Annotated in this window: 45 protein-coding genes (1 of these 45 running past the window's edge); 23 read left to right on the forward strand and 22 right to left on the reverse strand. The window is 34.0% G+C overall.

The window, feature by feature from the left end; all coding sequences use genetic code 11:
• Nucleotides 1-270: 270 nt before the first annotated feature.
• Nucleotides 271-951, reverse strand: a complete 681-nt coding sequence (locus ACIDC4_RS19640) for a DUF4294 domain-containing protein (protein WP_194619240.1) — start codon at nucleotides 949-951, stop codon at nucleotides 271-273.
• Between the two features lie 81 nt (nucleotides 952-1,032).
• Here ACIDC4_RS19640 and ACIDC4_RS19645 point away from each other — a divergent pair, with 81 nt between their 5' ends.
• The 7 genes from ACIDC4_RS19645 to ACIDC4_RS19675 all read left to right on the forward strand — a co-directional run bounded on the left by ACIDC4_RS19645 (nucleotide 1,033) and on the right by ACIDC4_RS19675 (nucleotide 10,501).
• Nucleotides 1,033-2,121: a M42 family metallopeptidase gene (locus ACIDC4_RS19645; RefSeq protein ID WP_412044181.1), complete on the forward strand. Its 1,089-nt coding sequence runs from the start codon at nucleotides 1,033-1,035 to the stop codon at nucleotides 2,119-2,121.
• Between the two features lie 66 nt (nucleotides 2,122-2,187).
• Nucleotides 2,188-2,868 (forward strand): response regulator transcription factor, encoded by a 681-nt coding sequence (locus ACIDC4_RS19650; RefSeq protein ID WP_230039375.1) that lies wholly within the window; start codon nucleotides 2,188-2,190, stop codon nucleotides 2,866-2,868.
• Entirely contained in the window at nucleotides 2,865-4,226 is a 1,362-nt protein-coding gene (locus ACIDC4_RS19655; protein WP_412044182.1) for a sensor histidine kinase, read from the forward strand. Before ACIDC4_RS19650 ends, ACIDC4_RS19655 begins: the two co-directional genes overlap by 4 nt.
• 83 nt (nucleotides 4,227-4,309) lie before the next feature.
• A complete protein-coding gene (locus tag ACIDC4_RS19660; RefSeq protein ID WP_412044183.1) occupies nucleotides 4,310-5,554 on the forward strand; it encodes a TolC family protein in 1,245 nt (414 codons plus the stop codon).
• A gap of 11 nt (nucleotides 5,555-5,565) precedes the next feature.
• The gene (locus tag ACIDC4_RS19665; RefSeq protein ID WP_230039378.1) at nucleotides 5,566-6,651 is read left to right on the forward strand and encodes an efflux RND transporter periplasmic adaptor subunit; all 1,086 of its coding nucleotides are present in this window, start codon (nucleotides 5,566-5,568) and stop codon (nucleotides 6,649-6,651) included.
• 3 nt (nucleotides 6,652-6,654) lie between these two features.
• Nucleotides 6,655-9,753 carry an efflux RND transporter permease subunit gene (locus ACIDC4_RS19670; protein ID WP_412044184.1) on the forward strand — a complete coding sequence of 1,033 codons (3,099 nt, stop codon included), beginning with the start codon at nucleotides 6,655-6,657 and terminating at the stop codon, nucleotides 9,751-9,753.
• Nucleotides 9,754-9,898: 145 nt separating this feature from the next.
• Nucleotides 9,899-10,501: a DUF2238 domain-containing protein gene (locus ACIDC4_RS19675; RefSeq protein ID WP_412044185.1), complete on the forward strand. Its 603-nt coding sequence runs from the start codon at nucleotides 9,899-9,901 to the stop codon at nucleotides 10,499-10,501.
• Between the two features lie 175 nt (nucleotides 10,502-10,676).
• On the opposite strand, the gene ACIDC4_RS19680 is transcribed toward ACIDC4_RS19675, so the two are convergent.
• Entirely contained in the window at nucleotides 10,677-11,057 is a 381-nt protein-coding gene (locus tag ACIDC4_RS19680) for an ankyrin repeat domain-containing protein (protein WP_412044186.1), read from the reverse strand.
• Between the two features lie 348 nt (nucleotides 11,058-11,405).
• On the opposite strand from ACIDC4_RS19680, the gene ACIDC4_RS19685 reads away from it, so the two are divergent.
• Nucleotides 11,406-11,945 carry an SRPBCC family protein gene (locus tag ACIDC4_RS19685; protein WP_412044187.1) on the forward strand — a complete coding sequence of 180 codons (540 nt, stop codon included), beginning with the start codon at nucleotides 11,406-11,408 and terminating at the stop codon, nucleotides 11,943-11,945.
• A gap of 57 nt (nucleotides 11,946-12,002) precedes the next feature.
• Here ACIDC4_RS19685 and ACIDC4_RS19690 read toward each other — a convergent pair whose 3' ends face one another.
• The 6 genes from ACIDC4_RS19690 to ACIDC4_RS19715 all read right to left on the reverse strand — a co-directional run bounded on the left by ACIDC4_RS19690 (nucleotide 12,003) and on the right by ACIDC4_RS19715 (nucleotide 19,180).
• Nucleotides 12,003-12,386, reverse strand: a complete 384-nt coding sequence (locus tag ACIDC4_RS19690) for an ankyrin repeat domain-containing protein (protein ID WP_412044188.1) — start codon at nucleotides 12,384-12,386, stop codon at nucleotides 12,003-12,005.
• A 300-nt stretch (nucleotides 12,387-12,686) separates the two neighbouring features.
• Complete coding sequence (locus tag ACIDC4_RS19695) at nucleotides 12,687-13,643, reverse strand: phosphoribosylaminoimidazolesuccinocarboxamide synthase (RefSeq protein WP_412044189.1); 957 nt, start codon at nucleotides 13,641-13,643, stop codon at nucleotides 12,687-12,689.
• A gap of 450 nt (nucleotides 13,644-14,093) precedes the next feature.
• Entirely contained in the window at nucleotides 14,094-16,439 is a 2,346-nt protein-coding gene (locus tag ACIDC4_RS19700) for a S9 family peptidase (RefSeq protein ID WP_412044190.1), read from the reverse strand.
• Between the two features lie 213 nt (nucleotides 16,440-16,652).
• Nucleotides 16,653-17,477, reverse strand: a complete 825-nt coding sequence (locus ACIDC4_RS19705) for a Cof-type HAD-IIB family hydrolase (RefSeq protein WP_412044191.1) — start codon at nucleotides 17,475-17,477, stop codon at nucleotides 16,653-16,655.
• Nucleotides 17,478-17,616: 139 nt separating this feature from the next.
• On the reverse strand, nucleotides 17,617-17,979 hold the full coding sequence (locus ACIDC4_RS19710; RefSeq protein WP_412044192.1) for a DUF1801 domain-containing protein: 363 nt from the start codon (nucleotides 17,977-17,979) through the stop codon (nucleotides 17,617-17,619).
• A 250-nt stretch (nucleotides 17,980-18,229) separates the two neighbouring features.
• Nucleotides 18,230-19,180 (reverse strand): PhoH family protein, encoded by a 951-nt coding sequence (locus tag ACIDC4_RS19715; RefSeq protein WP_412044193.1) that lies wholly within the window; start codon nucleotides 19,178-19,180, stop codon nucleotides 18,230-18,232.
• Nucleotides 19,181-19,452: 272 nt separating this feature from the next.
• Between ACIDC4_RS19715 and ACIDC4_RS19720 the strand changes: the two genes are divergently transcribed.
• The 6 genes from ACIDC4_RS19720 to ACIDC4_RS19745 all read left to right on the forward strand — a co-directional run bounded on the left by ACIDC4_RS19720 (nucleotide 19,453) and on the right by ACIDC4_RS19745 (nucleotide 25,756).
• Nucleotides 19,453-20,280: an SAM hydrolase/SAM-dependent halogenase family protein gene (locus ACIDC4_RS19720; RefSeq protein ID WP_412044194.1), complete on the forward strand. Its 828-nt coding sequence runs from the start codon at nucleotides 19,453-19,455 to the stop codon at nucleotides 20,278-20,280.
• A 356-nt stretch (nucleotides 20,281-20,636) separates the two neighbouring features.
• Nucleotides 20,637-20,933: a putative quinol monooxygenase gene (locus tag ACIDC4_RS19725; protein ID WP_412044195.1), complete on the forward strand. Its 297-nt coding sequence runs from the start codon at nucleotides 20,637-20,639 to the stop codon at nucleotides 20,931-20,933.
• Nucleotides 20,934-21,143: 210 nt separating this feature from the next.
• Nucleotides 21,144-21,869, forward strand: a complete 726-nt coding sequence (gldF, locus tag ACIDC4_RS19730) for a gliding motility-associated ABC transporter permease subunit GldF (RefSeq protein ID WP_412044196.1) — start codon at nucleotides 21,144-21,146, stop codon at nucleotides 21,867-21,869.
• Nucleotides 21,869-23,554 (forward strand): gliding motility-associated ABC transporter substrate-binding protein GldG, encoded by a 1,686-nt coding sequence (gene gldG / locus ACIDC4_RS19735; RefSeq protein WP_412044197.1) that lies wholly within the window; start codon nucleotides 21,869-21,871, stop codon nucleotides 23,552-23,554. The genes gldF and gldG overlap by 1 nt, the downstream gene beginning before the upstream one ends.
• Nucleotides 23,555-23,661: 107 nt before the next feature.
• Nucleotides 23,662-24,780, forward strand: coding sequence for a DNA polymerase III subunit beta (gene dnaN / locus ACIDC4_RS19740; RefSeq protein ID WP_065448533.1), 1,119 nt, complete (start codon nucleotides 23,662-23,664; stop codon nucleotides 24,778-24,780).
• 346 nt (nucleotides 24,781-25,126) lie between these two features.
• A complete protein-coding gene (locus ACIDC4_RS19745; RefSeq protein ID WP_412044198.1) occupies nucleotides 25,127-25,756 on the forward strand; it encodes a DsbA family oxidoreductase in 630 nt (209 codons plus the stop codon).
• A gap of 366 nt (nucleotides 25,757-26,122) precedes the next feature.
• On the opposite strand, the gene ACIDC4_RS19750 is transcribed toward ACIDC4_RS19745, so the two are convergent.
• Together ACIDC4_RS19750 and ACIDC4_RS19755 are read right to left on the reverse strand one after the other, a co-directional pair.
• A complete protein-coding gene (locus tag ACIDC4_RS19750; RefSeq protein ID WP_412044199.1) occupies nucleotides 26,123-27,895 on the reverse strand; it encodes a MutS-related protein in 1,773 nt (590 codons plus the stop codon).
• A 65-nt stretch (nucleotides 27,896-27,960) separates the two neighbouring features.
• Nucleotides 27,961-28,794 (reverse strand): universal stress protein, encoded by an 834-nt coding sequence (locus ACIDC4_RS19755; RefSeq protein ID WP_230039397.1) that lies wholly within the window; start codon nucleotides 28,792-28,794, stop codon nucleotides 27,961-27,963.
• 184 nt (nucleotides 28,795-28,978) lie between these two features.
• On the opposite strand from ACIDC4_RS19755, the gene mnmE reads away from it, so the two are divergent.
• The 7 genes from mnmE to ACIDC4_RS19790 all read left to right on the forward strand — a co-directional run bounded on the left by mnmE (nucleotide 28,979) and on the right by ACIDC4_RS19790 (nucleotide 41,158).
• Nucleotides 28,979-30,379: a tRNA uridine-5-carboxymethylaminomethyl(34) synthesis GTPase MnmE gene (gene mnmE, locus ACIDC4_RS19760; protein ID WP_412044200.1), complete on the forward strand. Its 1,401-nt coding sequence runs from the start codon at nucleotides 28,979-28,981 to the stop codon at nucleotides 30,377-30,379.
• 636 nt (nucleotides 30,380-31,015) lie between these two features.
• On the forward strand, nucleotides 31,016-33,814 hold the full coding sequence (locus ACIDC4_RS19765; RefSeq protein WP_412044201.1) for an outer membrane beta-barrel family protein: 2,799 nt from the start codon (nucleotides 31,016-31,018) through the stop codon (nucleotides 33,812-33,814).
• A 4-nt stretch (nucleotides 33,815-33,818) separates the two neighbouring features.
• A complete protein-coding gene (locus ACIDC4_RS19770; protein ID WP_412044202.1) occupies nucleotides 33,819-34,601 on the forward strand; it encodes a GLPGLI family protein in 783 nt (260 codons plus the stop codon).
• A 332-nt stretch (nucleotides 34,602-34,933) separates the two neighbouring features.
• A complete protein-coding gene (locus tag ACIDC4_RS19775) occupies nucleotides 34,934-35,551 on the forward strand; it encodes a TetR/AcrR family transcriptional regulator (protein WP_412044203.1) in 618 nt (205 codons plus the stop codon).
• 27 nt (nucleotides 35,552-35,578) lie between these two features.
• On the forward strand, nucleotides 35,579-36,943 hold the full coding sequence (locus ACIDC4_RS19780; protein WP_412044204.1) for a TolC family protein: 1,365 nt from the start codon (nucleotides 35,579-35,581) through the stop codon (nucleotides 36,941-36,943).
• Nucleotides 36,944-36,959: 16 nt separating this feature from the next.
• Nucleotides 36,960-38,081 carry an efflux RND transporter periplasmic adaptor subunit gene (locus ACIDC4_RS19785; RefSeq protein ID WP_412044205.1) on the forward strand — a complete coding sequence of 374 codons (1,122 nt, stop codon included), beginning with the start codon at nucleotides 36,960-36,962 and terminating at the stop codon, nucleotides 38,079-38,081.
• Nucleotides 38,082-38,089: 8 nt separating this feature from the next.
• Nucleotides 38,090-41,158: an efflux RND transporter permease subunit gene (locus tag ACIDC4_RS19790; RefSeq protein ID WP_412044206.1), complete on the forward strand. Its 3,069-nt coding sequence runs from the start codon at nucleotides 38,090-38,092 to the stop codon at nucleotides 41,156-41,158.
• A 136-nt stretch (nucleotides 41,159-41,294) separates the two neighbouring features.
• Here ACIDC4_RS19790 and ACIDC4_RS19795 read toward each other — a convergent pair whose 3' ends face one another.
• The 5 genes from ACIDC4_RS19795 to ACIDC4_RS19815 all read right to left on the reverse strand — a co-directional run bounded on the left by ACIDC4_RS19795 (nucleotide 41,295) and on the right by ACIDC4_RS19815 (nucleotide 45,384).
• The gene (locus ACIDC4_RS19795; RefSeq protein WP_412044207.1) at nucleotides 41,295-42,929 is read right to left on the reverse strand and encodes an NADP-dependent glyceraldehyde-3-phosphate dehydrogenase; all 1,635 of its coding nucleotides are present in this window, start codon (nucleotides 42,927-42,929) and stop codon (nucleotides 41,295-41,297) included.
• 190 nt (nucleotides 42,930-43,119) lie between these two features.
• On the reverse strand, nucleotides 43,120-43,524 hold the full coding sequence (locus ACIDC4_RS19800; RefSeq protein WP_412044208.1) for a hypothetical protein: 405 nt from the start codon (nucleotides 43,522-43,524) through the stop codon (nucleotides 43,120-43,122).
• 160 nt (nucleotides 43,525-43,684) lie between these two features.
• A complete protein-coding gene (locus ACIDC4_RS19805) occupies nucleotides 43,685-44,197 on the reverse strand; it encodes a PRC-barrel domain-containing protein (RefSeq protein ID WP_412044209.1) in 513 nt (170 codons plus the stop codon).
• Nucleotides 44,198-44,243: 46 nt separating this feature from the next.
• On the reverse strand, nucleotides 44,244-44,411 hold the full coding sequence (locus ACIDC4_RS19810; RefSeq protein ID WP_412044210.1) for a hypothetical protein: 168 nt from the start codon (nucleotides 44,409-44,411) through the stop codon (nucleotides 44,244-44,246).
• Nucleotides 44,412-44,925: 514 nt separating this feature from the next.
• Nucleotides 44,926-45,384, reverse strand: a complete 459-nt coding sequence (locus ACIDC4_RS19815) for an RNA methyltransferase (protein WP_412044289.1) — start codon at nucleotides 45,382-45,384, stop codon at nucleotides 44,926-44,928.
• 282 nt (nucleotides 45,385-45,666) lie between these two features.
• Between ACIDC4_RS19815 and ACIDC4_RS19820 the strand changes: the two genes are divergently transcribed.
• Nucleotides 45,667-46,833: a hypothetical protein gene (locus ACIDC4_RS19820; protein WP_412044211.1), complete on the forward strand. Its 1,167-nt coding sequence runs from the start codon at nucleotides 45,667-45,669 to the stop codon at nucleotides 46,831-46,833.
• A gap of 103 nt (nucleotides 46,834-46,936) precedes the next feature.
• Nucleotides 46,937-47,296, forward strand: a complete 360-nt coding sequence (locus ACIDC4_RS19825) for a hypothetical protein (RefSeq protein WP_412044212.1) — start codon at nucleotides 46,937-46,939, stop codon at nucleotides 47,294-47,296.
• Nucleotides 47,297-47,343: 47 nt separating this feature from the next.
• On the opposite strand, the gene ACIDC4_RS19830 is transcribed toward ACIDC4_RS19825, so the two are convergent.
• The 7 genes from ACIDC4_RS19830 to ACIDC4_RS19860 form a co-directional block, all read right to left on the reverse strand.
• Nucleotides 47,344-47,862 (reverse strand): ClbS/DfsB family four-helix bundle protein, encoded by a 519-nt coding sequence (locus ACIDC4_RS19830; protein ID WP_412044213.1) that lies wholly within the window; start codon nucleotides 47,860-47,862, stop codon nucleotides 47,344-47,346.
• Nucleotides 47,863-48,084: 222 nt separating this feature from the next.
• Nucleotides 48,085-50,130, reverse strand: a complete 2,046-nt coding sequence (locus tag ACIDC4_RS19835; RefSeq protein WP_412044214.1) for a site-specific recombinase — start codon at nucleotides 50,128-50,130, stop codon at nucleotides 48,085-48,087.
• A 239-nt stretch (nucleotides 50,131-50,369) separates the two neighbouring features.
• A complete protein-coding gene (locus ACIDC4_RS19840) occupies nucleotides 50,370-50,744 on the reverse strand; it encodes a glycine cleavage system protein H (RefSeq protein ID WP_412044215.1) in 375 nt (124 codons plus the stop codon).
• A gap of 233 nt (nucleotides 50,745-50,977) precedes the next feature.
• Nucleotides 50,978-53,209, reverse strand: coding sequence for a DUF6055 domain-containing protein (locus ACIDC4_RS19845; protein ID WP_412044216.1), 2,232 nt, complete (start codon nucleotides 53,207-53,209; stop codon nucleotides 50,978-50,980).
• A 196-nt stretch (nucleotides 53,210-53,405) separates the two neighbouring features.
• Complete coding sequence (locus ACIDC4_RS19850) at nucleotides 53,406-55,616, reverse strand: alpha-galactosidase (RefSeq protein ID WP_412044217.1); 2,211 nt, start codon at nucleotides 55,614-55,616, stop codon at nucleotides 53,406-53,408.
• A 353-nt stretch (nucleotides 55,617-55,969) separates the two neighbouring features.
• Nucleotides 55,970-57,181: a M24 family metallopeptidase gene (locus tag ACIDC4_RS19855; RefSeq protein WP_412044218.1), complete on the reverse strand. Its 1,212-nt coding sequence runs from the start codon at nucleotides 57,179-57,181 to the stop codon at nucleotides 55,970-55,972.
• A 184-nt stretch (nucleotides 57,182-57,365) separates the two neighbouring features.
• Nucleotides 57,366-57,671 carry the 3' portion of a family 43 glycosylhydrolase gene (locus tag ACIDC4_RS19860; protein WP_412044219.1) on the reverse strand. 1,839 nt of this gene lie beyond the right edge of the window, so only the last 306 of its 2,145 coding nucleotides appear in the window; its start codon lies beyond the right edge, outside the window; the stop codon is at nucleotides 57,366-57,368.

The following is a 57,671-nucleotide window of genomic DNA, read 5'->3' on the forward strand; positions in this document are numbered from 1 at the left end:
AACTACTGCCCTAGCCCCGATGGGAGGGAAAATCCTTTTGTGGTGGGGTTCACCACAAAAGATTGGAAGGACAGCGGGAAATAGCTCCTAATCTTTATTAAATTCCAAATCTTTAAAATTCCAAATTCCAATCTATGATGCTTCTCCCTAAGCCTCGGGTTACTCAGGAGGACAAATTTGCTTCTCTCTATATATGTATAAAAATAAACCCGACAGCTTTTGAAAACTGTCGGGTTGTGGGAATGAAATCGTACCTTATATATAGGAAGGTTATTTTTTATTGAGTGTCTTTGCTTTTGCTTCCCAATGATTCATTAGATCGTCGTAGTTTACAGGATTAGCAGATTTTTGATTTACCAGGCGACCGGATTCAAATGCTCTGAGGAGAATGGTTTCTATTAGATAGTCTTCGTTGACTTCATAAGGTTTGTATTCGGTTTTTAGACTAATGTCGAATAAATTGGCTGTTGTATTGGATACAAAGGCTTTGAAACCGCTTTTTAGGGTTTTGATTAATTCGTATGTTGTGATGCCGGTTTGTCTGTGAACAAGCTTGACCAGAATTTGACCTTGTTTACGGGAAAGCTTTTTAAGTCTTGCTTCGAATTCATTATTAAGGTAATCTTCTACTATTTTAAAGTACTTTTTCTTTTCACGATTGGTTTTCAAACGTGCCATTCCGCTATTTAGGGCTGTTAATCTATCTGCAGCCAATTTTGCGTACGGATACACTTTATAAACCCTGTTTTGAAGGATTAAGAATTGCTTTTGGGCTTCGGGATCAAGTTTTTCTTTCGAAATAATAATCTCGGGCAATTGAATTGTATCGTTTAAAATGGAGTCTTGCTCGGTTAAGATGTAACCCATTTGTTGGTTTTCTTTGGGCGTAACCTGAGCCTGACTCGTTAACGAAATCAATATAAAGAATAAAATGCAGTAGGTAAATCTCATTGAATCATAATTTAAGTGTAAAATTATATATTTATACACAACTCTAATACCAAATTTATAAATTAGCAAAAAAATATTTTTATGAGCACAGAATCTATCTTAAAAGATACCTCGATTGCTTTCCTGGAAAGCTACTTAAATAACGCCTCTCCTACCGGATATGAAAGCGAAGGGCAAAAACTTTGGATGAATTATTTGAAACCTTATGTAGATACTTTTATTACGGATACTTACGGAACTGCTGTTGGAGTTATAAATCCTGATGCGCCTTTTAAAGTGGTAATTGAAGGTCATGCCGATGAAATTTCGTGGTATGTAAACTACATTACTGATGATGGCTTATTATATGTTATTAGAAATGGTGGATCTGATCATCAGATTGCACCATCGAAAAGGGTTCATATTCATACTAAAAAAGGTATTGTAAAGGGTGTTTTTGGCTGGCCTGCGATTCATACGCGTTTGCGTGATAAGGAAGAGGCTCCGAAAATTAGTAATATTTTTATTGATTTGGGTTGCGAAACTAAAGAACAGGTTCTGGAAATGGGCGTACATGTAGGTTGCGTGATTACTTATCCTGATGAATTTATGATCCTGAACGAAAACAAATTTGTTTGTCGTGCGATTGACAACAGAATGGGCGGTTTTATGATTGCCGAAGTGGCTCGTTTATTAAAAGAAAACAACAAAACACTTCCATTCGGTTTGTATATTGTAAATTCGGTTCAGGAAGAAATTGGTCTTCGTGGTGCTGAAATGATCGCTCAGACTATTAAACCTAATGTTGCTATTGTAACTGATGTTTGCCATGATACAACTACACCTATGATTGATAAAAAGGTTGAAGGTGATCTTAAAATGGGTAAAGGTCCTGTTATTGCTTATGCTCCGGCGGTGCAAAACAAATTGCGTGATTTAATTGTTGATACTGCCGAAGAAAATAATATTCCGTTTCAGCGTCATGCAACTTCTCGTGCTACGGGAACTGACACTGATGCTTTTGCTTATAGTAATGGCGGCGTAGCATCGGCATTGATATCTTTGCCTTTGCGTTATATGCATACAACTGTAGAAATGGTGCATAGAGAAGATGTTGAAAATGTAATTCAGTTGATTTATGAATCGTTACTGAAAATTGAAAACAATGAAACTTTTTCTTATTTTAAATAAGAACTGATTGAAAAACGCAAATTCGGTTATTTTTATAAATGGCCGAATTTGCAAATATAAAACTGCATGAAGATACTATTACTCGAAGACGATTTTACTTTATCTAAAGAAATCTCAGCGTTCTTTACTACAAAAGGATTCGAGTGTTTCCCCTATTATGATGGTACTTTGCTATTAAAAAAATATTTTCCTTACGATTATGATTTAATCATTCTTGATATTAATGTTCCCGGTACAAACGGAATTGATGTTTGCAAAGGTATTCGTGAAGTGGATAAAAAAACGCCAATCATTATGCTAACGGCTTTTAGCGATATAGAGGATAAATTATCTTCTTTTGATAATGGTGCCGATGATTATCTGGTGAAGCCTTTTCATTTTGAAGAATTATTTGCCCGGATTTCATCTTTGTTAAGACGAAAAGATATTCCGCAGCAAAGTGAAAGCAAGATTATTATAAATGATTTAGAAATTCTGGAAGATGATATGAAAATTTTTCGCTCAGGTGAAGAGATTAAACTGACTCCCAAGGAATTTAAACTCATTTTGATTTTGGCTCATGCCAAAGGAAAAGTATTATCGAAACAGTTTATAGCCGAAAAACTTTGGGATTATCATATCGAAACCAATCAGAATACAATTGAGGTTTATATTAATTTTTTGAGAAAAAAAATAGATAAGGACCACGAAACAAAACTTATTCGCACCAAGGTAGGTTACGGATATTATTTGAGCGATCAGGAATGACATTAAAAAATCGAATATCACTTTTAGTAAGTTTATTATTTACAATCCTTTTTGGGTTGGCTTCTACTTTGATATTTGTTTTGTACTCCAATTTCAGGAAGGATGAATTCAGGGATCGTCTCGAAATTAAGGCGCTATCGAACATTAAACTTCTTGTAAATGTAAAGGAAATCGACAATCAGCTTTTGAAGATGATTGATCAAAACTCGATCAATAAATTGTATGATGAGAAAACTTTGGTTTTTGATTCTAATTACAAACTTATCTATAGTAGTATTGATGATGCAAAAATAAAATGGTCTATAGATGATCTAAAATATCTAAAAAAGCACAAAACCTTTTTTAAGAAACAAGGAAACTATGAGGTTTACGGTGTTTTTTATGATACCAATGACAGGGATTTTTATGCTTTAATATCGGCCACAGATAATTTTGGTCAACGCAGATTGCTATTTCTAAGATATACACTAATAGTATCTTATATCTTTTTTACTTGTATTTGCTGGGTAGTTACTTCGATTACGGTTAAAAAATTAATGAGTCCGCTAAATACTTTTCATCAGAAAATAAAGAATATAAACGAGAACAATCTTGATACTCGTGTAGAATCTAAAAGTAATAAGGATGAAATTGATTTGATTGCGAATGAGTTCAATTTTATGATGGACAGGATCGAAATCTCCTATCAAAGGCAAAAAGAATTTACTGCACATGCTTCTCACGAACTTAGAACTCCGTTATCCAGAATTACTTCGCAAATAGAAAACGTAATCGCTGATACTAAGACCAGCAATGAGAGAAAGAATTTTTTGAAGACTATTTTATCTGATGTGAATCAATTAACTGAATTAATTAATTCGCTTTTGATTTTATCTAAAATAGACAATAAGAAACATGAAAGTAATGAAGTTCATCGTATGGATGAAATCTTATTTTCGGCTATAGAGAATTTAAATAAAAGCTATCCTGAGTTTTTAATTTTGTTCGAAATAGAAGAAAGCGACAATATAGATACTGCCTTAGAAATAAAAGGCAATAAAAATTTATTAGAAATCGCTATAAGTAACGTTCTTAAAAATGCTTGTGTTTACTCTGACAATAAACAGGCGAAAGTTGTTATTAGCACTCAGGATAATAACTTAATTATTTCTATTTCTAACACGGGGAACACGCTAAACGAAAATGAACAAAAAATTCTTTTTCAACCTTTTATGCGTGGCAAAAATTCAAAAGGAACTTCAGGCTTTGGCCTTGGTTTGCGTATTGTACAACGCATCTTAACATTGCACAAAGCAACCATAACTTACAGTATTCCAGATATTAACACGAATTTATTTCAGTTATTTTTTCATTTTTAAATTATTTTAAGGTATTTTTAAGGTAGATTTTAAGGAGTCTTAAAGTCTGGTGATAGCATATTTGTATAATTAAAAATAATACAATGAGAAAACTCTGTGCATTCCTACTTGTACTTTTCGGTCCGGTAGTTTTGGCTCAAAAAACAGTCACCCTTCAGGACTGTGAAAGCCAATTTCTTAAAAACAATCTTTTTTTGTTGGCATCACAATATAATATCGATGCATCGAAAGCACTAACGATTCAGGCCCGTATTTGGGACAATCCATCCATTACCGCAGAATTAAACGCTTACAACCCCGAGAGGAAGCAATATTTTGATATTGGTAAAGACGGACAAAAAGTATTTGGGATTGAGCAATTGATTTATTTAGGTGGAAAAAAGCGCAACGAAATTAAGCTGGCTCAAACTAATGAAAAGTTAGCAGAACTACAGTTTAATGATTTGCTGAGGACTTTAAAACTTCAATTGCGAAAAAGTTTTTTTACTGTTTATTACAACACAAAAAGTCTTGAAACTACAGACAAACAACTTGTTCATATTGAAGACTTAATTAACTCCTACTCTATTCAGGCGCAAAAAGGAAATGTTCCTTTGCGGGATGTGGTGCGTTTACAATCTCTGTTTCTAAATTTTAAGAATGAAAGAATGGGAGTTGTAAATGAAAATATTGAAGAGCAAGCCAACTTAAAATTATTACTGAATTCTGCTGAAAACATTGTTCCTGATGTTTCAAAGGAAGAATTTAATAAATACATTAAAACAATTCCTTTTGATCTTAAGGTTTTTCAAGATGATGCTATCGCAAATCGTCCTGATTATTTAGCCAAACAAAAAGATATTGAAGCAAACGAAATAAATGTAAAATGGCAAAAATCCCTTTCGATTCCGGATCTTACTCTCGGAGCCAATTATGATCAGCGAAGCGGAGCTTTTAATAATGAAGCTAATTTGACACTTGGAATTCCATTACCTCTTTGGAATAAAAACAAAGGAAACATTAAATATGCACAAACGATTTTAGAACAATCAAAAATTGAGAAGCAAAATTTTGACTTGCAATTGAAAACCGAAATTACATCGGCATGGAACAAATGGGATGAATCCCGTAAAAACTATGTTGTGATAAAACCTACTGTAAATTCAGACTTTGAAGCGGTTTATAACGGAATCCTGACCAATTTTCAGAAACGAAATATCAGTTTATTAGAATTTACTGATTTTATGGAGAGTTATAATCAGGCTTCTATACTGGTAAATGAATTAAAGAAAAAAGTAGTGCTTTCGGGCGAAGAACTTAATAGTACCATCAACAAAGACTTATTCTAAAACTAAACAAAATGAAATATAAACTAATTATAGGAATTGCTCTTGTGAGTTTATCAATCGCAAGCTGCAAAAAGGAAGTTGAAAATCCTGATACTAATACGTCTTTTGCTTTAAGCGATTCGATGCTTAAAACAACTACTACAGCCGAAGCACAAACACAGCCTGTAAAAAACGTTTTAAGTTTTTACGGGAAAATCACCGCTGATAACAATAAAATGATTGACGTTTACCCGCTTGTTGGCGGAAACGTTATCAAAGTAAATGTAGAACTTGGAGATTATGTACGCAAAGGACAAGTTTTGGCAACGATAAAAAGTACCGATATTGCTGACTTCGAAAAACAATCTATTGATGCGAAAAACGATTTATTGGTAGCGAAAAATCAAATGAAAGTTGCTCAGGAATTATTTGACGGAAAATTAAATTCTGAAAGTGATGTTCTTCAGGCAAAATCTGAAGTAAATAAAGCGCAATCTCAATTGAGTAAAATTCAGGAAACGTATAAAATCTACAACATCAAAGCGGGATCTATTTATGAAGTAACCGCACCAATTAGTGGTTTTATTATTCAAAAAAGCATCAATCAGGATATGCTTTTACGAAATGACCGTTCTGAAAACATTTTTGATATTGCTGAGATCAGCGAAGTTTGGGCTTTAGCGAATATTAATGAAATCGACATTAATAAAGTAAAACTAGGAATCGATGCTGATGTCACTACCTTAAGTTATCCTGATAAAGTTTTTAAAGGAAAAGTCGATAAAATTTTCAACGTTATCGATCCCGAAACCAAGGCCATGCAGGCCCGTATAAAATTACAAAATCCCGGTTATATGCTAAAGCCTGATATGAATGCCAATATCAAACTGTCTTATAGCGAAGGAGACAGTATGATAGCCGTACCGAGTAAGGCAATTGTTTTTGATAAAAGTAAAAACTTTGTAATGGTATTTAAGGATCGTAACAACATCGAAACAAGACAAGTAGATGTTTACAGAGTTGTTGGTGACGTAACCTACATTTCTAAAGGTTTAAAAGAAAATGAGAAAGTAATTACCAACAATCAGTTATTTATTTATCGCGCTTTAAACGAATAAGACATGAACAAATTCATACGAAATATTATTGCTTTTTCGCTTAAGAATAAAGCGTTTACCTTTTTCTGGGTAGGATTATTGGCAGTCGCCGGGTTTATTTCTTTCAAAAATATGCCTATTGACGCATTTCCGGATGTAACGAATACTCAAATCATCATCATTACGCAATGGAACGGAAAAAGTGCCGAAGAAGTAGAGCGATTTGTAACCTCGCCTATCGAGATCTCGATGAACTCGGTTCAAAAAAAGACAAGCGTTCGTAGTATTACGATGTTTGGTTTATCGGTAATCAAAATTATTTTTGATGATGGCGTAGACGATCAGTTTGCGCGTCTTCAGGTAAACAATTTATTAAAAAATGTCTCGCTTCCGGATGATGTAGAACCGGATGTTCAGCCGCCTTATGGACCTACGGGTGAGATTTTTAGATATATTGTAAAAAGTGACAGCAGAGATAGTAGAGAGTTACTAACTTACCAAAACTGGGTAATCGACAAACAACTTCGTTCTGTTCCCGGCGTTGCTGATTTGAATGTTTTTGGAGGACAAACCAAAACATACGAAGTTGGCGTTGATCCAATTAAACTAGCCAAATACAACATTACCCCACTTCAGGTTTATAATGCTGTAAATGCAGGAAACTTAAATGTGGGTGGAGATATTATCGAAAAAAACGGTCAGGCTTTTGTAGTTCGTGGTGTCGGACTTTTAAAATCGATTCAGGATATCGAAAATATTATTGTTGATGATGCAAACGGAAATCCTATTTTAGTAAAAAACCTGGCTTCGGTTTATGAAAGCGCCATGCCTAGAGTTGGTCAAACCGGATTAGGCAAAAATGATGATGTTGTCGAAGGTATTATTGTAATGCGAAAAGGCGAAAATCCTCAGGAAACACTAGCATTAATTAAAGCAAAAATAAAAGATTTAAATGATAATGTTCTTCCAAAAGACATCAAATTAGTTACATTTTATGATCGTGATAATTTAATGAATTTCACGACCGAGACTGTAATGCACAACTTATTCGAAGGGATTATTCTGGTTACCTGCGTGGTATTCCTTTTTATGGCCGACTGGAGAACTACTTTTACCGTTTCGATTGTTATTCCGCTTTCTTTATTATTTGCCTTTTTATGCTTAAAAATGATGGGAATGAGCGCGAACTTACTGAGTTTGGGTGCGGTCGATTTCGGGATTATTATTGATGGTGCTGTGGTAATGGTCGAAGGATTATTTGTCGTCTTAGATCATAGGGCGCATCAATTAGGAATGACAGCATATAATAAAATTGCAAAAGGAAGTTTGATTAAAAAAACCGGAGCCGAAATGGGTAAAGCCATCTTCTTTTCTAAATTAATCATTATTACTGCATTATTACCCATATTCTCATTCCAGAAAGTAGAAGGAAAAATGTTCTCTCCCCTAGCCTATACATTAGGTTTCGCTTTAATGGGCGCATTACTTTTTACCCTGACTTTAGTTCCTGTTTTATCTCATATCCTTTTAAATAAAAATGTAAAAGAAAAAAACAATCCGTTTGTTAATTTCTGGGATCGAATTGTAGGTAAAAGTTTTGCCTGGACTTTTAAGCATAAAGTACAAACCTTAATTGGTTCACTCTCACTTTTGGTAGTGGTTTTCTTTTCGGCTAGTTTTTTAGGAACAGAATTTTTACCACAACTTAACGAAGGAGCATTATGGGTAACCGCAGAATTACCTATGAGTACTTCCTTGCCTGAAAGTGTAAAAACAGCTGCAATAATTAGAAAAGATCTCGAAAGTTTTCCTGAGGTAAAAAATGTTTTATCACAAACCGGACGAAGTAATGACGGAACGGACCCAAATGGATTTGGATTTATACAACTTCAAGTTGATTTAAAGCCAAAATCCGAATGGAAACGAAAAATCAGCATGGATGATTTGATTAATGAAATGGATGAAAAACTACGCGTTCATCAGGGAATCACCTACAACTATTCGCAACCCGTAATTGATAACGTAGCAGAATCTGTGGCAGGATTTAAAGCCTCAAATGCTGTTAAAATTTATGGAGATGATCTGGATAAATTAGACGAGTTATCAAACGAAGTTTTGGCACAAATAAAAAATATTCCAGGTATAAAAGATGCCGGAATTCTAAGAAATGTTGGTCAGCCTGAAATTAGTGTTGTACTCGACAGAGATAAAATGGCAGCTTACGGAGTAACATTAAGTGATGCGCAAGCGGTTTTAGAATTAGCTTTTGGAGGAAAAACAGCAACAGAGAAATATGAAGATGATAAAAAGTTTGATGTCAGAGTTCGTTTTTCTAAAGAATATCGTAAAGATGAAAATGATATTGCCGAACTTAAAGTTCCAACTATTAGCGGTATTAAAATTCCGTTAAAAGAAATCTCTGATTTAAAAACCATAACCGGTCCGGCATTTATTTACAGAGATAATACCAAACGTTTTATTGGAGTAAAATTCTCTGTTCGTGATCGTGATTTAGGAAGTACCATTGCAGAAGCACAGGCAAAAGTGGCTAAAATGAAACTTCCGAACGGATATACTGTAGGATGGACAGGAGAATTTGAAAATCAGGTTCGTGCCAGTGCCCGTTTGGCTCAGGTTGTTCCTATCAGTTTAATCGGGATATTTGTTCTCTTGTTTATTTTATTTGGCAATATCAAAGATTCATTGCTGGTTTTGGCCAATGTTCCTTTTGCGATTATTGGAGGAATTATTGCACTGCATCTTACCAGAATGAACTTCGGAATCTCTGCAGGAGTTGGTTTTATTGCCTTGCTGGGAATTTGCATTCAAAACGGAGTTATTCTGATATCCGAATTTCACCATAATTTAAAAGCCAAGTTCACACTCGAAGAATCGATATTTATGGGTGTAAAAGCCAGAACAAGAGCCGTGGTCATGACCGCACTTATGGCATCTATAGGTTTAATGCCTGCAGCAATTTCAACCGGAATTGGTTCTGAGTCACAAAAACCATTGGCAATTGTTATTATTGGAGGATTAATTACTGCAACTGTTTTAACACTTTTGGTTTTCCCTATTATATTTTGGGTGTTCAACCGCAAAAAACATATTCCAATCGAATAAAGAAATTGAAGATTGATTAATTGGTTAAATTAATTTGATTAGGTTTGAAAGAAAAAAGCATCATTATTTTTAATGGTGCTTTTTTTATTTTTACTAAATATTACTTCATTATCTTGCGTCTTATTTTTATTACATATAAAACCTTATGAAGTATATTTATTTTTTAGTGAGCATTTTCTTTATTTCGCTACTTGCCTCTGTTATCAACCCAAAAGAAGGTTTTACCTGCTTTCTCGAAGTAATTCCTGCCATTATCGGATTTTTGATTTTAGCATTCACTTTCAAAAAATTCAGATTCACCAATTTTACCTATACCTTAATTTTAATTCATTGCATCATTCTGTTCATTGGCGGACATTATACGTACGCCGAAGTTCCGTTTTTTGATTACATCAAAGAAGTTTTTCATCAAAGCAGAAACAATTATGATAAAGTAGGACATTTTGCCCAGGGTTTGGTTCCGGCAATGATTATAAGGGAACTATTTATTCGCAAAAAAGTAATTGCCAATCAAAGTTTCTTCAATTTTATTATAGTTTCCATTTGTCTGGCTATTAGCGCAGCATATGAATTTATCGAATGGTTTGTTTCGATAGCAACCGGAGATGGCGGCGATGCATTTTTAGGAACACAAGGATATGTTTGGGATACACAATCGGATATGTTATTTGCTACGATTGGCGCAATTGTGGGATTGATTCTATTTTCGAAAATACAGGATAATCAAATACAAAAAACAGACTTTTAAGAATCTTCTGTTTTATTAGGAGCTATTCCCGCTGTCCTTCCAAATCTTTTGTCCGCCGCGGCGGACAAAAGGATTTTTCCCTCCCATCGGGGCTAAAAAAGTATTCAAATAAAAAACGACCTTCTGCTCAAGGAAGGTCGTTTTATATACTAACTCAAAAACTCTATTTAAACTTTTATTTTACCTCTTTCAAGATGGCGATAGCCTCAGTTGCATTTGATAATTGTGCATATTTTAAAGCCGTAAATCCTTTTTCATTTTTAGCAGATACATTTGCACCATTTGCTAGCAAAACTCTTAAAATATCTACTTTATTATAACGTGCAGCTATCATCAAAGGTGATAAATCTTCGGATATTTCGTTTACGTCAGCTCCATATTCTATTAATTTTTTAACAAATTCAAGATCTCCCTTACCTACTGCCACGTTTAGCGGAGTTGAGAAACTGTTTACGATTTCCACTTGTGGTTGTACAAATGATGTTTGATTTGAAGCCATTGAAACATTTGCAAATGCTACTAAAGCTACTCCTAAATAAATGATTGAATTTTTCATAATGATTGATTGATTAATGATGATTTTTAATTTCTATGTAAATGTACTCCTAATTCATGTATTATGTATAACAAAGTACCATGTTTTAACTAATTCTTAACTTTTAGATAACAAATGTCGGTGAAGCTTAAAATTTATGTTATCTCTTTTTAAAAAAGCTTCTACATAATAGACGCTATCTCATTCAAAATGTTACAGTAATAATGAAAAAATATCAAAAAAAATTTCATATCATAAATTCAAGTCTTAAGTTTTATAACTTTACTCTATATTTAAAGCGCTTTAAATAAACAAGTTGTCATTAAATAAACAAACAAAAACCAATTAATAACCTTAAAACCAAAAATTATGGGAATCATTAAAAAAATTCTGGTCGTCCTCATTTTGATTCTTGCCATCGTATTGATCGCGGCGTATGTGATGCCAAAAAATTATGCAATCGAGAGAGAAATTACGATCAACAAACCAGTTGATACCGTTTTTAATTACGTCAGATCCTTAAAAAATCAAAATGAATTTAGCGTTTGGGCCAATATGGATCCAAAAATGAAAGTAACTTATAGCGGAACTGACGGAGAAGTTGGATCAAAATCTGCCTGGGAAAGTAATGTAAAAGAAGTTGGTGTTGGTGAACAGGAAATTACCAAAATAACACAGCGAAAACGTATTGATTTTGCTTTACGTTTCAAGAAACCAATGGAAGATACCGCTGTAGGGTTTATGTCTACAGAAACCGTTGCAGGAAATCAGACCAAAGTAAAATGGGGAATTAATGGCGTTATACCCTACCCAATGAATATCATGCTGCCTATGATGAAGATGGATCAGATGATTGGCAACGATTTACAAAAAGGTCTTGAAAATCTAAAGGATAAATTAGAGCAATAATCTATATCGCTAATAAATAAAAAAGCATCAGTTACAACTGATGCTTTTTTGCTAATCTTATTTTGCATTTTTCAAAATTGCGATAGATTCAGTTGCTTTTGCGTACTCTGCGAAATTTATTGCTCTCAAACCTTTTTCGTTCTCGATCCTGGGATTCGCTCCGCTAGCCAATAAAACTTTAACGATTTCAAATTTATTAAAACGGGCTGCCAACATTAAAGGTGACATATCTCTAACCAACTTATTTACATTGGTTCCGTAATCAATTAATTTTTTAACCTTTTCAATATCTCCCTCACATACGGCGTAATGTAGAGACGATACTTCATTAGCAGGAGAATCATCGATTGGATCTTTTACTAATTGCCTCATATTCGATGCTTTCGATACTTGTGTAGACATAGCCAGAGCTAAACCTAAAATAATTACTGATTTTTTCATGTTGATTGATTGATTTTATGATTGATGTAAAAATTAAATTAATGCTTAAATGTCATTCTTAATTTTTTTGATTACTATAGTAGTCGTCTAAACAATCCAATATGTTACACACAAATGAAAAAAAATGTAAATAAAAAAAGTGCAACTCAGAGAACTCCTTCATTGCACTTCTATTTGCTTCTCTATTATCTTTATTCTAAATTGAACTTGTTAGTGAAATTTACACAAAAGAAAATGCCTTGCTATTACTATAACAAGGCATTTTTATTTTTAAAAGTTCCGGTTAAATAAGCCCGAAAACTACTCTTTAGTACTTAAATACTCTACTACGTTTTTCTCAATACGCTGATCGATATTAGCAATATCTGCTTTAACGAATTTTTCTCCTAAGATATTTTCATACAATTCAATATATCTTTCAGAAACTGATTCGATATAAGCATCTGTCATTTCCGGAATTTGTTGTCCGTCCTGCCCTTGAAAACCATTTTCGATCAACCAACGACGAACGAATTCTTTAGATAACTGTTTTTGTTCTTCTCCTTTATCTTGTCTTTCCTGATATCCATCAGCGTAGAAATAACGAGAAGAATCCGGTGTATGAATTTCATCAATTAAAACAATAACACCCTCTTTCGTTTTCCCAAATTCGTATTTAGTATCAACCAAAATCAATCCGCGTTCAGCAGCAATTTCAGTCCCTCTTCGAAACAAATCGCGAGTAAATCTTTCTAATACAATATAATCTTCTTCTGTAACAATTCCTTTAGCCAGAATATCTTCACGAGAAATATCTTCGTCATGAGAACCATTATCTGCTTTTGTAGTTGGTGTAATAATTGGTTCCGGAAATTTATCATTTTCCTTTAAACCTTCTGCCATAGTTACACCACAAATTTGTCTTCTTCCCGCAGCATACTCACGTGCAGCATGTCCTGAAAGATAACCGCGAATAACCATTTCTACTTTAAAAGGCTCACATAAATGTCCTACAGCAACGTTAGGATCCGGAGTTGCAATCAACCAGTTTGGTACAATATCTTCTGTCAATTCCATAAATCTTGTTGCAATCTGATTCAGAATTTGTCCTTTGTACGGAATACCTTTTGGTAAAACCACGTCAAAAGCCGAAAGTCTGTCGGTTGCTACCATTACCAAAAGCTCATCATTTATATTGTAAACTTCTCTAACTTTTCCGCGGTAAACTGATTTCTGATCCGGAAAATTAAAATTTGTAGTTGTGATTGTATTGCTCATTATTGCTAGTTGTGTTGTTTTTTATGAATGCAAATTTAAAACTAATTAAAAGAGCAAGCAAGTTTTTCAGTATTCAGTTTTTAGTCGCGGTATTCAGTCTCGGTTTACAGTCTCGGTTTACAGTCTCAGTCTTTGCGCGAGCTTTGTGAAAGTTTAAAACCAAGATTGTTTGTTCTTAAACTTTCACAAAGTTTTTTCACTTGTAAACTTGTCAGACATTGCCCGTGGTTTCAACCACGGGGTTCAATATTATCACGTCTCCTATTGTGTTCCCGTGGTTGAAACCGCAGGCTATGTTTGAAGATAGAAATTAAATTATGTTACAACTTTGACAAAGCTTTACTGTAGTTTTCTAAACACTCTGTTAACTGCTTTTCACTGTGACTGAAAACTGAGACTGAGCCTGAAAACTGCGACTGAGCCTGAAAACCGCGACTGAAAACTGTAAACTTACTTAAGAAGCGTTGAATTAAATAAATTCAAAATTCTGCTGTATTCATCAATCCAGGAATAGGTTTCTTTAAAACCGTGAGATTCAACCGGGAAAGATGCAAGAGTCCAATTTTTCTTTTGTAATTCTATAAAACGTTGCGACAAACGTACAATGTCTTTATACTCAACATTATCATCCACCATCCCGTGTAGCATTACCAGATTTCCTTTTAAATTATCTGCATAATAAATAGGAGAACTTTTTTTGTATGCTTCAGGATCTGTTTCCGGAAAATTTAGAATATTTCCTGTGTATCCATGATTGTAATGTGCCCAATCTGTAACAGAACGCAATGCCGCACCCGAAGCAAATTCTCCGGGAGTCGTCAACATTCCCATTAGAGTAATAAATCCGCCGTATGAACCTCCGTAGATCCCTACTCTATTGGCATCGATTCCGTATTTCTCTACTAAATATTTTTTCCCGTCAAGATGATCAGATAAATCTTTTCCTCCCATAAAACGGTAAATTCCGGTTCTAAAATCACGTCCGTAACCGTCACTTCCTCTATAATCGATGTCCAGAACTGTGTAACCTAAATCAGTCAACATGTTGTGAAACATATATTCTCTGTAATAATTACTCCAATAATTGTGAGCATTTTGCAGATAACCAGCACCGTGAACAAAAATTACGGCAGCTTTATTCGCATTTTCTGCTTTTGGCGTATACAATCTTGCATTTACAGGAGTTCCGTCTTGTGCCTTAAATGTAATCACTTCCGGTTCTCTCCATTTGTACTTTTTAAAATCATCAGAAACTGAAGAAGAAATTTGTTGTAAAGTCGTATTCTTTTTATTGTCGGCAATATAAAAATCCCAAGGAATATTTTTATACGAATAACGAACCAAAAGTGATTTTTCGTCAGGAGAAACTACTACTTCATGCGCTCCGTCTTTAGTTAAAATTGGTTCTAAAGCTCCACCCGTTGCTGCTAGTTTATAGAAATTTCTATTTCCCGGATGTGTTGTATTTGTGGTTAAATAAAATGCCTTTTTATCTTTAGATAATGTTACATCACGAACTTCCCAATTTCCAGTTGTAAGTTGTATTTTCTTACCTGATTTTACATTATAAGTATACAAATGCGAATATCCTGTGGCTTCAGACTGGAAATAAATCGTCTCATTATCTGCCAGAAAACCTAAAGTTCCCGAATCAAAAGAATACGACGGAATTCCGGGACCAGCAATCCACGCATCATCATGCTGATGTTCGATTTCTTTAAAGGTACCGTTTTCAAGATTTAAATTTACCAGCCATCTGTCTTTATTGTCCTGACTTCTGATTTCGACAATTGCCAAAGATCCGTCTTCATTATAAATCGGAGCCTGAGAAGTAATTAGTTTATCTTCTTTGGCTTTGCTTTTTAAATTCTCATACGATTCATAATACTTTGGAGTATCCTGGATATGGCTTAAAGTCGAAAAGTTGACATAATAAACGGTATCTTTTGCTACAGAATAAATTCCAAACTTAGTTTTTACAAAATTAGCCGTTGACACTTTTTCTTTGGTATCAGGAGTTTGATTATAACCATCATCTGTTATAAAAACTTCCATTTTCTCTTTTTTCACATCAGATTCTTCTACCAGACTAAAAGTGGCAAAATTTCCGTTTGGATTTGCTTTTAGATTGTAGAAATTATCTTTTCCATAAAAATATTCTTTAGCAAAATCAGATTTAACGGCTTTACTTTTGGCAAGATTCCATTGTTTTTTAGCTTCCTTATCTCTAATAAACAGAAATAATTCTTTTTGTTGCGTCTTTAAAAAAGAATCTTTATCAGCTGGTTTTTCTTTTTTAGTCCCTTTGTTAAAATTGGTAATTTGAAGAACTGTTCCCTCTTTAGTATTGTATTTAAAAATATTATCATTTTGTTCAAAGAATACTATTCCATTGTCTTTTCCTAATTCAAGGTTTGAAATTGGAGTACTTTGCTGAATAATTTTCTTAACCGTTTTTGTGCTAATTGTATATGAGTACAAACCGCCTTTATCTATATAATAAACGATATCAGAATTTGGTTTTCTTTTAAAATCCTGTTTCGAAAAAGCAGCTTCTTTTGGTTCAGCCAAAACTGGTTTTGCTGCTCCTTTTTGCCACGAATAAGTACTTGTACCTAAATCATTGGTTGGATTCCATTCAAAATATACTTTTTTACCATCCAGAGACCAACGTCCGTTTGTGGGTTGATTTCCAATAAAAGATTCGCCTTTCATTATTTCTTCTAATTTCAATGTTTGGCTTTTGCCCGAAATAGAAAAAATCAAAAAGGCAAGGATAAAAATGTTTTTTGTCATGGTATTATTTTTTTGATCAAACAAAAATACACTTTGCAAATTATTAAAAAAATGTTTTCATTATTTCCTTGCGAAATTCTTTGCACAATATTCATTTAACAAAAAAAATCCTTGAAGAATAATCTTCAAGGATCTTAATTTTATCAAAAGTTTAAAAATCTAATTTGTAAAAGATTAAATTTTATAATTGTTACTTCTTGTTTTACATTAGCTTTAAGCTAATTCTTTATTCAAAATTTTTGCAGCAATAAATTGTGCTACACCATCTTCTGCGTTGGTTTTAATTACTTCTAACTTTGGTAAAGTTTCTTTTAATAAATCCGGAGCATTTCCCATAATCAACCCTTTTCCTGATGCTGATAACATTTGAACATCATTGAAACCATCACCAAAAGAAACTGCCTGATCAAGAGTAAATCCTTGTTTTTCAAGAACTCTTTCGATCGCAACTGCTTTATCAATAGATTTATCCATAAATTCTAAACAGGTTGGCAAGCTAAAAGCATGGTGCAAATGTTCTGAAGAATGGGCTAAAATATCATCTTTCAACTTCACTAATTTTTCATGATTATCACAGGAGAAGAAAATTTTAATTGCGCCAAAATCTTCCAGGTTTTTATAATCAACCAATTCTGGATGGTATTTTAAATCGGCCTGAAAAGCATTTAGTTTTTCGCTCCATTTATTGGTTTGCCAAACATTTTCTTTGAATAAAACTACTGTGATTTCAGGATCGATTTCGACATTTAATGCAGCTTTTACAACATCACTATCTAAATTGAAAGCAAAAAGTTCTTCTTTTTCCGGCGAATGAATTCTGGCTCCGTTTGAACTTACAAGAAAAACCGGAACTTTCAGCGTTTCGATAATCGCCATTGCATCAAGATGATGACGTCCTGTAGCGACTACAATAAGATAATTTTGATTGTGAAGTTCCTGAAAAATTGATTTGGTGTAATCTGATATTCTGTGTTGAGGGTTGAGTAAAGTTCCGTCAAGGTCGGTTACTACAACTTTTATATTTTTTAATTTTGTCATATTAAAGATCAAGTATTTATGATGTGCAAATTTACGGCTTTACCGCAAGAAGAGCAAAGATAAAAGGTCTTTAAAGCTTAATTTGTACTAAGTTTATTATTTATTTAACTATTTCGTCAAATACTGAATTTTAAATAATTTAAACTTTAATTATCCCTGATTTATATAAATTCAGTGCTTTTTCCAGAATGGTTTCTATCTTTTCTATAGGTAAATCTTCATCAGTATTGAGCAACATGATTTTCATTCTCGAACGGTTTTCCTGAATTAAAAATGGTTGGTCAAAATGTTTTCCCTCTACAAGTGCTAAATAAGGCTGTTTAAATTTCTTGTGAATCCATAAATAGCAAAACATTTTTCCTTTATAACAAAAAATCGGCATTCCGTATTTTAGAACATTATTAATGTCTTTGTCTTGTTTTAGAATAATTTCTTTTAATGCCAAAAACATTCCTTTTATAGGTTCTTCTTGGTTTAAATAGAAATCATCTAGTTGTTTCATTACATTTATTTTTAAATTCCAATATTTTAAAAATTCCAAATTCCAATCACAATAATAGCAAAAATTACGCTCAAAAAACTTAATTATCTTCACTTTGCGGGGCTTCGACTTCGCTCAGCCTGACAATTGCATATCAAAACTAAATCAAAAAAAATATTCGTTTTACACATTTCTAATAAAGATATGCATAAAACGAATATTAATAAATGTCAAAACACATTTCACGATTTACATTTGACATTTTATAAAATTAATCGTGATTTTCTATTTGTTTATACGCATCAATTACCTTTTTTACTAATCTGTGACGTACGATATCTTTATCATCAAGATAAATAATTCCAATTCCCTCAACGTCTTTCAAGACCAAAATCGCTTCTTTCAGACCAGAAATAGTTCTGCGTGGTAAATCGACCTGCCCGGGATCACCCGTAATCATGAATTTGGCATTTTTTCCCATACGGGTCAAAAACATCTTCATTTGCGAGTGTGTTGTATTCTGCGCTTCATCGAGAATTACAAAGGCATTATCAAGCGTACGTCCACGCATAAATGCCAATGGCGCAATTTGAATGATTCCTTTTAAAATATAATCTTCGAGCTTTTCGTTGGGTAACATATCGCGCAAAGCATCATAAAGAGGCTGCATGTACGGATCTAATTTTTCTTTCATATCGCCGGGTAAAAAACCAAGATTTTCTCCTGCTTCTACCGCTGGTCGCGTTAATATGATCCTTTTTACTTCTTTGTCTTTTAGTGCTTTTACTGCCATTGCAACACCTGTATACGTTTTTCCGGTTCCGGCAGGACCTACAGCAAATACCATATCATTTTTCTTGATGGTATCTACCAGTAACTGCTGGTTGGGTGTCATGGCTTTTATTATTTTACCGCCAACTCCATGAACTAATATTTTGTCATGATCGTATGATTTTCTTTCATCCTGACCATCACTCATTATTACGCGTTCAATTACATTATCGTCAATGTTGTTGTATCGGGTAAAATGAAGCATAAGCCTCTGAAATCTTTTTTCGAATTCATCTAAAACTTCTTTTTCGCCAAATGCTTTCAAAGTGGTACCTCTCGCTACGATTTTAAGCTTTGGGTAATACTTTTTAATTATTTCAAGATGAGTGTCTTGAGCGCCCCAAAAGTCTTTTGGAGCGATGTCTATGAGCTCGATAATTCTTTCGTTCAAATGAGTTAATTTTAAATTAAAAATAAATCAGTTTTATAATCAGTGGTTGTCGGGTGTTTGTTTTAAAAAGTCGCAGTTTTTAATCGCGGTCACAGTTTTAAAATCATTTTTGTTAAAATACTGAAAACTGAAACTGAAAACTAAGACTACTATATATTTTATCGCAATTTGTCTTTTCTTTCTTTCAATTTGAATTTAGTATTCTTAGATTTGCATTTCTCAAATTTAATGAAAATTAGATTTAAATACTACCAATAGTTATAAACAAAATTATGTCAATAATTACCCTTACTACCGATTACGGCTTAAAGGATCACTTTGTTGGTTCACTTAAGGGTAAAATTTTATCTGAGTATACAGAAGCTACAATTATTGACATTTCACACGACGTTGATCCATTTAACACTGCAGAAGCAAGTTACATTGTTGGAGCTTCTTATTTGAGCTTTCCAAAAGGTACCGTGCACTTGATTGGGGTAGATATTGAGCGCAATAAAGAGAATCAGCATATTGCTATGCAATGGAACGATCACTACTTTATTTGTGCCGATAACGGAATTCTAAGTATGCTTACGCAGAAAATCGTTCCGCAGAAAATTGTCGAAATCAATATTCATGATCGTTTTCCAATTGAATACAGTGATTTGGATATTTTTATACAAGTGGCCTGTCATATCGCAAAAGGCGGATTATTGAATGTAATTGGTAAAGAAATTCAAGCCGTTAAGGAGGTTACAGAATTACAGGCTGTTGTGGCTGCAGATGGGAATACATTAAAAGGTTACGTAATTTATATTGATCATTTCGGGAACGTTGTGACAAATATTTCTAAAAAACAGTTTTTAGAAGTTTCGCGCGGTCGCCCGTACGAAATTGTGATGAAACCCAAAAGCATCAAAACTATTTTACCTAATTACTCCGCGATTGCAACTTCGGATAAGTATCCAATTAAAACTTACGAGGGAGAAAAACTGGCCATTTTTAATGAAGCAGGATTTCTAGAAATTGCTATTTTCAGGAGCAATCCTTCAAAAGTTGGTTCTGCAAATAGTTTGCTGGGACTGAATTACAGGGATGTGATTACTATTAAATTCAATTAAATTTCAGATTGCTGATTTTAGATTGAAATGGCACGCAGATTTTAAGGATTAAACCGATTCACACTGATATTTACTCTCATTTCATCATACTAAACAGAGATTATTCATTGCATTATAAACATAGCCCACGGTTTCAACCGTGGGAGCGCATCGTGATATGCATTGTGTTCCCACGGTTGAAACTGTGGGCTATATTTGAAATACAATAAAACATTAAAATCCGAAAAAAATATGTATTTATAATATTTTAAATTTTCACAAAAAGAACAATCTAAATTGGTATTTTTGCGCACCTGAAATAATTTTAGATTCCAAAAAAAATCTAAAATCTAAATTCAGAAATCTAAAATTGCAATATGTTTGTTCGAATAGTAAAAATGAGTTTTCACGAAGAAAAAATTCCGGATTTTCTGGAGAATTTTGAAGGTGTGAAAGACAAAATACGAAATGCTGAAGGAAATCGTTTTTTAGAGTTGTATCAGGATAAAAATGATAGATGCATCTTTTTTACTTACAGTTATTGGGAAACCGAAGAAGATTTAGAAAATTACAGACAATCTAAGCTTTTTAATACTGTTTGGAGTTTTACAAAAAAGCTATTTAATGCAAAGCCAGAAGCTTGGAGTGTGGATAAATTGGTTAGTTTAAATTAATAAAAAATGGAACGATTTAACCGCAAATAACGCAAAGACTATATCTAATAAGGTTTTATAAAAACGCTAAGTTCGCAAAGCGTTGAGCGAAAACTTTGCGAACTTGGCGTAAAACTTTGCGTCCTTTGCGGTAAAAAACTTTTAGTTATAAGTAATGAAGCAATTTGAAACAAATCAACGATTAAACAAATAAACGAATAAACGTTATACATGAAATCAATAATTTCACGAGAAATAAAATCCTTTTTTGGCTCTCCTATTGGCTATTTGGTCATTGCTATTTTCTTAATTAGCAACGGACTATTTTTATGGGTATTTGAAGGAGATTATAATATATTGAAAAGCGGTTATGCTGATCTGACTCCGTTTTTTACTTTGGCGCCCTGGATTTTAATTTTTCTGATTCCAGCTGTTACAATGAGAAGTTTCTCTGATGAAAAAAAACAAGGAACATTAGAATTGCTATTAACCAAACCTTTGTCGATTTGGGAAATCGTAAACGGAAAATTTTTAGGTTCGCTCCTATTGATTATTTTAGCAATTATTCCAACTTTTATATATGTAAAAGTAATTTCGAATTTAGGTTTTCCTGAAGGAAATATCGATATGGGAAGTACAATTGGTTCTTATTTTGGATTATTGTTTCTGATTGCAGCTTATTCAGCAATTGGAATTTTTACTTCTACCTTATCAGAAAATCAGATTGTGGCTTTTATCATTGCTGTTTTTTTGTGTTTTATCTTTTATTTTGGATTTGAAGGTTTAGCATCATTGATTCCCGGATCATTCAATATCATTTCAGCATTAGGCATGCAGGATCATTTTAAAAGTATGAGCCGCGGAGTAATCGATACTCGAGATGTGATTTACTTTTTAAGCATCACAGTATTATTTCTGTCTTTTACCGTTTATCAATTAAAATCTTTTAAAGCGTAATGAAAGCATCTACTCAACAAAATATCAAAACGTTAGGTATAACTGTTTTTGTTTTAATCGTTTTAAATGTATTGGGAAGTTTATTTTTCCACCGATTTGATTTGACCAAAGACAAACGCTATACTTTATCCGAAACCTCTTTACAAATCATAAAACAGGTTAAAAATCCGTTATCGATCAAGATCTATATGCAAGGTGATTTGCCAGCAGATTTTAAACGACTACAACAAGAAACGAGACAATTACTAGAGGAATTTCAGGCTTATAACAGCAATATTGTTTTCGAATTTGTGAACCCGATGGAAAACGAAGACGAAAGTATGGCTGTTGTAAAATCTTTGTATCAAAAAGGTCTTACGCCAATAAACATAACTGTTGATGACAAAGGAAAACAATCTCAGGCAATGGTGTTTCCTTGGGCAGTTGCGGTTTACAACAATAAAGAAGTCAATATTCCATTATTAAAAAATATAATGGGCGCTTCGACAACTCAAAAAGTTATCGGATCTATTCAGCATTTAGAATATTCTATTGCAGATGCCATCAATAAAATCAGCAAAGACAGACAAAAGAAAGTTGCTATTATAAAAGGAAACGGAGAGTTAAACGAAGTTCATATTGCCAAAATGCTAATGCAAATTCGCGAAAGCTACTACATTGGACCTTTTACTTTAGATTCTGTTTCTAAAAATCCAACCGGAACTTTAGACGCTTTAAAAAAATACGATTTAGCCATTATTTCAAAACCAACCCAAACTTTTTCTGACGAAGAAAAACAAGTTCTGGATCAGTTTATCATGAACGGTGGAAAAACGTTATGGCTTATCGATCAGGTTGCGGCCGATATGGACAGTTTGTACAATCAATCCGGAGCGACTTTAGCTTATCCTAGAGATTTAAACCTGAATGATATGTTCTTCAAATACGGATTCAGAATTAATCCTGATCTGGTAAAAGACGAACGAGGAAGTAAATTGAAATTAGCTACCGGCGAACAAGGAAGCGCTACACAATATCAGGAATTTATCTGGAAATTTGCTCCGGTTGTAATACCAACCAGCAATAATCCGATCGTAAAAAATCTTGGGGAAATTAAATTTGATTTTGCCAGTCCGATTGATACTTTAAAAAACGGAATTAAAAAAACAGTTCTATTACAATCGTCCCAGTATTCGAAAGCGATTGGAACTCCAACGGAGATTAACCTGGGAAGTGTAACCGAAAAAACTTCACCTCAGGATTATATCAACACAGGAAATAAACCACTTTCTGTTTTATTAGAGGGTTCTTTTCACTCGGCTTTTGAGAATCGTGTGTTGCCTTTCAAGGAAAATTCTTTTGTAGCAAAAGGAAAACCCAATAAAATGATTGTGATTGCCGATGGAGATTTGGCCAGAAATCAACTGGATAAAAACATGATGCCGGTAGAATTAGGTTACGATCAGCGTACAGGTATTTTATACGACAATAAAGATTTTATGATGAATTGTATTAATTATTTGCTGGATGATACGGGACTTATTAACATTAGAAGCAAAGATGTCAGTTTGCCTTTATTAGACGGAGACAAAGTTTACAAGAATTACAGCCTGACGCAATTCATAACTATCGGACTTCCAATTCTAATATTATTAGTTTTTGGATTGGCTTTTACTTACATCCGTAAAAGAAAATACAGCAAATAGATGTTAATAAAAAAATTGCGAAACTAAGATTGTTTACGATATATTTGTAAAACCTATCTTAGTTGAAGAAATACTAAGGAAAAGTGCAAAAAAATAAAACAAAAGAGATGAAATTTATAGTATCGAGTTCGTACTTATTAAAACAATTACAAGTTTTAGGTAGTGTAATCAACAGTAACAATACGTTGCCTATTTTAGATAACTTTTTATTTGAACTAGACAATAATGAGTTGACAGTTTCGGCTTCGGATCTTGAAACTACAATGTCTGCTACATTATCAATCGATTCTACAAGCAAAGGAAGTGTTGCTGTACCGGCGAAACTTTTGCTTGAAATTTTGAAAACGTTTCCAGAGCAACCTTTAACTTTTACAGTTGAAGAAAACAATACGGTTGAAATTAGTTCAAACTCAGGAAAATATGCTTTAGCATATGCTGCGGGTGAAGAATTTCCTAAATCGGTAAATCTTGAAGATCCTTCTGTAACTCTTGTCCCTGCTGATGTTTTGGCAACTGCTGTGAGCAAAACTATTTTTGCTGCAGGAAATGATGATTTACGCCCTGTGATGTCTGGAGTTTTCTTTCAGTTCTCTCCGGAAGGTTTGACTTTTGTTGCTACAGATGCTCATAAATTGGTAAAATATGCCCGTACAGATGTAAAAGCATCTCAGGTAGCTGATTTTATTATGCCAAAGAAACCTTTGAATATTCTAAAAAGTATTTTAGGAAGCTCTGATGCTGAAGTAAAAATTGAATACAACGATTCAAATGCGACTTTCTCATTTGATAACTATATTTTAATGTGTCGTTTGATCGATGGAAAATACCCTAATTACGAAGCGGTAATTCCTAAAGAGAATCCGAACAAGTTAATGATCGACCGTTCTTTATTTTTAAGTTCAGTTAAGCGTGTGGCGATTTTCTCTAACAAAACAACACACCAAATTCGTTTAAAAATTGCAGGAGCTGAGTTGAATGTTTCTGCCGAAGATATCGATTACTCTAACAAAGCTGAAGAAAGATTGACTTGTGATTATCAGGGAGACGATCTTCAAATTGGTTTTAACTCTCGCTTTTTAACAGAGATGTTAACCAACTTACAATCGGATATGATTATGTTAGAAATGTCATTACCTAACAGAGCCGGGATTCTTACGCCAGTTGATGGTTTAGAAGAAGGTGAAACTGTTACAATGTTAGTAATGCCTGTGATGTTAAATAGTTAACATCAAAACTTCTTTTTGTTACAGGGATTTTTTTTAGTTTCAAATTAAAGACATATCATTGTAAAAAAAAATATCGCTATTAACCAACCATTTTTTATACCTAGAAACCGCAATTCTTTTTTTAAGATTTGCGGTTTTTTATTTGGAGGAATTTTGTTTCAGCTTTCAGGTTTTTCCTGGATTGTGTGGATTTTACCGCAAAGCACGCAAAGTTTTTTCCAGCATTAACATTTACAAAACGCAAAGTTCGCAAAGCTTTGAGTGAAAACTTTGCGCACTTTGCGTAAACCTTAGCGCACTTTGCGGTTAAATTTAAAACCTGAAACAATTTTTATAACTTTGTATTATGAAAATAGAAATTTGGTCGGACATCATGTGTCCGTTTTGTTATATCGGAAAAAGACAATTGGAAACCGCTTTAGCTGAGTTTCCAAATGGTGAATTTGAAATTGAGTGGAAAAGTTTTCAACTTGACCCCACTATTACACCGCAAGCGGATAAAGACGTTTTTACGTTTCTGGCGGAACGAAAAGGTATTTCGATTGAGCAATCAATAGAAATGCATAAAGGTGTCACAGAACGCGCAAAAAGCGTTGGTTTAGACTATCACTTTGATAAAGCTATTATCTCAAATTCTTTAACCTCTCATCGTATTATACAATTGGCTAAAACCAAAAAATTAGGCGATGAAATGGAAGAAATTTTCTTTAAAGCTTATTTTACTGAAGGAAGGGATTTAAATGATACAGAAACTTTGATAGAGTTGGCTGTAAAAGCTGGTTTAGATTCTAATGAAGTAAAAGATGTTATTGCGAATGAAAATCTTTATTTAGATAATGTTCATTCAGATATTCATGAAGCGAATGAAATTGGTGTGCAGGGAGTTCCGTTTTTTGTTTTCGACAGGAAATATGCGGTTTCAGGCGCGCAGCCGGTTGAGGCTTTTGTGAATACGATTAAGGAAGGATTGAAGTAAAATATTAAATTTATACATAATCTTGTCATCCCGAGGAACGAGGGATCTCCACAAGCAGCTCTACAAAGATTGGCGATTTTGCAGGAGGAGTTTCTTGCGGAGATCCCTCGTTCCTCGGGATGACAAACTGGCTCTAAAAACTATGCTCTCTTCGACTTCGCTCAGAGTGACAAATTTTAAGATTAATTTTATTTTGAAAACGAATGCCCTAGCCCTGATAGAAGTGGAAATCCTTTTGTGTCCGCCGCGGCGGACACAAAAGATTAGAACGGATAGCAGGAAATAGCTCCTAATTCAAATTTAAATTCTAAAGTTTAAAAAATGCAAATTCCAAACAATCTAAACTCTAAAATCTAAAATCTAAAATTATATCACTCCCATTTTCTGCATTAAGAAAGTGGCGCTTCTATTTTTACAAATTCCGTTGCGAAGTTTGTAATCGAAATGAAGATCGTTGTTTTGAATTTCTACTTCGAAACATTGGTTGGTTAGAATATCAGGATATTCGTTGGTTGTCAGGCAAACTTCAATATCGTGCGTGGCAATGGCGCCAATGGCATTTTTAGCAATGATTTTTTTGACTACTTCTATTGTTCCGTTTCGTTTGTCATCAGAATTTGTTCCTCTTAAAATTTCGTCTAATAATACAAAAGCCGGACGTTCTTCTAAGGCATCCATAATTTGCTTTAAACGTTTGATTTCGGCAAAGAAGTAGGATTCACTATCCGCTAAAGAATCTGATAATCGCATTGAAACTAAAACTGGAAGTGGATGCATGTTTGCCTTTGACGCACAAACTACTGACCCTATTCCACCTAAAACCATATTGATTCCTAAACTTCTTAAAAAAGTACTTTTTCCGGACATATTAGAACCGGTTAAAATCATATAGGATTGCGGATAAAAATGGGTATCGTTCCCTACTCTTGTTGCAGGATTAAGTAACGGATGGCTTAGGTCTGAAAATCCGATTTTATACTCTGAATTGATTTCAGGAAAAACAAAATCAGGATTGTTATACGCCAGATTTGCCAAACTGTTCAGGGCTTCAAATTCGCCGATAATTGTAATCCATTTTTCGAGTTCGGTCGAATAATTGTCTTTCCATTTTAAAAGCGCTTTTAAAACATGAAGATTGAATAAAAATGTTCCGTTGAAAACCGTAGCTGTCACAAAATTGTTGATAGTATCCATTCTCGAAAACAATTCAGACAAGTCTTTTAAATGTGTACTTGCCGTTGCGTTTCTAAAAACAAGCTGTTGTTGCAGGTCGATTAATTTCTTTGACTGAAAATTTTCGGTTTCAATTTTCTGAACCAATAAACTGTATTGTTTGATGATTTTATCTACGTTATCTGCTTTTGCAATTTCGGATTGTATGCGTTTAAAAGATTGTCCTAATACAATTAGATTTGCAATAAAAACATAAGTGAGATACGATAAAATAATCGTTTTTGATGTGATAAAATAGGCCGCCAAAAATCCTAAAAACAAAGCTGGAAGAATAACTGATAATGCAACTATAACTTTAGGTAGCGTGTTATTTTTAAATGAATTCCAGTAAAGTAGTGATTCATATGAATCTTTAGAATCATTACTAATCATTGCCAGAGCCAAAAAATCCTGACGCCAGTCGATTTTGGTTTTAAGTTCATTTATTGCTTCCTGATTTTCCAGAATAGTTTTATTAGAAGACAAATTTAATAACTGATTGGCTAATGTTTTTTTTCCGATAAAAGTGGCGGTTCTGTTGATGTTTTGAAATAAAGAATGCTCTCCAAAAATATCCAGATCATAAGCATAAGGATGATGAAAGTCGTTGAATTCGATTCCGTTTTCAAAAGGGATTTTTTCTCTTTTTAGATATGTAATTTCATCTTTATTGATTTTTAAAATGGCTTTTGTAAGCTCTCTTTTAAAAGACAACTTTGAATGGATTCTCATTAAAAAAAGAAAACCAACAAAAGATAGAAAAGCAAAAGCGGCGTATAAGATTTCGTTTGTTTTGATGTAATAGAACAATAAAAATAAACAAAGAAAAACACTTAAAAGACGCAAGATACTTATGCTATTGTATCTTTTATTGATTTTATTGAAAATTGCAGTATAGTGCTCGACTTTATTTTGATATGATTCCATTTTTTGAATTTAATGAAATACAAATATAGGTTTTACACTTACAAATTTACTATCAAAGTAAAATTTTAGGTTTCGTGCATTACTAAAACCGGCACAGAAACTTCTTTGGCAATTTTTTTAGTGAAACTAGAGTCGAAAAGACCTTCAAAGAATGATCTTTTGTGTGTTATTGTCGTAAGGACGTCTATATCTTTATACAATATAAAATCAAGAATAGTTTCTTTTACTTCGTCGCTTGGCAGAACCAGAAACTCAATATTTTCATTTGCAAATTCTTTTTCCCATTCTTTAATAGTCACATCAGAAACATCTGAACTTGATGTTTTAACGTACAGGCTTTTTACTTTTGCATTTGTTTTTTTTGCAATATCCAGTACTTTTCTAAGTTCGACTTTGTCTTTTTCGCGGTATCGGGTTGTGAAACCAATATTTTTTATTTTTTTGAATTTTGTATCGGCAGGAATGCATAAAACAGGAACCTGAATTTCTGAAATGACAGCGCTTGTATTTGATCCCAGGAAAAATTTGGTCCAGTCTGTTTCTCCTGATGATCCCATAATCACAAAATCTACCTTGTCTTCTTCGACGGCATTTTTTAAGTTGTAAATCAAATCTCCATCCATCAGACGGTGTTTTATTACAATGTCGCCTAAATTTCGTTCGTCTGCTATGGTTCTTAACTTTGGGATTTCGTCTTTGAACATTTCAAATTTTGCCAATTCTATCGAGCTGTAAATCGCGGCATAGTTTTCCGGAAAAAATTGACTGTCGTATACCGGAATTTCAAAAGTATGTAACAAAATAAGTTCGGCATTAACCACTTTTGCAAATTCTAAAGCATGCACAAATGCATTTGTTGCACATTCTGAAAAATCGGTGGGGAATAATATTTTTTTCATTTTGATTTTGATTTAGAAGTTGTTCTCTCAAATTTAGTCATTCTATAATAAAAATACTCTGACAATTATCAGTATTTTAACATTTAATAATTTATTGATAAATATATTTTTATTGATGAAAAGAACATGCTTTAGGTATGGTCTTAAAGGCTCAACTTTATTGCTTTTTTTATACCTTTGCGGCATGATAAATCAAGATTCTATAGTTGCATTAGCTACTCCATCCGGAGCCGGGGCTATTGCTATAATTCGAATTTCGGGTTCTGAAGCGATTGCTATCGGAAATTCGGTTTTTAAATCCATCAAAAACAAAGACTTAACCAGGCAAAAAACGCATACTTTGCATTTGGGGCATATTGTAGATGATTCGAAAACACTTGACGAAGTATTGGTTTCTGTATTTAAAGGACCAAACTCTTATACCGGCGAAAATACAATCGAAATTTCTTGTCACGGTTCTACTTATATTCAGCAGCAAATTATTCAGTTATTATTGCGAAAAGGCTGCCGTATGGCTGATGCGGGTGAATTTACTTTAAGAGCTTTCCTGAACGGAAAACTGGATTTATCTCAGGCAGAAGCTGTTGCCGATTTGATTTCATCAGACAATGAAGCTTCTCACCAAATTGCGATGCAGCAAATGCGTGGTGGTTTTAGTAATGAGATTGCCAAATTACGTGAGGAACTTTTAAACTTTGCTTCATTAATAGAATTAGAACTTGATTTTGCCGAGGAAGATGTAGAATTTGCCGACAGAACTCAGTTTCATGAATTATTGAACAGAATTGAATTTGTTTTAAAACGTTTAATAGATTCATTTGCAGTTGGAAACGTAATCAAAAACGGAATTCCTGTTGCTATTGTTGGTGAACCAAACGTAGGGAAATCGACTTTGTTGAACGCTTTATTAAATGAGGAACGCGCCATAGTTTCGGACATTGCCGGAACAACCCGTGATACTATCGAAGATGAGTTGGTTATTGGCGGAATTGGCTTTAGATTCATCGATACGGCTGGAATTCGTGAAACCAAAGATGTGGTAGAAAGTATCGGAATCAAAAAAACTTTCGAAAAAATTGAGCAGGCACAGGTTGTGATTTATTTATTTGATGGTTTAAAATTCCAGGTTTCGAGTTCTGAGTTTGTTTCTGAAATTGAACAAATCAAAAATAAATATCCGCTAAAACCTTTGGTTATTGTCGTAAATAAAAAAGATATATTGTCTGCTGATGAAGTAGCAAACATCACCACTAAGCTTGAAAATCTAAACGCAAAACTATTATTGATTTCTGCTAAAGAAAAAATTGGTGTTGACGATTTGAAGAATGAATTGCTTTCGTTTGTAAATACGGGAGCTCTTCGTAACAACGAAACAATTGTAACGAATACAAGACATTATGATTCGTTATTAAAAGCTTTAGATGAAATACAAAAAGTAAAATACGGACTTGAAACCAATCTTTCAAGTGACCTGATTGCGCTAGATATCCGTGAAGCTTTATACCAGTTTGGGTTGATCACAGGTCAGGTCTCAAATGACGAATTATTAGGGAATATCTTCGCAAATTTCTGTATCGGGAAATAGACAAATAATACAAAAAAATACAAGTAAACGACTTAAAATATTGATTCAAATATTTTAAGTCGTTTTTTTATTTACTTTTTCTTTTGGGACCTATTATGATGTTTTGCCTAAATTTTTACTATATAATTTTATTAGATCAAATGGAAGAAAATAACCATCTAAAATAGTATTAGTACCAGCAACACTATGTAGATCATCGGGACGAAATCGTAATCAACTTAGATGAACTTCCAATCAAGAATTTAAGATCAACTTAATATTGGTAAAAAACAGGATTGGTAATCTAAAAAATTAATCATAATAATAAAGATAAAGTCTTTTTTTATATTGTAGTATTTTTATTTACTTTTGGCCTGTATTAATATTTAACTATTATAGTAACGATCACTAATCAAAATCGTTAAAACTTACAACGCTAACAACCAAAACCTCGTAAAAAAATTATGAATTTCATAAAATCAAGCCACTATACTTCAGCAAACCCGTATCAAAAGGTGCTATTTCAATTTCTATTTTAGAATTTACAATCTTGCTTAATCCAAAAAATAAATCACACAACAAGTGCATTTTAGTTCTATTTCTCAAAAAATAGAATAGAACAATAATGCCTACTTTTCAAAAAACCACAACCAATTAATGAGACAAACAATACTATTATTATGTTGCTTTCTTTTTTTATCCAATACTTTACAAGCACAAATATCAGGCACAGTAAAAGGATATGTAACAGATACCATAAACAATTCTACTTTAACGAATGCATCAGTCTCTTTGTTAAGAGCACAAGATTCAATTTTACTAAAATATACCCGAGCCAAAGAAAATGGTTATTTTGAGTTGAATAATATTAAATCCGGTAAATTTATTTTACTGGTTTCTTATCCTAAATATGCTGATTTTGTAGATCAATTTTCTGTTGATTCCACAAAGTTAATCAAAGATTATGGCAAAATTAATTTGGCTGATAAAGGAAGAATACTATCCGAAATAATTATAAAAGGCAATAGAGCCGCCATGAAAATCAAAGGAGATACGTTAGAATTCGATCCAAAAGCTTTTAAAATAGAACCTAATGCAAAAGTGGAAGATCTGATAAAACAGTTCCCGGGAATACAGATTGATAAGGATGGAAAAATTACCGCTCAAGGCGAAACAGTAACCAAAGTTTTGGTTGATGGTGAAGAATTTTTTGGTGATGATCCCACTTTAGTTACAAAAAATCTACGTGCGGACATGGTTGATAAAGTACAATTGTACGACAAAAAAAGTGATCAGGCTGCTTTTACAGGAATTGATGATGGTCAGAAAACCAAAACACTAAATGTGAAACTTAAAGAAGACAAAAAAAATGGTCATTTCGGGAAAGTAGAACTCGGAGGAGGAACTGATAATTTTTACAAAGGCCAAGCCATGTTTAATAAGTTTTGGGATAAGAAAAAATTAGCCGCTTATGGTATTTTAGGCAACACAGGACAAGTAGGATTAGGATGGGGAGATAAAGATAAATATGGTCAAAGCAGTTATCAAGTAAGTGATGACGGCGGTATTAATTTTTCAAATAATGGAAATGATGAATTTGAAAGTTGGGATGGACAATTTAATGGTGAAGGAATTCCAGTAGCTCAAACTGGCGGAATACATTTTGACAATAAATGGAACAACGATAAAGAATCTATCAATGTAAATTATAAAATTGGCGATATCAAACTTTCAGGAGATCGCAATGACATTAACCAGCAAAATTTAAGTTCCAGCAGTATTTATAATACTTCAGACAAGAGTTTTGAGAAAAACATGACTAAAAATAAAATTGATCTGGCTTATGAAATTAAAATTGATACTACTTTAACTTTAAAATTAAATGTAGATGGATTATTTAAAAACAGTAATTCAAGTGAAGCAGAAATGCGAAAAGGTACTGACGAACAAGGTAACCAATTGAATAATTTGAAACAGACAACTACAAATGATGTTGATGATAAAATATTTAATATAAATACTTTATTAACCAAAAGACTTAAAAAAACGGGTCGAACATTATCTCTTAATCTAAGCCAATCGAGTACAGATAGCAAAAGTGATGGTTATTTAAATTCGAGAGCTGAATTTTTTACAACATCTGTAATTAGTCCGGATAGCACCAAAGTAGTCGATCAAAATAAAGTCAATAATATTAGAAATACAGTTTTTAAATCAAATTTAATCTATACCGAACCGTTATCTAAAAGCCTGACTTTAATTCTTAATTATGGCTTCAACATAAGTAACGGAAAATCTGATCGTAAATCTTTTAATCAATCCACAGATGGAAATTATAATGTTCTGGATTCTGTCTTTAGTAATAATTATGAATTAGACCAAACGATAAATCAAATTGGGGGGATTTTTAATTACAAAAAAAATAAAACTGTTTTTTCTTTTGGTTCTAAATTTAGCGGCGTCAACTTTAAACAGTATAATGTTTATACAGATGAAAATTTTACGCGAAAATTTATCAACTACATGCCTCAGATAAACTATCAATATAATTTTAAACAAAGAGAAGTACTGCGTTTGTCGTATAACGGAAACACCGATCAGCCCACATTAGAACAAATACAACCGATACGAAACAATCAAAACCAATTGAATACGATTTTGGGTAATCCAGATTTAGATCCTTCTTTTAGAAATATTTTTAGAGGAAGTTATTATTCGTATAAAGTACTTAGCAATCAATATTTTTCGGTTAATGCAACGTACAATTTTACGCTAAATCCAATAATAAGTAATGTGGTTACAAATGATAGAGGACAAAGTATCTCTCAATTTGTAAACCTAAAAGACAAAGCTGCAACTGGTTATTTTTTGAATACTAATTTTGGTAAAACAATCAAAGCTATAGACATGAACGCAGGAATTGGTTTAAGCGCCAACAAAAATGTAAACTATAATTACATCAATACAAAACTGAATCAAACTAAAAATTCAACTTATTCCTTTAATCTAAACTTATCAAAGTATAAAGAAAAAAAATACAATTTTAATGCCAGCTTCGGACCTACTTACAACGTTGCTAATGCAAGCATCAACGAAAATAGTAATAGCGATGGCTGGGGTTTTAATGGGAATTTCTGGACTAGTGTAGAATTACCTTTTAAACTAGAAATTAGCACAGATGGTAATTATCAATATAATGGAAAAACGCAAGTGATTCAGGAAACTTTTGAACGTTTTATCTGGAATGCATCTATCACCAAAAAATTCTTTAAAACAGATAATTTACGAGTTTCTATAACGGGAAGAGATCTTTTGAACCAGAATGTAGGATTTAATCGTTCTGCATTTAATGGAAATATCAATCAAAGTACTTATACTACGATCCAAAGATACTTTTTATTCTCTGTAAGCTGGGATTTCAGCAAAATGGGCGGAGGAGAAATTAAACAAAACTAAAACCATGAAAACAATAATAAATCGCATCTTAATTTTAATAATTGTACTAACAAGCTGTAATACTATTGCGCAAAATGACCACTTTGTACAAAATGGCGTAATCGAATTTGAGAAAAAATCGAATATGTATGCTTTGATTACAAAAAAAATAAAAGGAGAAACTGATAGTTATTATCAAGCTGCTTTTGAAAGTTATAAAAAAACCAATCCGCAATTTAAAACTACAAAAAGCACTCTCAGTTTTTCAAAAAACAAGAGTTTATACAAATGGGATGAAACAAATCAGTCAGCAAGCAACAGTTGGATTGCTGACGATGCAATGGCTAATTTAAAAAATATTATCGCCACAGATCTTGATGCAAAAACCAGTATTACACAAAAAAATGTTTATGACGATTTATATTTAGTTAAAGACAGTTTACGCAAAATTGACTGGAAAATTACCGATGAAACAAGAGAAATAGCGGGTTATGAATGCCGCAGAGCAAATGCTATAGTTCTCGATTCTGTTTATGTTGTTGCCTATTACACTATTCAAATTCCATTTGCTGGTGGTCCTGAATCTTTTACAGGATTACCCGGAACAATTTTAGGATTGGCCCTGCCGCATGAAAATATGACATGGTTTGCTACAAAAGTTACAGAAATTCCAGTTTCTGATAAAGATTTAGCTCCACCAATTAAAGGTAAACCTACTGACAATAAAGGACTAAACAAAATACTTTTGGATGCTTTGAAAGACTGGGGAAAATGGGCAAAAAAAACATTACAAGCCTACTCTTTATAACTAGCTATTAAAACTTATTCCTTACACAAACACTACTACAAATGGTTCCTGAGATTTCGGGAATATATCAAGGGAGCCAGTAATTAGTACATATCATTAGAGCCTCGAAGTAACATTTGGGGCACTACATTAGGCATTGCTTTTGCCTTATATCTATTCATTACCAAGGAATTTCATTCAAAACCGCATCAGAACATTACACGTTGCTCCTCTCTATAATTACATCGAAAACATCTGAGGAATTCGAAGAAACGATACAACTGCCAAGCTAATTTTAAATTATTATCATAAAAAAATGAACAGTGTTCATTTTTTATACATACATTTGCAGCATGAGTACAGCAGAAAGAAAAGCACGTGAAAAAGAAGCCTTAAAAATGCTGATTCTAAAAGGAGCCAAAAAACTCTTCTTAGAGAGAGGTATTGAACAGACTACGATTCGAAATATCGCTGATGAAATTGACTACAGCGTTGGAACTGTGTATGTTTACTTTAAAGATAAGAATGCTATTCTTCATGACCTCCACTCTATTGGTTTTCAAGAGCTAGGCGGCTATTTTACCGAATTGTTCGCTATTAAAGATCCAATGGAACGTCTTCGAAAAATGGGATTTACCTATTTGAAATTTGCCATGGAAAATTCAGAAATGTATGATTTGATGTTCATCGTAAAAGCTCCGATGGAATTTATTGAAAGTACTGAAAAAGAAGCATGGAATGAAGGAGCTGAAACTTTTGGTGCTTTAAAGAAAACCGTGGAAGAATGTATGAACGAAGGGCATTTTGAGGGACATTCGTTAGAAGCATTATCTTTTATGATTTGGAGTTTAGTACACGGAATGTGCTGTCTGGAAATACGCCAAAGAACAAAAGGTGTAAAATTTTCTAACCCGGATACCATCCTTTCTGATGGATACAATGAATATTTAAAAATAATAAAGAAACTTTAAACTTTTTTTTGATCAAAAAAATGAACAATGTTCAATTTAAAAACAATGTACAATAAAATGAAAAAGGCAATTACATTTACCATTCTTTGTTTTGGATTTATAGGATATTCCCAAAGCAAACTCGATAATTATATCCAGACTGGATTAAAAAGCAACGAGGTAATCAAACAGCATAACTTCGACATCAATAAAAGTATGTATGCCCTGCAGGAAGCACGTTCCCTGTTCTACCCTACTGTTTCTTTGAATGCCAATTATACTAAGGCCGACGGCGGAAGAACTATTGATATCCCGATTGGGGACATGCTGAACCCTGTATACAGCACACTCAATCAAATAACCAATTCGAATGCTTTCCCTTCTTTGCAGAACCAGTCGGTTTTGATTAATCCCGATAATTTTTATGATGCTAAAATTCACACAACAATGCCGTTGCTGAACTATGAAATTATCTATAACAAGAGAATCAAAAGCCAACAAACTTCTTTACAAAAAATAGAACTGGAAATCTATCAACGAGAACTGGTTAAAGAAATAAAAACGGCATACTATAAATACCTGCAGTCAATTGAAGGAATTAATATTTATCAGGATGCTTTGGCACTGGTAAAAGAAAACCAAAGGGTCAACCAGTCTTTATTTAAAAATGACAAGATAAACCGTACGGCCGTTCTTAGAAGTGATAATGAAGTAATTCGTATTGAGGCAAATCTGGAAACAGCAAAACAAGTCAGCAATAATGCGAAAACATATTTTAATTTTCTAATTAATCAAAAGCTTGACAGCGAAATTGAAGTTGATTCGGATAAAGAAAGCCTGCCTAGTACACTGGTACAGGAAAATACCTCAGGCAGAGAAGAACTTTCAAAACTTACCATGGCAAAAGATATAAATGAAAATGTAAGTAAGCTCACCCAATCGTATTGGTACCCAAAATTGAGCGGTTTTGCTGATTTTGGATTTCAGGACTTTGATTTCGAAGTAAATAAACAATCCCGATACTATTTTGCCGGTGCCGCTTTAGAATGGACTATTTTCTCAGGCAATAAAAACAAATACAGACTTAAACAGGTTCAGGAAGAAAGCAATAAAATAAACTCACAGACGGATAATGTAAAACAGCAGCTTCTGCTCCAGTTTCAGGTTACCCGAAATAATTTAATGTCTGCTTTGGAACAATTTAATGCCGATAAAAATCAAAAAGCAGCAGCCAAAAAATATAATGACGACATAACCAAATTATATAAAGAAGGGCAAGCCATCTACATTGAACTTCTGGATGCGCAAAATCAATGGGTAAATGCACAGCTTAATACTAATATATCTCTTTATAATTCCTGGATTGCGTATGCAGAATTAGAAAGAGCCAATGCCACTTTTACTTTAAAATAATCCAAAAACAACACTTATGAAATCGAAGATTAATTCATCCGTTCGCCTTTCAGACGCGGGGCACGAACACAAAAAAAAATATTTTACGCTTGTGAGTAAAAAATCAATAGTAGTATGTCTTTTTGCTTTTCCTCTTTTTTATGCTTGTAAAGAAGAGAAAAAAGAGCATAACCAATTTGAAACTGCGGATATTGTATCTATTAAAACAGCACCAGCCGGATCTTTAGCGCTTACAAGTAATATCAATGCTTCTGGTTTAGTCACAACAGAAAACACTGCCAATTACAGCTTTAAAATTGGCGGTATCGTAAGGTACATTTATGTAGAAGAAGGGCATTTCTTTAAAAAAGGACAGCTTTTAGCCGCATTGGATGAAACCGAAATTAGTGCAGGTTTGAACCAGACTGATTTAAATGTAAAAAAATACGAGAGGGATTATACCCGCGCCAAGAATCTCTACCAGGACAGCGTATATACTTTAGAACAGCTTCAAAATACTAAAACAGGTCTTGACATTGCCAGAAAGCAAAAAGATGCCATTGCTTTTAATGCCCGTTATGCCAAAATATATGCGGCGGCAGATGGTTTTGTATCTCAAAAAATAGCAAGCGAGGGCGAAGTTACAGGTCCCGGCTCTCCTATTTTAGCCATAAATGAAACATCCCATAACAATAATTACCTGTTAAAAGTTGGACTGACAGATAAAGAATGGGCATCGGTTAAAATTGGCCAGAAAGCATTGGTTACTCTCGATGGCTATCCGGATAAAAACTTTGATGCCGTGGTTTTTAGAAAATCGCAGTCTGCAGATGCCGCTTTGGGATCTTTTCAGGTGGAATTAAAACTGAACATGAACAACAGCAAACCTGCCGTGGGTATGTTTGGCAAAGCCGAAATACGTGCCGATACTGCTCAGGATTTAATCACGATTCCTTATGATGCACTTATTGAAGCAGACGGTAATAAGGCTTTTGTTTTTTTAGTTGAAAATAACAAAGTGAGAAGACAGCCTGTGACCATTTACAAATTTGAAAACAAAATCGTGTACATCAAAGATGGGCTTGAGAAAACAGACCAGATAGTGATTTCGAACAGCGCCTATCTCAACGAAGAATCAAAGATTAAGATCATTAAATAACAAGCACCATGAAGATTACAAACTTTGCCGTTAAAAACTATCAGTTCACACTGATTATATTTCTTCTCGTGTCTGTTGTAGGGTATCTGACCCTGTTTTCAATGCCGCGATCAGAAGATCCTTCTACTCATCCTCCGCAATATCTGATTACGGTTATTTATCCCGGAACCAGTCCAAAGGATATGGAAGAACAGGTAGTAAAACCTATTGAAAATAAAATTTACGGACTTGAGAATATTGATAAAATCCTTACTACTGTTGAAGATGGCGTAGCTGCCTTTCAGGTAAAATTTAAATATGGGGTTGATGTCGATAATAAGTATCAGGAAATTTCTACGGAAATGAATGCGTTGCAAAACAGCGAACTTCCCAAAGACATTTACCTTATAAAAACCGAGAAAATTGCTTCTTCAGATGTAAAAATTCTTCAGGTGGCCTTAATTTCAGAAAATGCATCAGATAAAAAACTGCGTGATGCAGCAGACGAATTGAAGACAAGACTGGAGAAAATCACCAATCTTAAAGACGTAAAATATGCAGGAATACCGGAACAGGAAATAAGAATTGATCTGCAGCTGGATAAACTCGCGCAGCTAAAGATCCCCTTGAATGTCGTTATGGGAAGTCTTCAGAGTGAAGCTGCCGATATTCCCGGAGGAAGCATCAATCTTGACAGTAAGGTGTTTAATGTAAAGACAAGCGGTAAATTTAAAAATGCCGATGATGTGGCCAATACTGTTATATACAATGCAAATGGTAAAATAATCTATATGAAGGATGTCGCTGAAGTAGGTTATAAATCCGAAACAGTAGATCATATTACCCGCATAAATGGTCATCGTTGTGTTCTGATTACCGTAGGTATGAAAGACAACGTAAATATAACTGACGTTCAAAAAGAATTTTTACCAATCGTAGAGGAATTCTCTAAAGACCTGCCTCAAAATATAAAACTGGTTAAAAACTTTGACCAAGCCAATATGGTATCGCAGCGTCTGGGACATTTAGGCTTTGATTTTACCCTTGCGATCGTTCTCGTGATCATTACGCTTTTACCATTAGGATCAAGAGCTTCCTTAATTGTAATGATATCCATACCGCTCTCACTGGCTTTAGGGCTTATTGTCATGAATGCATTCGGTTATTCCTTAAATCAGTTGAGCATTGTAGGTTTAGTGGTTGCTTTAGGACTTCTGGTGGATGATAGTATTGTGGTCGTCGAAAACATCGAGCGCTGGCTTCGTGAAGGTCATTCTAAAATGGATGCTGTTCTAAAAGGCACCAAACAAATTGGTCTTGCTGTTGTGGGTTGTACTGCTACTCTTGTGATTGCTTTTTTACCGTTGGCTTTTCTTCCTGATGTTTCAGGTGAATTTATAAGAAGTCTTCCTATGGCAATTATTACGAGTGTTTTGGCCTCAATGATTGTGGCGATGACATTGGTTCCGTTTCTGGGAAGCCGATTTTTAAAAACACACGAACATGGCGAAGGAAATGTTTTTCTTCAATACCTGCAAAAATTCCTGACACGATCTTACAGCAGGATTATGCCTAAAGCATTGCAGTTTCCAAAAACAACAATTGCTATATCCATAGCATTGAGCATAACCGCATTTGGACTTTTTAAGGCTACCGGATTTAAGTTATTCCCAACTTCAGAGAAACCAATGTTTCTTATTAATATAAAAATGCCGCTTCAAGCCAATTTGACCGAAAGTGACAGGGTTACAAAACTGGTCGAAGCTGAATTAAAAAACCACAAAGAAATTGTCTTTTATACAGCGAATGTCGGAAAGGGAAATCCGCAGATTTATTACAATGTACATCCGCAGGACAGAAAACCTGATTTTGCACAGATTTTTGTACAGTTGGAAGACGAGGCAAAACCTACCGAAAAAACAGCTTTGATTGAAAGGCTCCGAGAGAAATTCAAAACAATGCCTTATGCTAAAATCGAAGTTAAAGATTTTGAGCAGGGAACTCCTCTGGAGGCTAATATTGTAGTGAGGCTCTTTGGAGAAGATCCGGCTGTTTTACGTAAGCTTTCTTCTCAAGTTGAAACTATTTTACGCAATCAGAAAGGAACAGTTTATATCAACAATGAACTCAACACGTACAAAACAGATGTCAAAGTAAAAATTAATAAAGAAAAAGCAAGAACACTAGGTGTGATGACAAGTGAGGCAGATAAAGTTGTACGTCTTGCTGTAGCAGGATTAACTGTTGGGGATTTTATCGATGACAGAGGTGATGCCAGAAATGTTACCCTTACGCTGCCTAGAGATAAATTTTCTAATCTGGACGCTTTAAAAAACCTGTATGTAAATAATATTCAGGGAACGCCTATTGCATTGAACCAAATTGCAGAGATCTCTTTTGAAACTTCGCCAACGACGATTAATCATTTCAATAAATCCCGTTTTGCAAAGGTCACAGCATTATCAGACAAAGGTTATTATGCTAATGATTTATTAACAGAGATCATCCCTAAACTGGATAAACTTAAAATGCCAAAGGGGTATTACTATAAATTATCAGGTGAAAAAGAGTCCGAAGGAGATGCTCTTGGAGGGAATTTCCTTTCGGTAATTATTTTAAGCACATTCCTTTTCATTGGTGTACTGTTATTGCAATTCAAAACATTCAAAGGGATCATCATTGTACTTTCCATTATTCCGTTGGGAATTTTAGGAGGAGTTGTATTATTACTTATTAACGGAAGTCCTATGTCGCTGGTAGCTATTATTGGTTTTATTGGTTTGTCGGGCATTCAGGTTAAAAATTCGCTTCTTTTGGTAGATTTTACCAATCAGCTCAGACAAGAAGGACACTCCATAGATGAGGCAATTGCTATTGCAGGAGAAACACGGTTTTTACCAGTAGTGCTGACTTCCATAACGGCAATATGCGGTCTTATTCCACTTGCGCTGAATTCTAATCCTTTAATTGCACCATTGGCTATTGTTCTTATCGGCGGACTGATAAGTTCGACCATTCTATCGAGAATTGTAACCCCTGTGATGTACAAACTTATGCCCCCAAGTATCGAAATTGATACTAAAGAACCTCTTGATTAAATTCAGGATAAAAAACATATTAACAGGATAGATTAAATCAGTTTTATAAGGATAAAATCAACGGTTACGTTTTAAATACTTAATCTTAACAAAAAAGACAGCATCTAGCTGTCTTTTTTTATGCATTTTCAAAGTCTTAAAAAATATAATCTGTACTTAGAAAATTGGAATCGTGATCTCTTACAATCGAATTAAATAAAGTTTTATTTGCATCGGTAGCCTTTGTAGCCACAAGCGAACGAATTGAAAAAGAACGTAATGCATCTGATATAGACAAAGTTCCTTCGGCACTGTCTTTTCTTCCTGTAAAAGGGAAAACATCCGGACCGCGCTGCGACTGGCAATTAATATTGACACGGCTTACCAAATTTACAAAGGGGTCAATAAGACTTGCCACTTCCTGTGGATCTTCACTAAAAATACTGACCTGCATTCCGTGTGAGGCATTGATCTGATACGCTATAGGCTCCTCAATAGAATCAAAAGGAACTACAGGTACAATAGGACCAAACTGCTCTTCGTGATAAAGTTTCATTTTATCATTTACCGGATATACAACGGCAGGAAAAACAAACGAATTGTTGGTGTGGCCGCCATTTTCATTAATAATTTTAGCACCATTAGCCAAAGCATCGTCAAGACATTCTTTAAGGTATGCCGGTTTATCTACTTCTGGAAGTGGGGTTATTTTTACATCCTTATCCCACGGAAGCCCCGGTTTTAAAGCTGCTACGGCATCACTTAATTTTGCAACAAATTCCTCGGCAACTTCTCTTTGCACAAAAATTAATTTGAGCGCAGTACAGCGCTGCCCGTTAAACGATAAAGCACCAAGCAGACATTCATTAACCGCTACATCCAAATTGGCGTGTTTGGTAACGATCGCCGCATTTTTGGCATCAAGACTTAAAATAGACCGCAGTCTGTTGGCCTTAGGATGTAGTTTCTTCAGGCTATTGGCCACCTTACTCGAGCCAATAAACGCCAATACATTCACCTTTCCGCTTTCCATCAAAGGAGAGATAATTTCTGCTCCGCGCCCGTATAATGTATTTACAGTTCCAGGAGGAAAGGCCTCTTTAAAGGCATTCAGTAAAGGATAATGTGCCAGCACACCGTGTTTGGGTAATTTAAACAAAATAGTATTCCCCATAATTAATGCCGGAATCAGGGTCGTAAAAATTTCATTAAGCGGATAATTAAAAGGTCCCATACTAAGAACTACTCCCAGAGAAGACCTTCTCACTTGAGCCAGAATCCCTTCTGATTCTTCAAACCTTGAGGATTGCCTGTCGAGGTCTTTTAAAGCATCGATTGTTGCATTAATGTATTCGACAGTCCGGTCAAATTCCTTGGTAGAATCTCCAAGGCTTTTGCCAATTTCCCACATCAGGAGTTTAATGACAGGATCGCGCTGCTGGATCATCAGATATACAAATTTCTGCATGCAGGCAATACGATCCTCCACACTCATTGTAGGCCAGACACCTTGCCCGTTATCATACGCTGCAACTGCCGCGTCAAGAGATTCCATTGCTTCTTTGACAGTTGTATGAGGAATTGTTCCAACGAGTTTACGTGATAGCCCTTCCCCCGACCCGACAAAAACGGGAGAAAAAACTTCTGTAATTTCACCGTTCCAGGGTACTAACTGACCGTTTAAAAGGTATTCACGCTGGTGAATTTCTGAAATCTTATATTCATCGGGAATAAGGCTTTCATCTGTAAATAAACTGTTTATCGCAGTTATTGATGCTTTTGAATTTTCCATATAATATTATTTATAACAGGGTTCTTATGAGTAAAAAAAGAATGTTTTAATTAAAACAAAACCAATGTCAATTTACAAAAATTAACTATAAAGATCTGATATTGATTAAAATAAAAAAACAATTATAATTCAGGACAGTAACGTACCAAATAACGCAACATTGCTTTCTACTATTTATAAATTTCCTGAGTTATTTATCTTTTTTTGGAGCCGCTTTGTTTTTTGAAGTTTTTATTTTTTCGTTTTGCGGGTCTGAAGGACCTGAATAGGCGGCACCATCTTTAACGCTGGGCCCTGGTCCCGTTCCTGTTCCGGTTCCTTTTACTTCATTAACATCAACGCTTGTTCCCTGACTTGCTGCATTTGTACTTTCTGCTCCGGTATTTGGAGCTCCTACATCTCCGGCAGAACTATTACCTGGTGTTGCGCTGTTATTTGTAGTCGAAGAATCTGTTGCGGTTTGGGTACTATCAGATGTTTGTGTTTGTTGAGTGGTGGTAACTTCATCACTATAACCGTCCTGTTTTTTACAGGAAGACAGAAGGCCGTTTAAAATAAGGCCATATGTTATTATTGTTATCAATTGTTTTTTCATAATCCAAAAATTTAGTTTGTCGAAACTTGTAGTTTTGTTTTGGCAATTTTTATACTCTTGCTTCCCGATGATTAAATCAAAACTAAAATCCAGAAAAAAGATCAAACATTGTTAAACGTTTGATCTTCTTAATCATTTTTACTTTAATAAAATGTCGGTACTATTTGTTGTCAAATTCCCTGCGTTCGTAAAAAGAGTCATCATCACTATAATACACAGAGTCAGGATCATTTTCAGGATAATAAGACTTCATTACTCTTCTTTCATACTCCCTGTCAAAATTGTGCTGAGTATTATATCTGCTTGTTTTTCTAAAGGTATCATATCCTATACTGTTAGCCATAACAGTTTTCGTATCTTTATTAATACTGACCGATCCAATAGGAATTATAACATGGCTGTCTCCGTCTTTATAGATAAACTCCTGACCGTTATCTTTCGCTATAGCCTCATGAACTTCATTACGGCCATCTTCAATTAATGTTTTATCTGCCTTCACATCCAGATATACAACACGCTTCATATCTTTATTAACCCAAAGATTATCAATTGTGCCTATAGTACGGTTGTCACTATCTACTATTTTCCATCCTCGTACATCAGAATAGTTTGAAGCAATCTTATAATCAGAAAGTTCGTCTAACTTATATAAATTTCTATCTTTATTTTCCATAATTATTTTTTTAGTATTATCAATCATCTTCCGATAGTCTTACTGGCTAATTTGTCGTATTGTCTGTACTTGTAGTATTTTCAATTTGTACACCGTTTTCACTTGTTGTCGTATTATCTCTCAAAAAGACATAATATACAAGTGCTGCAATCAACAGGACTGCTACAATCCATGGCCATATTGCCTTTCTTTTCTCAATTTTAATTTCTGCCATAACTTATATTATTTGATTTATATAATAGTTTTTTAAATACTACTAAAGGTACAAATGAGATGAGTTTAAGAAGTATTAAATTTCAGCAGGATGTTACACAATTCCCAGTAGATCAGCTTTTTTATATATCAGAAGAGATGAATTCAAAGCCTAACAAGTGTTTTTTATGAAGTTAAAAATTTAAAGGAGGAGCTTTTCTAATATTACAAAAGCCTTTAATACTACCAAATAATTAATAGTAATAATAATTGCAGTTATTAAATATAGAAATAATGACTTCGATCTTTATATCTTACCTGTTTTGAATATAACTCTATGGTAAGATGGAGTAATTTATACTTTCTGGCAAAATATTTTTTAAGGTTATTATTATAGCCATGAAGAACAAACTTAAGAATGTACTCAAAAAAATTATCGTATAAAATTTACAAACCTCATTATTTTGCTTCTCTTGCTTTATAAATAAAAGCAGCACATAACTTGTCATAAATTTTCATACTTTTTAATTATGTCTTTAAGATCGCGGTTTCGACAAGTTTCTATCGTACATAATAATAGTTCCTGCCACGGCTACATTTAGACTTTTTTCTGATTTGAATTTTACTAAATGATGGCATTTATCCATTACTTTTCTCGATAAGCCATGATCCTCTGCTCCTAATAAATAAACACAACGTCTTGGATGTTCGAAAGTTTCTAAATCGGCAGCTTTTTCATCTAATTCAACACCAACTAATCTTGCTCCTTTGGGTAAGTTTTCGTAGAAAGCTTCAAAAGTATCATAATGAAAATAAGGAATTGATTTTACAGCGTCGTGAGTGTCACTGGCTTGTTTGGCATATCGATTACCAATGGTAAATATAAAAGTAGCGCCTAAGTTTTGAGCCGATCGCCAAAGAACACCCAAGTTTTCAGGCGTTTTTCCATTTTGTATTCCTATCCCGAAATATTCATTTATAAAGTTGTCATTCATAAGGGCAAAAATACAAACTGTATGTACATAAATCAATTTTTTATTATTCTGATTTTCATTAGTAACCAATGAAACTATTAGCAAAGAAAAAGCTTCCTTTTTAAAGAATCTTTTCTAATTCTGAAAAACTAAAAAATTACTACAATATATCTTATATTCGCTTAAAAGAAATCAAATCCCTTTGTGGTATATAAATCAACCAAATTAGAGCCTATTGACCTCTACAAGTTATATGTACAATTCTAAAAACTAAACCAGACCCGTAATTTACAACTTAAAAAAATGAAATTAAAATACTCTTTAACGCTCTTCATTAGTACGCTTTTCCTGAATGCACAGACCAGTAATTTGCAATTAAATTCAAATATTATTTTACCAAAAGACAGTATAGAAAGTAAAAAATTAACAACTTCTATAAACGAATTTTTAGTTGCCGCACAAAAACCAAACGAAGAAAATAAGTTCGTGCTTGAAAGTGAAAAGATCGAAACATTTATTTTACTTGATGAAATAAATGGAATAGAAAAAAACGGAAAACTTAAGGATGATTTTTTCTACAAACCTTATTTGACCAATGTGGTATCGATTGAAAAAGACAAGTATTTAGTGCAGATTTCGTATATGGGAGTGAATGAAAAAACACCAATATTATCTGGAAGTTTTGAGTTTATTGCTCACAAACAGAACAATTCATTTTTATTTTCTTCAACACTTATTCGAAATACAAAAAATTGGAAAGTCATAAAAGCAGAAAATAACACTTTTCACTATGAGTCCTCTGTCAACCATTCAAAAATAAAGGAATTTGAAAGGATGGCGAATTCGTTTGACAAAAAATTAAAAGTATCAGACAAACATTGTGAATTTTATTTAACCTCTGACTTTACAACGTTACAAAAGATCATTGGTATTAATTATAAGTTAGCTTATAACGGTTCCTCTGCGAACACTTTGAGTTCAGACGTTTCAAACAAAAAATTGATACTATTAGGCCGCAATAGTGCAACATTCGATAGTTTTGATCCACATGATTTATGGCACGACAGATTAAGCCTTGTTATTTCAAGAAAAAAAGTAAACAAGCCAATTGACGAAGGCTGTGCTTATTTATATGGTGGAAGTTGGGGAATAAGCTGGAAAGACATTTTTACTAAGTTCAAAGCAAAAGTAAGTTCCGATAAAAATATGGACTGGCTCAACAACTATGGAAAATTTGAAAATTTTGGAGAAAGCAAAGCGACTCATTTAATGCCCGAATATGTATTAAATGCTTTGTTTGTACAGAAAATTGAAAAAGAAAAAGGATTTGAAGGTGTTTGGGAATTTTTGAATTGCGGACCTTATGAAAAAATGAATGAAAACTATTTTAAAACACTTGAAAAGCTTACAGGTATATCAAAAACAAATTTTAATGCCAAAGTTTGGGAATTAATAAACAATGAAAAATAACTCTAAGTACATTTTACTCTAGTAATCATTACTTTCTCGATTTCATCATTAGTTAGCTATTTTACAAACCTCTATCCTACTAAATATTTATAAAAATTACTAAATGACGATACAAGAATTAATTGGCAGTTACTCCATTTCCGGAAGCAATCAGGACGAGAACAACGGAGTGACCTACAAAGGTATTTTGAGTTTATCTTTAGACCAAAACAACCGAATTTTGGCCAAATGGCTTATTAATAATTTGCAGGAACAAAAAGGCTACGGTTTTTTTAAGGACAATATTCTGGTTATAAATTTTAGCTATAAAGGCGACGATAATAAAACCTACAAAGGAGTTGCGGTTTACAGATGTATTACCAAAGATGTTCTGGATGGCTTTTGGTCCGAAAAACATGGAGATCCTCTCTATTTAGGAACCGAACATTGCCTACGAATAGAAAGCAGCGAGAGACCTAACTAGTGTTTTATCATTTATTCTGCCATTACACAAGATGAATTTTATTTTTTTTATTGGAATTTTTCATTCCTTTCTTTCTTCCATTTACGTATTCTCCCACGGGCATTTGTATAAGGCGAAGCAGTATTAAATTGAATCATTCTGCCTAATGTCCATTTTTCGTACCAGGGTATTTCGTAAAGTTCGTGATTCGATTTACTTTTAATAAATGTTATAATTGAAACTACAGTATGGTCCAGTTTTACAAGAAGTTCCTCAAAAGAATTGTCTTCATAATCTTTGTAAAATTTTTGAGCCAGTTTTCCTAATTCATTCCATTTGTAGCCGGTTTCCGGAAAATCGACAGCTTCGTTATTCGCCTTTTTATAATTCCATTTTAGTACCAATTCTCCCCAGCCTACAAGATAAGCCATGAGATTATTGATACTCATCAAAGTTCCTTTGCTATGGCCTTCAAGTTCTTTTACTGCAGTTAAATCAACAGGAATACTTAAAAGTTCCTTTTTAAGTTTATCATAATTTGCGGTTATTGCCTCCAGCAATTCATCTTGGTTAATGGGAACAGCCATACTATTAATTACTTATTTTTTAGATACTCGAAAATACGATAAAGTACCCAAATACCTCTTAATTATGAATGGTTTAAATTTTAAAAATAGCTTCCTGAAGTTCTTCTAAAGATTTTAAGTACATAAAAAGCAAGGTCTGCAATACAAACTAGTGTGGACCTTGCTCGTTATAAAACAAAAGAGGAATTGTCTTATTTTAAAGAAAACAAAATGACATTAATACTATTCTGAAACAGCACTATTCTTTGGCGGAAAAAAGAAATGCAAAGGCTTGCTTCTAAAATATCTAAAGATCGCTCTTGCTACTTTTCTTAACTCTGAAAGTGGAATATTTCGGGAACGAAACGCAAGCCCGAGTGATAAACTAAAACTAACCATAAAATTGACCAGACCAATAAGTCCAATACCTATTACGGACCAGAAAAACATTTGTTGACTTACATAAAAATCGGCACCATATAAAGCCATGGCGAAGTTTCCGCTGGCAAAAGTAATGTGTCTGATATCAATATTTAATCCAAAGAAAATTCCAATAAAAACAGTACTTCCCATAAAAACTCCAAACCAAAAATTGGAAATAATTCCTGCCCATTTATTTTCATAGACTGTGGCTAATTTCTTCGTCCATCGTTTTCCTAAACTCATTTTAAGTAGCGGATGTTCCTGAATACGGTAATAAATATGGTTGTGCTTATCGCGATTGGCAATACTACCCGCAATAATCCCTGATAAAAACAGAAAAACCCCGGCTATAGCGGCATGAAAAATTGCCGGCGAATAAATAGGATTCAGATCATTGATTAAAGTGGGCCATTTTTCTTTGGCAATATTATGATGAAATATTTGATCAATACCCCAAATTCCGAGTAATGAAACCGGAAAGGCAATAATAACATTCCCTACAAAGGCAATAAACTGCGAACGGAATACTCTGGCAAAAAAGATAGCAAACTCTTTGTACTTGTACTCTTTTTTGTCTTGTACATGCTGTTTAAAACCTTCCTGCAAAGCTCTTACCAAAGCAGAAGCTGTCATTGCCGGTTGTTTGGTTGCCAGGGTAAATCCCATAATATAAATGATGATAAACCCTATAGAATAATTCATGCTGTACAAAAACATATGGCCAAAGCCGCTGGCATGCACTTTTCCTAATAAGAGTTTGATAATACACAATATACCTACAATAAAACCACCACCAGCTGCTGAGAAAAACATTTTATAATACTCCTTGCTACTGTTTGTAATATAATGTTCTCCGGTATTGGCGGTATGTTGGGTTATTTCGTAAGATAATAGTTGAGTACTCTCGTTGACTAATTTTTGAATATTGTTTTTATTACAATTGTATTTAATCAGTTTATAAGAGAGGTAAATTGTATTTCTGTTGGCATCTTCTTCGTTACCCTTTATCAAAAGCGGCAGCAAAGATCTCAGACGGTCGAGTTGCTGGCGAATACGTAAAAGGCTTTGATTGACATGCAGCGAAATACCAAATTTATTACTGTTTTTAAAAGCCGTTTCGATATAATCTGTGCATTGTTTGTGCAGGATAATCAACTGTTTATAGTCTAGATCTTCGGCATTGATAACACTATCAGACACTGCTAACAGTTTCTCATTCATGAGCAATAATTCGCGCTGAAAGGCAATAAACGGACTTTCCAGATTTTCATATTCTGGCACCATTCTGATTACATCTGTTTCCATCGCAGATCCGCAGATACGGTAAGTAATAACTTCCATGGCAAAAACCAATTCATTAAAAGATGAATTCTCTTCGCCAGTTCCATAGATAGAACGAAATTTTAGCAGGGAAAATAACTGGAGGATTTGCCCCTGAGGTATTTTACCAATCCAGAGCAAATCTGTATTGACAAAAAATACCTGATTTAAGATAAATTGCAAAGTATCTTTTTCTGGCTGCTCAGGAATTAATTTGGCAAAAATTCTCTTGCGCACTTCAAAAAAGAAATTGGCATCCTGAAGAATTCCTGCATCAGAAAGGATTTTATTGAACTTTTTATTTTCTAAATTAATGGTGATGCAATCCATCAGACCGTCACGATAATTTGGATTTTCCTGAAGCAGATAAATGAGTGGAGAAAGATCGACTTCGGTTATTTTTTTTGGCTTTTTAGGACGAATTAAATTTACCAATTCTACCAACAGCTCTATATTTCCTTTTTTAGAATTCCATAACTGTTCATTATCAAAGTTTTTTTCGAAAAAATACTTTAAAGTCATTTTTGGTTTTCTTCTCAATTTCATTCTAATTCTATTTAATTATTGCTGTTTTGTGCAAATAAACGCATTCTTTTTATCAAAAAAGGCCAAATGAGTAGTGAATTAAGGCATTTTATATCAATTCTTGATTGTAGGTGCTGTAGAAAAGATTCTTCCCATAAAAAAAAAAAAACTGTCCGAAAATTAATCTCCGGACAGTTTTTATCGATGTTCAAATTTTAATCAAACATGGGTACACAAATAAAAGTTTGCTGATGTATAGCTTAAGAATCCATACAGAATTCTTTATAATCATGATTGGTCAGAAACATATAATCTGGAATATTTGGTTTTGAAACTCTCAAAAACCATTGTTCGTAAGGCTTAGTATTTAGGCTTGAATGATCAAGATTGGTATTGGTATTTATAACCTCGCAATCAAATGGCAAAACAAGATCTAAACTCTGTTCAGTACCATTGATTTTCCCCCAGGCAGTATCTTTTTTTATGGTTTGACTTTCTAACTTTAGGTGCGCGCGATGAACGGTGCCTATTTGTTTTTGTGCAAAGTCTGTGATGCCCACAAAAAAATGATCAGCACCAATTCGCATTAACCATAAATGATTCTTTGTGTAATGTAAACTTTTGGGTATAAACATGATTTTTTTTTAAAATTAATCAATTTATTTTATTCTTAATAAAATCATTTCATTTTTTTTCATCAATCACAACAACTTCATTCTCTGTCTCTTGATCAAACTATTAACAAAAAAAGGAAATTCCACGAAAGTGAAATAATAGAATTATAGGTAAAGATTTCAATCCATAAAAAAACGCTATAAAGTAACTTTATAGCGTTTCTATTTTATAAAAAATAATATTTAAATCCTGATTATTCTTTCAAAAATGATTTACTTACAATCTCGCTTCCTCTTTGAATGTTCAGTAAATAAACACCTTTAATCAGGTAACTACAGTTGTAGGCAATATCTATTTTGCCTGCCTCGTAAACCTTATCTGTAATTGTAGCTAATTTTTGTCCGTTAATATCAAACAATACAATAGTTACTTTTTCTTGTTGGGTTTGTAAAAAAGAAATGTTCAGGTTTCCTTTTGTTGGGTTTGGATAAACATTTAAATCTGTTTCCGGATCAGCAGCTGCTTTATTAGCACTAAGTGTAGTTACAGTACAGTTGGGTGTTGTGCTAAAAGCCATTTGCGCAGCTGTAAAGTTGGTAAATGTTGCATTGATATCGATGTTTGAAGTATCGCTGGCACCTTTACCATCGCAATTGTCTCTTCCGTTTCTCCAATATGGAAATTGCAAATAAACACCCGGTGTAGAGCAACTTCCAATTTCTGCATCGCCGCCTACTACAACCGAACTGCCAAAATCTCCTGCAAACAACATTGCATTTCCTTTTATATTGGCTGTGTTTTTTACAGAACCGCCTTCCATCCAGGCATTACCTTCAACAATGGCGCTGTTTGATAAAGTCGCATTGTACACACAGGCATTGCCTCTTACAATCGCATTGCCGTTTATAGTTCCGCCATCTACCATCGCGTAATCGTCGATACGGGCATTTCCTGAAATCGTTCCGCCTCGTACAATGGCATACGGACCTACATATACTGTTGAGGCCACAGTTGCATTGTTAGAAACCCAGCCGCCTCCATTGGTATGTAAATGTCCGTTTGTTTTAAGAAAACTTCTAAAATTGGCTGCAGGCTGGAATCCTTCCGGAGTAGCATTTGCAATTTTTAGTTCATAAGGATATCTTCTTTGTTTTGGGTAACCCACATCCATATTGTAATTGACATGCACTTTTGGAGCTGCAAAAACTACCAGATAAATATTGGCTTCTGTTGAGGTATTAAGCGTAAACGAAGCTTCTCCATCTGTTTTATACATTGGGCTGTAACGCGAAATAGTTCCATCGGTTTTTGTCGTAACAAAACCATAACGCCATCCTGCCTGTGTAGTATTAACCTCTGTATGTCCTTTAAATTTAATGGTAACTTTCTTTTGTGTTCCTGTACAAGTCGGGTATAACGGAATTAAATTCATTCCGTAATCCTGTGGCGCCCAATCGTTATTCGTATAATATTGGTCGGTAGTTCCCGTAACTTTTGTAAGCAGCGTGTATTGTCTGCTGGTATAACGAGGCATATTTGTTTTTATCGCATTGTAAACATTTCTGATCGTTTTTCCGAAATTACTGGTGGTGTTGATTTGGGAATTCCACTGAATAGGATAATCGAATGCGGCTTGTCGCTGCGCATATCCCCACAGATAATCATCAAGCTGATCCTGTGTAAAACCTTTTAATCTCTTAATAGTTTCAAGCGGATGTTCTTCATTCATAGATTCTGCCCACATCCTTCTCGTAAAATCAAATCCCTCTTTTTCCTGAACATAATACATCAAATGAAAATTGGTATAATGATGTCGATTCGATGACCACATAAAATGTTTGGTCTGGATCCAGCGGGTCAGAGTTCCGTCGATTTCTGCCCATTGCGGATAAGCCTGAGCACGCATAAAATTGGCATGTCCTTCATAAAACGGACTGGCCCAATCATATCCGGAAAATGCTCTTCCGGCACCCGGATTTTCCTGAATGCTCATCATCATTTGCAGTGTATGCGCAAACTCGTGTGATAATGCTCCCCCGTCTCTTGTAGCTTCAGGATGTACGAACATCGCACCAATGGTGTTGCTAAAGGAACTCGCTTGTGCAAAAGCTTCTAATCTGGGATCTGTAGAATTCCAGGTGTTCATCATCATGATAATGATCTTGTATTTCCCGAAATTGGTTGTTGGCGCATTATTTACAAAATGCAAATCGGTGATATAGCGTTTAAAGCTAGTCTCGAGTGTATCCGCAACCGATTGAGGTGTAAATCGTAAAGCAGCATCTGCATATGCCGCAGGATTTGTGCCTACTTTATCGCCCCAGTAAAGCACAAAGTTGGTAGACTCATACTTTCTGGAATTGGATACTTTATTGTAAAATTCATTGTTGGGGTCACTCCATTCTGTGGGAGTAAAAAGCGTTTTCTGTGCAATTGCAAAATAACTGGATAGAAAAACGACAACTAGTAGTAAAAGTTTTTTCATAGTTTATTTAATTAATAGGTTAAGAAATAGCATTCTTTTGTAAATGTAAAAACTACACTAATCATCTTGTAAGACAATATTATCTACATTTAATACTATTTTACCTATTTTATAAAATATAATAATCTATTTTACAATAAGTTACAAAACATCAATATTTATATTTAAAAACCAAAATCGCAAAAATTAATACGAATTAATTCTTCAAATCGGCAGCGGTAACCTCTAATACAACACTACTTTCCTGTCTTGCAGAAGAAATTTTCAAACCTACTTTCATCAAAAAATCTCCCGAAAAAAAATTTCCTGATCCTTCAAAAGTGTTTTTGCCATCGGGCATAAGATTTATTTCTCTTACTATATATTGTTTTAAAGGATCAAGTCCTTCTAATCGTACTAAACTGTAATTAGGATCGGTTAATGGATGCAAGGTATAAGAGAAAACAACCGACTTGGTTTTATCCTGATTCACATACGATAATACTGCCCTGCTTTCTTCATAAGGCGAAATCAATCGATACAAATCTCCTTGCCAAATTACGGGACTTAATCGTTTGTAATTGGCAACTGCTTGCTGACAAAATTGCAATTCGTTTGGTTTTAATCCGCCTACGTGAATATCAAAACCCAGTTTACCCATCATCGCAACATCGGTTTTAAATTTAATGGATTGATTGCCCATAGAAGTCACATGATTACAGGTTGCCAATGCCGGATAAAAATTAGAATATCCCCATTGTATAAAAACACGGTCAAACGGATCTGTGTTGTCGCTGGCCCAAAACTCAGTAAAATAATTTAGAAATCCGTAATCGACCCTTCCTCCTCCTCCGGCACAAAGCATCATAGGAAGATCAGGATACTTGGCTTTTATTCGATCCAGAACTTTATACAAACCTTTTGTATACTCTATAAACAAATGCGATTGCTGATTTTTAAGATAGGTCGAATATGCACTGGTCATCATACGATTGCAATCCCATTTAAAAAAGGCAACTCCTGATTTGGTTTGCATGATATCATCGACAACCTTAAAAACAAAATCCTGAACCTGCGGATTGCATAAATCAAGAACCAATTGTGTGCGATAAATATTCTTTTCTCTGTTAGGCAAACTCAATACCCAATCCGGATGTTTTTCGTACAGTTCTGTCTTTTCGTTGATCATTTCCGGCTCGATCCAGATACCAAATTTCACATTGGTTTCTTTGGCTTTTTCCATCAGAAAACCAATACCGTTTGGCAATTTTGATTTTGTAGCCTGCCAGTCGCCTAAACCAGATGTAGAACCGCTTCTTGGATATTTGTTTCCAAACCAGCCATCATCCAGCAAAAACATATCTACGCCCAATGTTTTAGCATCTGTAAACATGTTGGCGAGTTTGTTTTCATCAAAATCAAAAAAGGTTGTTTCCCAATTGTTCAATAAAGTAAGTCGCGGTTTTTCGCCATCTTTTAGGCCATACTTTCTAGCCCAGGCATGCAAATTTCTACTCGCCTGACCTTTGCCCTGATTCGAAAAGGTATAAATAAAAACAGGAGTTTTGAATGTTTTTCCGGGCTCTAAATTATACTCGGAAGCAAATTCATTAATACCTGAAATAATTCTTAACTCATTATTGTTATCAATATCAAATGTATATTTAAAGTTTCCCGACCATGCAATTGTACCTGCAATCACTTCGCCTGTATTTTCGCCCGATTTAGAATTTAAAGAAAGAAAAAAACTGGGTGACGCAAACATATTGGTTCGAACTCCTAATTTAGAATCGATAACCTTGATGCCTCTTGTAAGCTGACTTTCTTCCATTCGAACTTCCTCGACCACATCACTGTAAAATTGTGTCAGCCAATATTGATCTGCATCCAAATGCAATGCCGATGAAGCGTAATTGTACAGCATTACCGATTTTTTCTCGTTGTGCTGAATTTCTGTCCACGATTCGATTACATTTTCTTTATAGAATGTTTTATAATGAAGATTGACAAAAACCGGATATTGAGGATCTTTTAATTTGATGATAATCTCATCTGTATTATCATCAATTTTTTGAATTGTATGATTTTGATATTCTAATTCTAATGAAGGATTTCCGTCGTTATGCGTAATTCTAATAGCGGGTTCAAATAAATTATCGGTTCCAAAAGTTGGATATGCTGAATGACGTAAATCGATTAAAGGATTCCCGTCATTCACCACAAAATTCTTGGTATTTTCTTTCGAAACGGCTTCGTATTCGCTACTGTTATTCAGTTTTGTTCCTAAATACGTCTGATACAATTTTTTGTTTTTACCAACCTTAAGCACTAACGCAGAATTTTGAGTTTCGATCTTAATTAAAGAACTTTCCTGCGCCTGAATAGCCGAATATGCAATGGTCAATAATAACAGTAAAAATTGCTTCATTTTTTTTATTTTTTTAAATTAATACTATAACGAATTACAATATTTATATCAAGCGTAGTCTTGTCATTTCGATTGCTAATGATATAATGTTTTTTTAGGAGCTAATCCCGCACCCGAGCCTGAAAGAGCGAACTGGCGAAGCAATACGTTTCAATCTTTTGTGCCGAACCCCGGCACAAAAGGATTTCCACTTCTATCGGGGCTAGGGCAATTGTTTTCATAAGAACTATTTCCCATTTTTGTCATTCAGGAACGAAGGATCACACTAGAAACTCGACAAAGAAAATCGCCAATCTTTGTAGAATTACTAACGGAGATTTCTCGTTCCTCGAAATGACAAACAGAGTGGATATTTAATATCCAAAAGGATTATCAACACTATGCATTGGCTCAGTAAACCACTTCGCCCCGTTTTCTGTCATGTAAAAATGATCTTCGTGCCTGATTCCAAATTTCCCCGGAATACAAATCATCGGTTCATTACTCACGACCATTCCTTCCTGCAATTTTATTTCGCTTCCGCGGACTAAATATGGGAATTCATGAATGTCTAATCCGGTTCCGTGCCCTACTCTGTGCGGTAATCCCGGTAAATCATAATCAGGGCTTAGTCCGGCTTCCGCCAAAGTTTTTCTCGCTGCGTCATCGACAGATCCGCACGAAGCCTCGATATTAGCCGCTTCAAAAGCAGCAAATTGAACTTTTTGCTCTAGATTCCAAATGATTCTGTATTCTTCCGAAGGATTTCCGTATGCATAAGATCTTGTAATATCAGAAAGATAACCTTCTAATCTACAGCCTGTATCTACAATCACAGCATCATTTTCTTTTAAAGGCTGAGGAACCGAAACGCCATGAGGATATTGTGTATCATCAGCAAATAAAACAATACAGAAATAAGAGCCCGAAGGTATTCCGGCCTTAATGTGTGCTTTATTTATAAAATCAACTACTTCGTCGACGGTAATTCCTGGTCGTAATATTTTAGCGGCAGCACGCTGAACCTCCATCGTAATATCTTTTGCTTTTTGAATAATAGCAATTTCATTTTTAGACTTTTGCATTCTGCAAGCGGCCGTAATTTCTTGCGCATTTATAAAAGCATTCGAAGTATTGGCTTTTGAAACGCCATCAACTAAAAAATAAGGCGCAGATTCATCAATGGCAATTCTCTCATACTCAGAGTTTCTGTCATTCAATAATTTACCAAATAAAAAATAAGGCGATTCGTGCTCTTCCCAACAATTAATATTGGCCTGAACTTTCATGTATTTTTTAAAAGTACCTTCTTCAAATTTTGGCACTATATATTCTAAAGAACCATCATCAAACAATAAAGCACCAACCATTCTTTCAGAAGCATTCCATTTCGTTCCTGTAAAATAATACAGATTGGTTCCCGCATTCAGGTAAAGGGCCTGAACAGAAAGCTCTTTCATCAATCCAGTTGCCTTTTTGATGCGTTCCAGATATTCCTCCAACTGAATTGGCTGTACATCCTGAGTTCTGTTTTGTATTTTTTCTAATTCGATTGCAGCAGTAGATCCGCCTATACCAATTGTCATTTTTTCTGTTTTTAGATTATAAAATGCTAATTTAAGATAATTTATAAAAACCTAAATTAAACGCATAACGATGTTTGAGAAACTTATTTCTTTTTGATTTACCTTTTTTTCAAAATCATAAAATCTATTTTTCTATGTGTTTAAATTAAATTAATTGAATTGTATTTATAATTATTTAAGAAAATTATTCTGTTTTAGGTTTCGTCTGTTTCATTAATTCCAATACACCTTTTTGATCAATTGCATAATCGTACAAACGCAAAGAAGCCATAAAACCAGAGAAATTTTCTCCAATATCTGATGCTCCAATGATAATTTTAGCTTTTTCAATTGCAGAAGATAATAACATATTTTGTGAATTGTCCAGCACACCATCTACATATATTTTCTCTACTACTCCATCAAAAGTCAGGACGATATAATGCCATTTATTCGCCTCTGGAATCGTTTTGTAACGCATATCAAAATGTCCGTCCAGATGAGGTGCAGC

The sequence above is a fragment of the Flavobacterium sp. C3NV genome (genome assembly GCF_046825355.2).
GTDB lineage: Bacteria > Bacteroidota > Bacteroidia > Flavobacteriales > Flavobacteriaceae > Flavobacterium.

What these genes read in the sequence shown, in the direction of transcription:
- ACIDC4_RS19640 (WP_194619240.1), bottom strand. Translation starts at nt 951, where the DNA reads ATGAGATTTACCTACTGCATTTTATTCTTTATATTGATTTCGTTAACG.
- ACIDC4_RS19645 (WP_412044181.1), top strand. Translation starts at nt 1,033, where the DNA reads ATGAGCACAGAATCTATCTTAAAAGATACCTCGATTGCTTTCCTGGAA.
- ACIDC4_RS19650 (WP_230039375.1), top strand. Translation starts at nt 2,188, where the DNA reads ATGAAGATACTATTACTCGAAGACGATTTTACTTTATCTAAAGAAATC.
- ACIDC4_RS19655 (WP_412044182.1), top strand. Translation starts at nt 2,865, where the DNA reads ATGACATTAAAAAATCGAATATCACTTTTAGTAAGTTTATTATTTACA.
- ACIDC4_RS19660 (WP_412044183.1), top strand. Translation starts at nt 4,310, where the DNA reads ATGAGAAAACTCTGTGCATTCCTACTTGTACTTTTCGGTCCGGTAGTT.
- ACIDC4_RS19665 (WP_230039378.1), top strand. Translation starts at nt 5,566, where the DNA reads ATGAAATATAAACTAATTATAGGAATTGCTCTTGTGAGTTTATCAATC.
- ACIDC4_RS19670 (WP_412044184.1), top strand. Translation starts at nt 6,655, where the DNA reads ATGAACAAATTCATACGAAATATTATTGCTTTTTCGCTTAAGAATAAA.
- ACIDC4_RS19675 (WP_412044185.1), top strand. Translation starts at nt 9,899, where the DNA reads ATGAAGTATATTTATTTTTTAGTGAGCATTTTCTTTATTTCGCTACTT.
- ACIDC4_RS19680 (WP_412044186.1), bottom strand. Translation starts at nt 11,057, where the DNA reads ATGAAAAATTCAATCATTTATTTAGGAGTAGCTTTAGTAGCATTTGCA.
- ACIDC4_RS19685 (WP_412044187.1), top strand. Translation starts at nt 11,406, where the DNA reads ATGGGAATCATTAAAAAAATTCTGGTCGTCCTCATTTTGATTCTTGCC.
- ACIDC4_RS19690 (WP_412044188.1), bottom strand. Translation starts at nt 12,386, where the DNA reads ATGAAAAAATCAGTAATTATTTTAGGTTTAGCTCTGGCTATGTCTACA.
- ACIDC4_RS19695 (WP_412044189.1), bottom strand. Translation starts at nt 13,643, where the DNA reads ATGAGCAATACAATCACAACTACAAATTTTAATTTTCCGGATCAGAAA.
- ACIDC4_RS19700 (WP_412044190.1), bottom strand. Translation starts at nt 16,439, where the DNA reads ATGACAAAAAACATTTTTATCCTTGCCTTTTTGATTTTTTCTATTTCG.
- ACIDC4_RS19705 (WP_412044191.1), bottom strand. Translation starts at nt 17,477, where the DNA reads ATGACAAAATTAAAAAATATAAAAGTTGTAGTAACCGACCTTGACGGA.
- ACIDC4_RS19710 (WP_412044192.1), bottom strand. Translation starts at nt 17,979, where the DNA reads ATGAAACAACTAGATGATTTCTATTTAAACCAAGAAGAACCTATAAAA.
- ACIDC4_RS19720 (WP_412044194.1), top strand. Translation starts at nt 19,453, where the DNA reads ATGTCAATAATTACCCTTACTACCGATTACGGCTTAAAGGATCACTTT.
- ACIDC4_RS19725 (WP_412044195.1), top strand. Translation starts at nt 20,637, where the DNA reads ATGTTTGTTCGAATAGTAAAAATGAGTTTTCACGAAGAAAAAATTCCG.
- gldF (WP_412044196.1), top strand. Translation starts at nt 21,144, where the DNA reads ATGAAATCAATAATTTCACGAGAAATAAAATCCTTTTTTGGCTCTCCT.
- gldG (WP_412044197.1), top strand. Translation starts at nt 21,869, where the DNA reads ATGAAAGCATCTACTCAACAAAATATCAAAACGTTAGGTATAACTGTT.
- dnaN (WP_065448533.1), top strand. Translation starts at nt 23,662, where the DNA reads ATGAAATTTATAGTATCGAGTTCGTACTTATTAAAACAATTACAAGTT.
- ACIDC4_RS19745 (WP_412044198.1), top strand. Translation starts at nt 25,127, where the DNA reads ATGAAAATAGAAATTTGGTCGGACATCATGTGTCCGTTTTGTTATATC.
- ACIDC4_RS19750 (WP_412044199.1), bottom strand. Translation starts at nt 27,895, where the DNA reads ATGGAATCATATCAAAATAAAGTCGAGCACTATACTGCAATTTTCAAT.
- ACIDC4_RS19755 (WP_230039397.1), bottom strand. Translation starts at nt 28,794, where the DNA reads ATGAAAAAAATATTATTCCCCACCGATTTTTCAGAATGTGCAACAAAT.
- mnmE (WP_412044200.1), top strand. Translation starts at nt 28,979, where the DNA reads ATGATAAATCAAGATTCTATAGTTGCATTAGCTACTCCATCCGGAGCC.
- ACIDC4_RS19765 (WP_412044201.1), top strand. Translation starts at nt 31,016, where the DNA reads ATGAGACAAACAATACTATTATTATGTTGCTTTCTTTTTTTATCCAAT.
- ACIDC4_RS19770 (WP_412044202.1), top strand. Translation starts at nt 33,819, where the DNA reads ATGAAAACAATAATAAATCGCATCTTAATTTTAATAATTGTACTAACA.
- ACIDC4_RS19775 (WP_412044203.1), top strand. Translation starts at nt 34,934, where the DNA reads ATGAGTACAGCAGAAAGAAAAGCACGTGAAAAAGAAGCCTTAAAAATG.
- ACIDC4_RS19780 (WP_412044204.1), top strand. Translation starts at nt 35,579, where the DNA reads ATGTTCAATTTAAAAACAATGTACAATAAAATGAAAAAGGCAATTACA.
- ACIDC4_RS19785 (WP_412044205.1), top strand. Translation starts at nt 36,960, where the DNA reads ATGAAATCGAAGATTAATTCATCCGTTCGCCTTTCAGACGCGGGGCAC.
- ACIDC4_RS19790 (WP_412044206.1), top strand. Translation starts at nt 38,090, where the DNA reads ATGAAGATTACAAACTTTGCCGTTAAAAACTATCAGTTCACACTGATT.
- ACIDC4_RS19795 (WP_412044207.1), bottom strand. Translation starts at nt 42,929, where the DNA reads ATGGAAAATTCAAAAGCATCAATAACTGCGATAAACAGTTTATTTACA.
- ACIDC4_RS19800 (WP_412044208.1), bottom strand. Translation starts at nt 43,524, where the DNA reads ATGAAAAAACAATTGATAACAATAATAACATATGGCCTTATTTTAAAC.
- ACIDC4_RS19805 (WP_412044209.1), bottom strand. Translation starts at nt 44,197, where the DNA reads ATGGAAAATAAAGATAGAAATTTATATAAGTTAGACGAACTTTCTGAT.
- ACIDC4_RS19810 (WP_412044210.1), bottom strand. Translation starts at nt 44,411, where the DNA reads ATGGCAGAAATTAAAATTGAGAAAAGAAAGGCAATATGGCCATGGATT.
- ACIDC4_RS19815 (WP_412044289.1), bottom strand. Translation starts at nt 45,384, where the DNA reads ATGAATGACAACTTTATAAATGAATATTTCGGGATAGGAATACAAAAT.
- ACIDC4_RS19820 (WP_412044211.1), top strand. Translation starts at nt 45,667, where the DNA reads ATGAAATTAAAATACTCTTTAACGCTCTTCATTAGTACGCTTTTCCTG.
- ACIDC4_RS19825 (WP_412044212.1), top strand. Translation starts at nt 46,937, where the DNA reads ATGACGATACAAGAATTAATTGGCAGTTACTCCATTTCCGGAAGCAAT.
- ACIDC4_RS19830 (WP_412044213.1), bottom strand. Translation starts at nt 47,862, where the DNA reads ATGGCTGTTCCCATTAACCAAGATGAATTGCTGGAGGCAATAACCGCA.
- ACIDC4_RS19835 (WP_412044214.1), bottom strand. Translation starts at nt 50,130, where the DNA reads ATGAAATTGAGAAGAAAACCAAAAATGACTTTAAAGTATTTTTTCGAA.
- ACIDC4_RS19840 (WP_412044215.1), bottom strand. Translation starts at nt 50,744, where the DNA reads ATGTTTATACCCAAAAGTTTACATTACACAAAGAATCATTTATGGTTA.
- ACIDC4_RS19845 (WP_412044216.1), bottom strand. Translation starts at nt 53,209, where the DNA reads ATGAAAAAACTTTTACTACTAGTTGTCGTTTTTCTATCCAGTTATTTT.
- ACIDC4_RS19850 (WP_412044217.1), bottom strand. Translation starts at nt 55,616, where the DNA reads ATGAAGCAATTTTTACTGTTATTATTGACCATTGCATATTCGGCTATT.
- ACIDC4_RS19855 (WP_412044218.1), bottom strand. Translation starts at nt 57,181, where the DNA reads ATGACAATTGGTATAGGCGGATCTACTGCTGCAATCGAATTAGAAAAA.